General features: G+C 47.2%; 53 protein-coding genes and 1 pseudogene (1 of these 54 running past the window's edge). 11 read left to right on the forward strand and 43 right to left on the reverse strand.

Annotated features, from left to right (window positions below; translation table 11 throughout):
- Positions 1-146: 146 nt before the first annotated feature.
- On the reverse strand, positions 147-1,022 hold the full coding sequence (locus ARB69_RS04875) for a LysR family transcriptional regulator (protein WP_055151499.1): 876 nt from the start codon (positions 1,020-1,022) through the stop codon (positions 147-149).
- A 107-nt stretch (positions 1,023-1,129) separates the two neighbouring features.
- Between ARB69_RS04875 and ARB69_RS04880 the strand changes: the two genes are divergently transcribed.
- The 3 genes from ARB69_RS04880 (at position 1,130) to ARB69_RS04890 (ending at position 3,926) form a co-directional block, all read left to right on the forward strand.
- Entirely contained in the window at positions 1,130-1,696 is a 567-nt protein-coding gene (locus tag ARB69_RS04880) for a chromate transporter (RefSeq protein WP_202976925.1), read from the forward strand.
- Entirely contained in the window at positions 1,693-2,259 is a 567-nt protein-coding gene (locus tag ARB69_RS04885; RefSeq protein WP_055151504.1) for a chromate transporter, read from the forward strand. Before ARB69_RS04880 ends, ARB69_RS04885 begins: the two co-directional genes overlap by 4 nt.
- Positions 2,260-2,321: 62 nt before the next feature.
- Positions 2,322-3,926: an amidohydrolase gene (locus ARB69_RS04890; protein ID WP_055151507.1), complete on the forward strand. Its 1,605-nt coding sequence runs from the start codon at positions 2,322-2,324 to the stop codon at positions 3,924-3,926.
- A gap of 103 nt (positions 3,927-4,029) precedes the next feature.
- Here the strand turns inward: ARB69_RS04890 and tadA are convergent, their stop codons facing one another.
- The gene (gene tadA / locus ARB69_RS04895; protein ID WP_055151510.1) at positions 4,030-4,506 is read right to left on the reverse strand and encodes a tRNA adenosine(34) deaminase TadA; all 477 of its coding nucleotides are present in this window, start codon (positions 4,504-4,506) and stop codon (positions 4,030-4,032) included.
- Positions 4,507-4,685: 179 nt separating this feature from the next.
- Here tadA and ARB69_RS04900 point away from each other — a divergent pair, with 179 nt between their 5' ends.
- Positions 4,686-6,146: a DUF6128 domain-containing protein gene (locus ARB69_RS04900; RefSeq protein WP_055151513.1), complete on the forward strand. Its 1,461-nt coding sequence runs from the start codon at positions 4,686-4,688 to the stop codon at positions 6,144-6,146.
- A 189-nt stretch (positions 6,147-6,335) separates the two neighbouring features.
- Here ARB69_RS04900 and ARB69_RS04905 read toward each other — a convergent pair whose 3' ends face one another.
- The 15 genes from ARB69_RS04905 to ARB69_RS04980 all read right to left on the reverse strand — a co-directional run bounded on the left by ARB69_RS04905 (position 6,336) and on the right by ARB69_RS04980 (position 21,522).
- Positions 6,336-7,748: a deoxyguanosinetriphosphate triphosphohydrolase gene (locus tag ARB69_RS04905; protein WP_055151516.1), complete on the reverse strand. Its 1,413-nt coding sequence runs from the start codon at positions 7,746-7,748 to the stop codon at positions 6,336-6,338.
- Positions 7,749-7,772: 24 nt separating this feature from the next.
- Positions 7,773-8,810, reverse strand: a complete 1,038-nt coding sequence (locus ARB69_RS04910; protein ID WP_055151519.1) for a hypothetical protein — start codon at positions 8,808-8,810, stop codon at positions 7,773-7,775.
- A gap of 567 nt (positions 8,811-9,377) precedes the next feature.
- Positions 9,378-10,628: an ammonium transporter gene (locus ARB69_RS04920; protein ID WP_083487018.1), complete on the reverse strand. Its 1,251-nt coding sequence runs from the start codon at positions 10,626-10,628 to the stop codon at positions 9,378-9,380.
- A 139-nt stretch (positions 10,629-10,767) separates the two neighbouring features.
- Positions 10,768-11,106 (reverse strand): P-II family nitrogen regulator, encoded by a 339-nt coding sequence (locus tag ARB69_RS04925; RefSeq protein WP_050639484.1) that lies wholly within the window; start codon positions 11,104-11,106, stop codon positions 10,768-10,770.
- 350 nt (positions 11,107-11,456) lie between these two features.
- Positions 11,457-12,245, reverse strand: a complete 789-nt coding sequence (locus tag ARB69_RS04930) for a M15 family metallopeptidase (protein ID WP_050639483.1) — start codon at positions 12,243-12,245, stop codon at positions 11,457-11,459.
- Positions 12,242-12,871 (reverse strand): 4'-phosphopantetheinyl transferase family protein, encoded by a 630-nt coding sequence (locus ARB69_RS04935; protein ID WP_055151522.1) that lies wholly within the window; start codon positions 12,869-12,871, stop codon positions 12,242-12,244. The genes ARB69_RS04930 and ARB69_RS04935 overlap by 4 nt, the downstream gene beginning before the upstream one ends.
- 15 nt (positions 12,872-12,886) lie before the next feature.
- Positions 12,887-14,506, reverse strand: a complete 1,620-nt coding sequence (locus ARB69_RS04940; protein WP_050639481.1) for an EAL domain-containing protein — start codon at positions 14,504-14,506, stop codon at positions 12,887-12,889.
- A 545-nt stretch (positions 14,507-15,051) separates the two neighbouring features.
- Complete coding sequence (atpC, locus tag ARB69_RS04945; protein ID WP_055151526.1) at positions 15,052-15,468, reverse strand: ATP synthase F1 subunit epsilon; 417 nt, start codon at positions 15,466-15,468, stop codon at positions 15,052-15,054.
- 27 nt (positions 15,469-15,495) lie between these two features.
- A complete protein-coding gene (atpD, locus tag ARB69_RS04950) occupies positions 15,496-16,878 on the reverse strand; it encodes a F0F1 ATP synthase subunit beta (protein WP_055151530.1) in 1,383 nt (460 codons plus the stop codon).
- Between the two features lie 57 nt (positions 16,879-16,935).
- Positions 16,936-17,826: an ATP synthase F1 subunit gamma gene (gene atpG / locus ARB69_RS04955; protein ID WP_055151533.1), complete on the reverse strand. Its 891-nt coding sequence runs from the start codon at positions 17,824-17,826 to the stop codon at positions 16,936-16,938.
- Between the two features lies 1 nt (position 17,827).
- On the reverse strand, positions 17,828-19,336 hold the full coding sequence (gene atpA / locus ARB69_RS04960) for a F0F1 ATP synthase subunit alpha (protein WP_174518399.1): 1,509 nt from the start codon (positions 19,334-19,336) through the stop codon (positions 17,828-17,830).
- Positions 19,337-19,341: 5 nt separating this feature from the next.
- The gene (gene atpH / locus ARB69_RS04965; protein WP_330377533.1) at positions 19,342-20,010 is read right to left on the reverse strand and encodes an ATP synthase F1 subunit delta; all 669 of its coding nucleotides are present in this window, start codon (positions 20,008-20,010) and stop codon (positions 19,342-19,344) included.
- Positions 19,988-20,491, reverse strand: a complete 504-nt coding sequence (gene atpF, locus ARB69_RS04970) for a F0F1 ATP synthase subunit B (RefSeq protein WP_050639517.1) — start codon at positions 20,489-20,491, stop codon at positions 19,988-19,990. Before atpF ends, atpH begins: the two co-directional genes overlap by 23 nt.
- A 21-nt stretch (positions 20,492-20,512) precedes the next feature.
- Complete coding sequence (gene atpE, locus ARB69_RS04975) at positions 20,513-20,737, reverse strand: ATP synthase F0 subunit C (RefSeq protein WP_025654373.1); 225 nt, start codon at positions 20,735-20,737, stop codon at positions 20,513-20,515.
- A gap of 74 nt (positions 20,738-20,811) precedes the next feature.
- Positions 20,812-21,522 carry a F0F1 ATP synthase subunit A gene (locus ARB69_RS04980; RefSeq protein WP_055151536.1) on the reverse strand — a complete coding sequence of 237 codons (711 nt, stop codon included), beginning with the start codon at positions 21,520-21,522 and terminating at the stop codon, positions 20,812-20,814.
- An 830-nt stretch (positions 21,523-22,352) separates the two neighbouring features.
- On the opposite strand from ARB69_RS04980, the gene ARB69_RS25800 reads away from it, so the two are divergent.
- Positions 22,353-23,012 (forward strand): YwaF family protein, encoded by a 660-nt coding sequence (locus tag ARB69_RS25800; RefSeq protein ID WP_083487019.1) that lies wholly within the window; start codon positions 22,353-22,355, stop codon positions 23,010-23,012.
- On the forward strand, positions 23,003-23,224 hold the full coding sequence (locus tag ARB69_RS28015; protein ID WP_050639475.1) for a hypothetical protein: 222 nt from the start codon (positions 23,003-23,005) through the stop codon (positions 23,222-23,224). Before ARB69_RS25800 ends, ARB69_RS28015 begins: the two co-directional genes overlap by 10 nt.
- Before the next feature lie 252 nt (positions 23,225-23,476).
- On the opposite strand, the gene ARB69_RS04995 is transcribed toward ARB69_RS28015, so the two are convergent.
- The 8 genes from ARB69_RS04995 to ARB69_RS05030 form a co-directional block, all read right to left on the reverse strand.
- Positions 23,477-23,851, reverse strand: a complete 375-nt coding sequence (locus tag ARB69_RS04995) for a DUF1667 domain-containing protein (RefSeq protein WP_055151542.1) — start codon at positions 23,849-23,851, stop codon at positions 23,477-23,479.
- Entirely contained in the window at positions 23,841-25,079 is a 1,239-nt protein-coding gene (locus tag ARB69_RS05000; protein ID WP_055151545.1) for an NAD(P)/FAD-dependent oxidoreductase, read from the reverse strand. The genes ARB69_RS04995 and ARB69_RS05000 overlap by 11 nt, the downstream gene beginning before the upstream one ends.
- Position 25,080: 1 nt before the next feature.
- Positions 25,081-26,535, reverse strand: coding sequence for an NAD(P)/FAD-dependent oxidoreductase (locus ARB69_RS05005; protein WP_055151548.1), 1,455 nt, complete (start codon positions 26,533-26,535; stop codon positions 25,081-25,083).
- A gap of 2 nt (positions 26,536-26,537) precedes the next feature.
- Positions 26,538-27,806: a lactate racemase domain-containing protein gene (locus ARB69_RS05010; RefSeq protein ID WP_157355618.1), complete on the reverse strand. Its 1,269-nt coding sequence runs from the start codon at positions 27,804-27,806 to the stop codon at positions 26,538-26,540.
- A 101-nt stretch (positions 27,807-27,907) separates the two neighbouring features.
- Positions 27,908-28,732 carry a carbohydrate ABC transporter permease gene (locus tag ARB69_RS05015; RefSeq protein ID WP_055151556.1) on the reverse strand — a complete coding sequence of 275 codons (825 nt, stop codon included), beginning with the start codon at positions 28,730-28,732 and terminating at the stop codon, positions 27,908-27,910.
- Entirely contained in the window at positions 28,729-29,592 is an 864-nt protein-coding gene (locus ARB69_RS05020; RefSeq protein ID WP_050639469.1) for a carbohydrate ABC transporter permease, read from the reverse strand. Before ARB69_RS05020 ends, ARB69_RS05015 begins: the two co-directional genes overlap by 4 nt.
- Positions 29,593-29,784: 192 nt before the next feature.
- A complete protein-coding gene (locus ARB69_RS05025; protein WP_055151559.1) occupies positions 29,785-31,140 on the reverse strand; it encodes an ABC transporter substrate-binding protein in 1,356 nt (451 codons plus the stop codon).
- A 118-nt stretch (positions 31,141-31,258) separates the two neighbouring features.
- Positions 31,259-32,176: a dihydrodipicolinate synthase family protein gene (locus ARB69_RS05030; protein ID WP_050639466.1), complete on the reverse strand. Its 918-nt coding sequence runs from the start codon at positions 32,174-32,176 to the stop codon at positions 31,259-31,261.
- A gap of 555 nt (positions 32,177-32,731) precedes the next feature.
- Here ARB69_RS05030 and ARB69_RS05035 point away from each other — a divergent pair.
- Positions 32,732-33,508 carry an IclR family transcriptional regulator gene (locus ARB69_RS05035; RefSeq protein ID WP_055151562.1) on the forward strand — a complete coding sequence of 259 codons (777 nt, stop codon included), beginning with the start codon at positions 32,732-32,734 and terminating at the stop codon, positions 33,506-33,508.
- A gap of 160 nt (positions 33,509-33,668) precedes the next feature.
- Here ARB69_RS05035 and ARB69_RS05040 read toward each other — a convergent pair whose 3' ends face one another.
- The 5 genes from ARB69_RS05040 to ARB69_RS05060 all read right to left on the reverse strand — a co-directional run bounded on the left by ARB69_RS05040 (position 33,669) and on the right by ARB69_RS05060 (position 40,117).
- A complete protein-coding gene (locus tag ARB69_RS05040) occupies positions 33,669-34,607 on the reverse strand; it encodes a hypothetical protein (protein ID WP_055151565.1) in 939 nt (312 codons plus the stop codon).
- A gap of 354 nt (positions 34,608-34,961) precedes the next feature.
- Entirely contained in the window at positions 34,962-37,454 is a 2,493-nt protein-coding gene (locus ARB69_RS05045) for an ABC transporter permease (RefSeq protein ID WP_055151568.1), read from the reverse strand.
- Positions 37,451-38,131: an ABC transporter ATP-binding protein gene (locus tag ARB69_RS05050; protein WP_055151571.1), complete on the reverse strand. Its 681-nt coding sequence runs from the start codon at positions 38,129-38,131 to the stop codon at positions 37,451-37,453. Before ARB69_RS05050 ends, ARB69_RS05045 begins: the two co-directional genes overlap by 4 nt.
- A 311-nt stretch (positions 38,132-38,442) precedes the next feature.
- Entirely contained in the window at positions 38,443-39,432 is a 990-nt protein-coding gene (locus ARB69_RS05055; RefSeq protein ID WP_050639451.1) for a sensor histidine kinase, read from the reverse strand.
- On the reverse strand, positions 39,425-40,117 hold the full coding sequence (locus ARB69_RS05060; protein ID WP_050639450.1) for a response regulator transcription factor: 693 nt from the start codon (positions 40,115-40,117) through the stop codon (positions 39,425-39,427). The genes ARB69_RS05055 and ARB69_RS05060 overlap by 8 nt, the downstream gene beginning before the upstream one ends.
- Positions 40,118-40,187: 70 nt before the next feature.
- On the opposite strand from ARB69_RS05060, the gene ARB69_RS05065 reads away from it, so the two are divergent.
- A complete protein-coding gene (locus ARB69_RS05065) occupies positions 40,188-40,745 on the forward strand; it encodes a M48 family metallopeptidase (protein ID WP_050639449.1) in 558 nt (185 codons plus the stop codon).
- 48 nt (positions 40,746-40,793) lie between these two features.
- Here ARB69_RS05065 and ARB69_RS05070 read toward each other — a convergent pair whose 3' ends face one another.
- From ARB69_RS05070 to ARB69_RS05100, 7 genes are all read right to left on the reverse strand, one after another.
- The gene (locus ARB69_RS05070) at positions 40,794-40,982 is read right to left on the reverse strand and encodes a DUF6472 family protein (protein WP_050639448.1); all 189 of its coding nucleotides are present in this window, start codon (positions 40,980-40,982) and stop codon (positions 40,794-40,796) included.
- The gene (locus ARB69_RS05075) at positions 40,975-41,577 is read right to left on the reverse strand and encodes a Maf family protein (RefSeq protein WP_055151574.1); all 603 of its coding nucleotides are present in this window, start codon (positions 41,575-41,577) and stop codon (positions 40,975-40,977) included. The genes ARB69_RS05070 and ARB69_RS05075 overlap by 8 nt, the downstream gene beginning before the upstream one ends.
- A gap of 567 nt (positions 41,578-42,144) precedes the next feature.
- Positions 42,145-44,049, reverse strand: a complete 1,905-nt coding sequence (locus ARB69_RS05080) for a glycoside hydrolase family 127 protein (protein ID WP_055151577.1) — start codon at positions 44,047-44,049, stop codon at positions 42,145-42,147.
- A 9-nt stretch (positions 44,050-44,058) separates the two neighbouring features.
- Complete coding sequence (locus ARB69_RS05085) at positions 44,059-45,948, reverse strand: glycoside hydrolase family 127 protein (protein ID WP_055151580.1); 1,890 nt, start codon at positions 45,946-45,948, stop codon at positions 44,059-44,061.
- Positions 45,949-45,954: 6 nt separating this feature from the next.
- A complete protein-coding gene (locus tag ARB69_RS05090; protein ID WP_050639444.1) occupies positions 45,955-46,785 on the reverse strand; it encodes a carbohydrate ABC transporter permease in 831 nt (276 codons plus the stop codon).
- Positions 46,785-47,729, reverse strand: a complete 945-nt coding sequence (locus tag ARB69_RS05095) for a carbohydrate ABC transporter permease (RefSeq protein ID WP_050639443.1) — start codon at positions 47,727-47,729, stop codon at positions 46,785-46,787. Before ARB69_RS05095 ends, ARB69_RS05090 begins: the two co-directional genes overlap by 1 nt.
- A gap of 127 nt (positions 47,730-47,856) precedes the next feature.
- A complete protein-coding gene (locus ARB69_RS05100; RefSeq protein ID WP_050639442.1) occupies positions 47,857-49,173 on the reverse strand; it encodes an ABC transporter substrate-binding protein in 1,317 nt (438 codons plus the stop codon).
- A 251-nt stretch (positions 49,174-49,424) separates the two neighbouring features.
- On the opposite strand from ARB69_RS05100, the gene ARB69_RS05105 reads away from it, so the two are divergent.
- The gene (locus tag ARB69_RS05105) at positions 49,425-49,772 is read left to right on the forward strand and encodes a hypothetical protein (RefSeq protein WP_055151583.1); all 348 of its coding nucleotides are present in this window, start codon (positions 49,425-49,427) and stop codon (positions 49,770-49,772) included.
- Positions 49,773-49,965: 193 nt separating this feature from the next.
- Positions 49,966-50,247 (forward strand): annotated as a pseudogene (gene rhuM, locus ARB69_RS28225) (RhuM family protein); the annotation flags it as partial.
- Positions 50,248-50,283: 36 nt separating this feature from the next.
- Here rhuM and ARB69_RS05110 read toward each other — a convergent pair.
- Positions 50,284-51,030 (reverse strand): response regulator transcription factor, encoded by a 747-nt coding sequence (locus tag ARB69_RS05110; protein ID WP_055151586.1) that lies wholly within the window; start codon positions 51,028-51,030, stop codon positions 50,284-50,286.
- Entirely contained in the window at positions 51,005-53,047 is a 2,043-nt protein-coding gene (locus tag ARB69_RS05115) for a sensor histidine kinase (RefSeq protein ID WP_055151589.1), read from the reverse strand. The genes ARB69_RS05110 and ARB69_RS05115 overlap by 26 nt, the downstream gene beginning before the upstream one ends.
- 681 nt (positions 53,048-53,728) lie before the next feature.
- On the opposite strand from ARB69_RS05115, the gene yaaA reads away from it, so the two are divergent.
- The gene (gene yaaA, locus ARB69_RS05120) at positions 53,729-54,526 is read left to right on the forward strand and encodes a peroxide stress protein YaaA (protein ID WP_055151591.1); all 798 of its coding nucleotides are present in this window, start codon (positions 53,729-53,731) and stop codon (positions 54,524-54,526) included.
- Between the two features lie 11 nt (positions 54,527-54,537).
- Here yaaA and ARB69_RS05125 read toward each other — a convergent pair whose 3' ends face one another.
- The 4 genes in view from ARB69_RS05125 to amrA are tightly spaced (at most 1 nt apart) and all read right to left on the reverse strand, a layout consistent with a single transcriptional unit that may run on beyond the window.
- Positions 54,538-55,113: a cyclase family protein gene (locus tag ARB69_RS05125; RefSeq protein ID WP_055151593.1), complete on the reverse strand. Its 576-nt coding sequence runs from the start codon at positions 55,111-55,113 to the stop codon at positions 54,538-54,540.
- Positions 55,110-55,574 (reverse strand): YaiI/YqxD family protein, encoded by a 465-nt coding sequence (locus ARB69_RS05130; protein WP_055151595.1) that lies wholly within the window; start codon positions 55,572-55,574, stop codon positions 55,110-55,112. The genes ARB69_RS05125 and ARB69_RS05130 overlap by 4 nt, the downstream gene beginning before the upstream one ends.
- A gap of 1 nt (position 55,575) precedes the next feature.
- Positions 55,576-56,403, reverse strand: a complete 828-nt coding sequence (gene amrS, locus ARB69_RS05135) for an AmmeMemoRadiSam system radical SAM enzyme (protein ID WP_055151597.1) — start codon at positions 56,401-56,403, stop codon at positions 55,576-55,578.
- On the reverse strand, positions 56,396-57,671 hold the 3' portion of the coding sequence (gene amrA / locus ARB69_RS05140; RefSeq protein WP_055151600.1) for an AmmeMemoRadiSam system protein A. It continues 110 nt past the right edge of the window; 1,276 of the gene's 1,386 nt are visible here — the last part of the coding sequence; its start codon lies off the right edge, out of view; it ends in the stop codon at positions 56,396-56,398. The genes amrS and amrA overlap by 8 nt, the downstream gene beginning before the upstream one ends.

Consider the following 57,671-nt stretch of genomic DNA (forward strand, 5'->3'; position numbering starts at 1 on the left):
CCCGCCTAGAATTTCTTAGGTCCGCGGCCGCGTTTTTGAAAGGACATGGATGTTCTCCGGGAGGTTTTCGGCTATCCCTTTATGGAGCGTCCCCATCCGTGCCGCGACTAAAGCGCGTCACTAACTCCCGATTATATATCTGCTTACTACAAAGGCATGCCTGCTATGGTATCCAATATCATTTGCATAGGCTGCGTAATGTATTTATTTTCATGCAGTACTGCCAGCATTTTATTTTCCATTTCCATCCCCTCCAATTGGATCAGGCGTAACTTTTTCTCCGAAACAGGGGCTGTCAATAAACACGCGGGCAAAATGGCCACGCCCAGGCCCGCTTCTGCCGCTTTAACAAGTGCAAAAGAGTTTACGCTTTCCCATCTGGGATAGGCCTTTTGGTTTGCAAGTGACAGTGTACTGTCAAAAGTATCCCGTACCGCACTGCCCTTCTCCCGCAGTAATAGCGGCAATTTGCACAACTGGCGGGGTGATACTGCCCGGTCAGGCAGTGGAAAATCAGGAGCGCACACGGCGCACAGCTTATAACTGCCCAATAAAATGGTCCGAAATGCTCCCTGTGGCTCAACGCCTTCCCAAAAGGCAATATCCGCTTCCCCGTTTTGTAGAATCCCCATTGCCGAATTGGCACTTGCTACGCGCACATTCACCTGAAGTTCCGGAAGTACGGCTTTCAAACGGTTTAAAATCTGGGGCAGGTGAAAAGATGCAATCGTGATACTGGACACAATATTTACAGGCGTGCATTCTTCTAAATGGCTGATCCGCTGATCCAGGCTGCGGCAGGAGGCCAGTATACTCCGCGCCTCTTTCAGCAGCATTGTACCGCAGCTCGTCAGGCATACGCCCCGCGGCAGACGGTCAAACAGTGCTGTCCCGGCCTGCTGTTCCAGTTCTGCTATCGCGTGTGATACCGCAGATTGTGTGAGGTGCAGTTTTTTTGCTGCACCTGTAAAAGTTCCGGTCTGTTCAACTGCTTCTATAATTTCTAGATGCCGTATGTTCATAGGCTCTTCTCCTGACATGAATAAATTTTATGTATTGTATATAATTATATCATTTTACAGATGCCTCAACAAGAACTATAATGGGAGACACAGAGAGGAGGGGCATGATGGAGCATCCCAAGAAACAAACATATTTCTGGCTTTTGGCAGTCAACCTGTTTATCAGCAGTTTTACTTTCGGCGGCGGCTATGTGGTTGTACCTATGGTCCGCCGTTATTTTGTAACCCAGAAACAGTATTTTACGGAGGAGGAACTGGTGGGTATGGCAGCTGTGGCACAGTCGACTCCCGGGGCGATTGCCATTAACCTGTCTGCGCTGGCGGGATACCGGGTCGCAGGAACTCTGGGCGCAGCCATCAGCTGCATTGCCGCCGTCATACCGCCCCTTGTTATACTGGGACTGGTATCGGCATTTTATACCGCTTTTATCTCAAACGCTGTTGTTGCAGCGGTGTTAAAAGGGATGCAGGCGGGCGTGGCCGCACTGATTGTAGATCTGATCATCGACATGTGCGCTTTGATCCTGAAGGAGCGGTCCTGGTTTTTATCTGCCATGATACCTGCAGCCTTTTTGGCAAACTTTGTGCTCGGTATCAATGTGGCTCTGATACTGGTTGTCTGCTGCTTTTTATGTGTGATACGGGTGTTCTGGGAAAAGAGGAAGATGAAATGACGACAATCTGGAATTTATTTATTACATTTTTCAAAATCGGCCTGCTCAGTATTGGAGGCGGTTATGCAATCATTCCTTTAATTCAGGAGCAGGTGGTAAATCAGGCCGGATGGATCAGTGAAAAGCTCTTTACGGACATTATTACAATCTCACAGATGACCCCGGGCCCGCTGGCCGTTAATACCTCTACCTTTGTCGGCCTGCAGATCGGAGGGATTGGAGGCGCGGCAGCAGCTACAATCGGCTGTGTAATATGCGGAGTAGCTATTTCTTTATTTTTATACCGCTTTTTTCAGAAACACCGAAGTTCTACCTATATTTTTGAAATATTAAACGGACTGAAGTCAGCGTCTTTAGGCCTGATTATCTCGGCGGCAGCTACAATTATACTGCTCGCGTTTTTTGGCACCAGCACATTTCATTTAAGTTCCATGTTCTCGAAAATTAACTGGATCGCAGTTCTCCTATTTTTTGTGATGCTTTTGATACTGCGCAGGCGGAAGATGAATCCGATTCTGATTATGGTCATAAGTGGTGCTGCGGGGGTGGTATTTTATTTGTAATATGAGGTATAATTTGAAATAAGATCAAGCGAAATCCGCTTTCAGAAAGGATGGAATATATTATGCAAAAATTGTACTATGGCGGGAATATCATCGCGATGACAGGGGAACACAATATGCCGGAGGCACTGCTTGTCACAGATGAAAAAATTGCATACGCAGGCCCGAAAGCCGGGGCAGAGAAGCTGACAGGCCCGGATACCGAATATATTGACCTGAATGGAAAGACTCTGATGCCTGCCTTTCTGGACGGACACGGACATGTCTCAATGGCAGCGCAGATGGCCTTAAATGCCGATCTGAGCGGCTGCGGCAGCTATCAGGATATCATCAATACCTTAAAGCAATATATTGAGGCGAGGCACATTTCAGAAAATGATGTCGTCGTCGGTTTCGGCTATGACCACAATTTCCTGAAAGAAGGAGGGCATCCCACCAGACAGATTCTGGATCAGGTATCTGAACGTATCCCCATCTATGTATCCCATGCTTCCGGCCATATGGGCTGCGCAAACAGTGCTGCTTTGAAGCTTGCAGGGATCGGCAGCAATACTGCAGATCCCCAGGGCGGTGTCATCGGCAGGATCCCCGGAACCAAAGAGCCGGACGGATATATGGAAGAAGCCGCAATGATAGAGCTGCAGAAACTACTCTCCGTTCATATGAAGATGGATCTCATGAAAGGCCTCAGGATCGTACAGCAGGAATACCTGAAATACGGAATCACAACCGTTCAGGACGGCGCCAGCAGCACAGACGCAGTTCAGTTCATGAAAAAAGCATGTGATGAGGGCGCCTTTGTACTTGATGTCGTATCCTATCCGGTTATGAGCGAAGCTGATCCGGGCCAGCTCTTTATCGAGTATCCGGAGTGTGACCGGAAGTACAATAACCATTTTAAGCTAGGGGGTTACAAAACCGTGCTGGACGGTTCACCCCAGGGGAAATCGGCATGGCTGACAAAGCCCTATGAAAACAGCGGAGACTACTGTGCATATCCATGGTTCACAGATGAAACCGTAACCGGGTTTATGGAACAGGCTTTGAGGGACCGAAAACAAATCCTGGTGCACTGCAATGGAGATGCGGCGGGTGATCAGTTTTTGAAAGCCTATGAGAAAGCGTTGAAGAAGATACCTGAGGCTGCTGATGCAGATCTCCGGCCTGTTATGATCCACTGCCAGACGGCAAGGGATGATCAACTGGACAAAATGGCGGATTTGAAGATGATCCCCTCCATTTTTGTGGGGCATGTCTATTACTGGGGCGATATTCACAAAAAGAATCTGGGCGATACCCGCGGCAGACGAATCAGCCCTTGTAAATCAGCGCTGGACAGAGGGCTGGTTCTGAATTTTCACCAGGATACGCCGGTTACGAAGCCGGATATGATGCACTCCGTATGGGCCGCGGTAAACAGGATTACGCGCGGCGGGGAAGTCCTGGGCCCGGAACAGAGGATTGGGGTGTATGATGCATTGAAGGCAATCACCATTAACACGGCATACGCCTATCACGAGGAACAGGAAAAAGGTACGCTGGAGGCCGGAAAACTGGCAGACCTTGTTATTCTCGATAAAAATCCGCTGAAAACAGACAAAATGAAACTGAAAGACATCGTGGTTCTGGAAACGATGAAAGAAGGAAAAACCCTGTACAAAAAGTAATGGAAGGGCAGGCTTGCCCTAGAGCGTGTCTGAAAATTCATTGCCGCAAACTGGGACAACATCTTGCAGCAAGCAATTTTCAGACACGCTCTGGCTGTTACTTTTATTTGGCCCTCATCTTCTTTTGCTTTTCCCGCAGTTCCTTAAAAAACTGCTTCATCATCGTACTGCACTCTTCTTCCAGCACCCCCGTCGTAAGCTCTGCCTGGTGGTTAAATTCCTGCATGTCCAGCAGGTTGAGAATGGATCCCGCACAGCCTGCCTTGGGATTCATGCATCCAACTACCACGCGCTGCACCCTGGCCTGGATTATCGCGCCGGAGCACATCTGGCATGGCTCCAGGGTGACATACAGGGTGCATTCCTCCAGCCGCCAGTCATTCAGCTTTTTGCTGGCCTTTCGTATCGCAGTCAGTTCCGCATGGGCCAGAGGGTTCTTGTCGATCGTACGCCTGTTATAGCCCCGTCCTATGATTTTATCCCGATATACAATCACACATCCGATCGGAACCTCCTCCAGGGCATATGCCTTTTTTGCCTGCCTGATAGCTTCTTTCATATATTTTTCGTCTGCATTCATAATCATCTCTCCACCCCCGTGCACTGTCTGATTGATATACAGCTTAATATCCAGCCTAAATTTCAATGTGCCGGTACACTAATTTTTCCCTTTTGATATAATTTACCACAAATAGTGTTCTTTTTCAAAACCTCTCTGAATAAATTAGATTGAAAGAAAGACAAGACCAGAGGTGTATTATGAATCCCGGTATCTGTTATATTTATGAATACAATAATAATCAAAAACTGCGTAATGCAGGCTTTATAAAATTAATCCAGCATTACCAGTCCTGTGTACTGCAGGTCAATGTCAGAGGAATTCCGGTGCAGACCGGCAGCACAGTCAAGCTGTATGCATTCTGCAGGCAGAATTCAAAATTTATTTCCAGTCAGGTCGACGAGATCATCTGCGGGGATAAATGTATCTCTGCAAGATTCACCATTTCAGACACCACTTTCCCGGAAGGCAGGCCCCTGGAGCAGATAGACGGCTTTTTCCTGAAAACGGACTCCGGCCAGTATTATACCGCCGCCGCAGATGGAGCTGACTTTGATACCCGCGAAATCGAACTGTGGAAAAAAACCGGAGACAGCACAGCCGCAGTATTGGAAGAGCCTGCGCCCTCCGAAGTACCCTCCCAGGAGTCAGCAGACGAAGGACCCGCCGTGAGCACCAGAGCCGGGGCCGGTTTACCTGACGTCATCGATGAAGAAGCACAGGCGGAGTCACAAAGCCTCTCCGAAAGCGAGGAAAGCGCAGACGCATATAATGACCCTGAAAATCTTATGTATTCTGATACTTTTCACGAGTCTGAGGCTGATATCTCCACGGATACATTCCGTGGCTACGATGACGATCTGTACTTTGATTCATTCAGCGGTTCTGATGTCGATATATCCTCAGATGCATCGTACAGAGCTGATACGGATGTTATGTCAGATGCACAAACCTCTTCTGAAGCAGATATATCCCCTGATGCACTCACCTCTCCTTCTGAAGAAGATGTGACCCAGAGTACACGTCTTTCTTCTGATGAAGAAGTCAGGCCACGAAGTTCACTTCCCCCTTCTGATGAGGAAGTCAGAACTCGAAGTTCACTTCTTCCTTCTGATGAGGATGATATAACCCGAAGGGCATTTCCCCCTTCTGATGAAGACGAAATAACCAGAAATACACTCCCTTCCTCTGAAACGGATATACCTCCCTCAGAATTCAATCACACTGAGGAGATAATAAATATCCCGGCGGAGCCAGAAGATACTGCCATGTCTGATGATAATGCAGCCCAGACAGATACCCCCGCCGGCGAAATCCGAACAGAGTCATATGACTCCGGGGAAGAAGAAACACAAACCGGCCCCACAGCCAGGAAAATACAGCGTTCCGACCTCTCGATTCTCCCCCGCCGCTGCTGGAACCTTGCGAATAACAGTTTTCTCCTCCATGGATATCACAATTATAACCACCTTCTACTGGTTGAAGAAGATGGCCGTTACTGGCTGGGAGTCCCTGCTATTTACTCTCCAAGGGAAGCCCGGGCTGCGGAACTGTTCGGTTTCCCGCAGTTCACCAAGACCTATGTAGACCAGCTGGAACTGGATGAAGACGAAAAAGCACCCACTCCTGATTTTGGGCACTTCTGCCGGTTTATCAAATAGAGTCTCCTGCAGACTCAATTAATTCAAATGCACTAAAGCGTACTTGCAGCGAGGCGCGCGTCATACTGTACATGATGCGCGCCTCTGCCAGTTCATCGCTGTATTGATGCCTGCGCTTCTTCAAAAAGAATGATCCGGGTGATCCTGTACCGGCAGCCGGATCGCACTGTCATTCGCGCCCCCATCCCCCTAAACAAGCCCGTTCATTTCCTGATACAACCGTTTGGCATAGCTGTCCGTCATCCCGCATACATAATCCGTGACAAGCAGCAGACGAAGATACAGCTTCTCCGCCTCACTCTTTCCTTCTGCCTGCAGTCTGTATGCATTCTTATAATTATCCGAGATAAAGGACACCACCCTGCTGTCGATAGATCCAAGCGGCCGGTCTGTATCGTAATACAGTACCGCATGAACCAGCTTATCCATCAGGAAATCCAGAATTACTGCCTCCGTTACCTCCATCTTATAGATCGCCCTGGATGCAAATACATAACGGTAAGCCATATCACCAAGCAGATCCATCAGATCCTGTCCAAAGGTTCCATAGAACAGGTCCTCTTTAAAAGTCCCTTCCATGATCTCGTCATAATGGGATGTAAATCCAGAAGTTGCGCAGCTGATCAGATATCCCTGCACCCTCACAATCCAGTTCTTCACAGCGTAGGACTCCGGATGACTTACACCTTTTTCTTTGCCTCTTTCATAGAGGGTGCGGAGTTTGTCAAGCGGTTGGAAATTGGCATTATTTTGTTTCTTCTGCAATATTTCCAACTCTTTTTCCAAGTCATAAAATGTTATAAATCCCTTTACATAGGCATCTTCAATATCTGCCGTCTTATAGGCCAGGTCATCTGCCGCCTCCAGAATGTAGGTAAGGGGATGTCTGGACGTGCCGGCCCCTGTTTCTTTTGAGATCTCCTCAAATACAGCCTGATCCGCATAATAATAGCCCATCTTTTTATCCTTGATATTGCCCGTGGCAGGGTCGATTCCTGTGGATGGAACCGGATATTTCACGATGGTGTTCAAAAGCGCATATGTCAGGTTCATTCCGTGCTCATCCACCAGATAATGCAGCTTCGTCACAAGACGCAGAGCCTGGGCGTTTCCCTCAAAATGATAGAAGTCCTCTCTCATCTGCGGCGTCAGCATCTCTTCCACCGATCTACCAAAACAAGTGAGATCCGGAAGGTTACGGATAAACCATTCCCGAATCGCGTTTTCTCCAAAATGCCCGAAGGGCGGATTTCCTATATCGTGAATAAGCCCCGCACACTGGAGGATATTGCAGATATCCTCCTTCATGGGGGCCGTGAATCCGGGATCTTTATTCGTTGTTAATATATTTTCTCCAATGTTCTGCCCCAGAGACTTTCCCAGTGAGGATACCTCAAGGGAATGTGTCAGCCTGGTGCGGATAAAGTCACTTTTATCCAGTGGGAATACCTGTGTCTTATCCTGCAGGCGCCGAAATGAAGCGCTCCCGATAATCCTGTGATAGTCCTTTTCAAATTCGCTTCTCAGATCCGTTGAACCATTCCGCCGGTTCCACACGCCGCCCCGCATCCGTTTTGCCGATAATAATGTATCCCACTCCATAACGCACCCTCCTTATTTTCGATACTAGTCAAGATAAATCGGAGGTTCATATTCTTTGCCAAGCAGTGCTTTCTTGCGTTCCTGATACCCTAAAAAAGCCCACTCGGTCATATCTGTCCATTTATGTGTAGATCGGTCATAAACCTGCACATATCCGATTCTGCTCGGATGCATGCGCACACTGTTGGTCTGATATTCACGCCCGGTGTAGGGATTCACCTCGCCCAGTTCCCTGTCCTCTTCTACATCATCGTGTTTGATAACCGGCTCGAAATCCTCGGGCTCTTCCTCGTCCTGAACGGGTGGATCAGTCTTCTCTTCTTTCTGCGGCACAGATTCTTCCGCAGGGGCCGGATTTCCTTTCTTCCTGAGGAAAATACCACCGGTGCGGAACTTTTCCTTCTTCTCCGTCTTGACTTCTTTTTTCTGTTCCAACTCTTCTTTTATTGTCTCAATCGGCTCACCGGCCTGAACGTTCTCCTCTAATTCAGAAAGTTCCTCATGGATCTCATAGAGTTCACCGATCGTCATATCTACTTCTTCAGTCTCACTTTCATCCCCAATGGCTGATTCAGCTGCCGCAGCAATACCAGCAGCCTGTCCTTGAGCGCTTTCCTCTTCTATTACGCCTGTCAGGCCGGCATCCGGTGCTGTCTCTTCAATATCTTCCGCATCGTCTTCATCCAGTATATCATCAGTTTCCCGCATACCTTCCTCTGATGCTAATGCGTGTTTTCTCTCCGCTGCCTTCTGTTGGCGCTTCTTCTCCAGCTTCCTCCACTCCTTTTCCGTTGGAACGGATTCTCCTGATTCGGTTACAGCTGTCGCAGCCGCAGGAGTTTCTCTTGAAAGTATACTTAAATGGAAAGGACAGCCCAGAATATTTGCAATTGTGCGCATGTCCTGTTCCTGAAAATTATCTCTTCCCAGACGCTGGGTCAGATTCTGCCTGGACATCTTCTTGCCGGTACGTTCCTCGATTATCTCTGCCAGTTCCTTAATAGTCATGCCTTTACGGCCAAGAATAATTTTGACTTGTTCTCCAAATGTAAGGTCTTCCATGATCTTCCTCCTTATTAATTGTGATACTGTATTGTATTATACCCTGATGGATAGAAACATAATAGTTGCTTCATAAACCCATCATTTTCCCTTTTTCCATTTTAGCAAATACATACGGGGACGTCAATGTTCAATTTATGTGATAGGATGGAGGGGGACGCTGGAAAACAGGGAAGTCTGGCGACTGGGGGGAGTCTCTATGCCATTTTAAAAATCCGCGCCGTCTGCGTAAGAGGCCCTAAAGGGAAAAACATAGAAAATGGCGGTACAGCGGCATGCAGCCCGAAATTTGATAATTTCGGGCCTTAGGCCGCTTCAGGATTTGACGTGAAACGTCAAATCCTGCCCACCATTTTCTATGTTTTTTCCTTAAGGGCCTCTAACGCAGACTTTTAGGACTTTTAAAATGGCATAGAGACTCCCCCCAGTCGCCAGACTTCCCTGTTTTCCAGCTGGTGCATCCAATCGGTTGGTAATATGCGTACATTGGGAGGCGTCGAGACGGCAGCAGCGTATTAATTCGATTGGTGGAGCTTAAAAGTGCAGGGAGGTTGTAAAACATTTGTTTTACAACCTGAAGTTGAAATCTGCATATGCGGTTGAACCATGCTCATGTACATCCAGACCTTCGGTTTCTTCGGTCTTGTTAACCCGCAGTCCTATTGTTTTGTTTATGATTGTAAAGATGATGAATGCCATGATACCTACAAAGGCTATGACGGATGCTACGCCTATCAGCTGTGTTACTACTGAATAATCTGGTGAGAATACGCCTGTCAGGATTGTGCCGAGCGCACCGCATACGCCGTGTACGCTGATTGCCCCCACCGGGTCATCGATCTTTGCTGCTTTATCAAAGAATTCTACTGAAAATACTACCACGATACCGGCTATTGCACCGATTATGATTGCTGACCAGTTGCTGACTGTATCACAGCCCGCTGTAATTGCCACGAGACCCGCCAGAGATCCGTTGAAGGTCATAGACACATCCGGCTTTCCATATCTGAGCCAAGTTACGGTCATTGCCAGAAGTGTGGCTGCGGCTGCTGCAAGGTTTGTCGTCATGGCAATATCTCCGAGGTTCGTAGTTGCGGCTGTTGTGGAACCGCAGTTGAAACCAAACCAGCAGAACCACAGGATAAAGACACCAAGCGCTGCAATCGGCAGGTTATGTCCGGGTATGGCTCTGACTTTTCCTTCTTTGTCATACTTTCCGATACGAGGACCCAGTATTTTTGCCCCGACCAGTGCGCAGATACCGCCGACCATATGTACCGCCGCGGAACCGGCAAAATCATGGAATCCCAGCTCTGCCAGCCATCCGCCTCCCCAGATCCAGTGTCCGGAAACCGGGTAAATAAAGATACTGATCGCCGCACTGTATGCAAGGTAAGCTGCAAACTTGGTCCGCTCTGCCATGGAACCGGAAACGATTGTGGCTGCGGTTGCACAGAACACCGTATGGAAGATCATGAATACGCCTACTGGCAGGCCGTTCATTAAGCCATCTGCATCTGCCAGAGAAACCGGATTGAAGAATCCTCTGATTCCTATGATGCCGATCCAGTCCGTACCATGCATAATTGCAAATCCAAAAATAAAGAAAAATAGACTTCCCAGCACAAAGTCCATCATATTTTTCATCAGAATATTTCCCGTGTTCTTTGCTCGTGTAAATCCTGCCTCACACATGGCAAATCCCGCCTGCATAAAGTAAACCAAAAATGCCCCCAGCATCGTCCACATGATATTAATCAGCAGGGATACCGCCTCACTTGATTCCATACCGCCTGCAATTAAATCTGCTAATCCCATAATGACTCCTCCTTCTCATTTTGCAGCCCGGACTGCTCACGTGCCGGGCATATAAAAAGGAGATACCTGTAACGAAACACATCCCTATGTTTCTTACAGCTATCCCCTTTGATAACAATTTTTCATTCCTGCCTGTAGTTTAGAGAGCATCGTGTCCGCGCTCCCCGGTTCTGATCCTGACCGCATCCTGTACTTCGTAAACAAATATCTTTCCGTCTCCGTATGTACCCGTCTGAATTTCTGAGACAACTTTTTCAATGATTTCTTCGGCCGTCTCAGGCTCAACGATTGTTTCTACCTTGATCTTCGGAAGCAGATTTACACGATATTCTGCACCGCGGTATATCTTCCTGTGTCCTTTCTGATTGCCGTATCCCATGATATTTGTAATCATAAGTCCGTTAGCAGAACAGCTGTCGAGAATTGTTTTCAAGTCTTCCAGCTTCTCCGGCTGAATAATAATTTCGAGTTTCTTCATATTATGACCTCCTTTTAATATAACAAAGCGGGCAAGCCCACCTCAGATCTCCACCCCCTCACTCATGAGGGGCTTGCACACTTTGGCGCCGCCGCGATGCCGCTTTGCGGCTATATACCTTATCGCGGAATGTGCATCCCCCGGAGGGTTTTGTATAATAGGACAGTGCAAAGCACTGTCCTATTATACAAAAAGGGCGTCTTCCCTGTGGAAAACGCCCTCGTTTTGATATAACTTATTATACTCGCGCAGATTTGAAAGTCAAATATTATTTTATAATAAATTTATATTTGTTAAAAATGTCATTATTTTCCCTTCAGCAGAAGAAAAGATCTCTTATTTGCACGAAATTACTTGACACCCAGGTATTCCTCCAGTGTGATCCCCTTCTCTTTGATCTCTTTCGCCGCCTCTTTCCCTACATAGCGGTAATGCCACGGCTCATATATGATACCGGTTATATCCGCTTTTTCCGGAGGATAACGAAGTATAAATCCATATTTATAACAGTTTTCCGCCAGCCATTTGGACTCAGCCGTATCCGCCTGTTTCTCGTCCAGGTTCTGATACTCCTCGGATGTAATGTCAAGTGACAGCCCGGTCGCGTGCTCGCTGTATCCCGGCACTGCAACAGATTTCTTCGTTTCATTGTAAGCATCCAGTAAACTGCTTCCCTGGTTGACCCAGTTCTGCATAGTCTCATTAAAAACGGTCTTCTGATCTTCGTAGGAACGGTAAGCGGAACAGATATACATCTTAAGTCCGCCCGCCTGGGCATCCTCCAGCATCTGCTTCGTATCTTCGACAATCCGTGAATCTACTGAACGCCCCTCTATAACCTCTGCTAATTCAGGCTGGTATTCCTGGTCCAGCGGATAATCGTCATTTACCAGCACAAGCTCCCAATTCTCTGGTTCCTCCTTGGACAGAACAGCCGCAGCCTCCACAGATTTCTGTTGTTTCAGCTTTGACTGCAGATCTTTATTCTCCGCTTTTAACTTCTCGTGCGTTTTAGCCATGGTATCTTCTTTCTTGTCTAATGCCTTACTGGCCGCGGCAAATGTCAGCGCCATTCCAAGCACTGCGCCGCACACTGCACCCAATATGAGCGCTTTTTTTATCTTCCGGTTCATCTTCATAATTTAAACTCCATCCGTAGTTCAGAATCAATTTCGTCGTCAGTGGAACAGACTGCTATTTTACAGGGACACCCAGGCAGCACGTATTCCCGGTAATAATAGTCCCGCGGAAAACGTTCCGGCTTCTCAAGCAGTACAGGCGGCGAGGAAAGCCGGATCTCGAAACTCGACATATCCAGCGCCATTCCCTCCCTGGTGGCCTTCATAAAACTTTCCTTCAGCACCCAGAACCTGTAAAACATATCCCTCTGCAGTTTTTGATTGTCCTCCCTCAAAATTGCCTCGTACTCCGATGGGCAGAAAAACCTTTTTGCCACCTTCAGATCCGCCTCTTTGACAGTCTCAATGTCACATCCCACCTGAGTTTGCTCATTACATTCCATATCAACAGAACACAGCACATAATCCCCCGAATGCGAGAGATTAAATGCTGCTTTTTCTGTAATTCTGTATTTCTTTCGTATCTTTTCCAGCAATATCCAGGCTCCTGCGCTCTGTGCCCTGTCCTTTTGGAATCGCAGCCTGTCCGCCTTTTCTTTTCTAAAAGCCGGAAGCGTATCGTAATATCTCCGGTATCTATGCTCCTCATATAAAGGGCGGATATCCGAAAGCCACGTCCTGATCATAGATATGCCTGCTTTCTAATTCTTCAAATAGCGCACTTCAAAAGTGTCTATCGTAATCGGTTTATTGAACAAAGTCCCCTGTGCATAATCACATCCCAACTCTTTTAATACATTCAGCTGATCCTGTGTTTCCACCCCTGCGGCCGCCACATGGACACCGAGCTGCCTGCATACATCAATCACTGCCTTTGCCACAATCTGGCTGCGGCTGTTTCCGACAATGTTAGCCACCAGGCTCCGATCCAGCTTCAGACCATCAAATTCCATAATAGATAGAATGGCAAAACTGGAATCCTTTGCGCCAAAATGATCCAGAATGACTCGTACGTTTTCCTTCCTGATCTTGTTGCTTGTCTCTGCAAGCATCTCCTGATTCATATCTGTGTAGGATTCGGAAACTTCCACTTCCAGATATTCACAGGAAACATGGTACTTCTCTACCAGGGCAAGCATCTTCTCCGCAACGCTCTCCTGCCGCAGAGTTGCACCGGCAAAATTCACGGACACAGGCAGCATCGGCATATCATCCAGCTCCCATCTCCTCAGTGTCTTGCAGACCTCCTCGAATACATACAGATCCAGATGATGAGACAGCTTTGTCTCCTCCAGCAGTGTAATGTATTTGCCCGGGTCCACAATGCCCAGATCCTTGTGGTGATAACGTACGACTGCTTCGGCTCCCACCACTTCCTCCGTCAGAACATCTACCTTGGGGACAAAACACACAATAAAATTCCCCTGTTCTATATCCTCCAGAAGATCCTGCTTAATAATCGGCTCATGATGCCCTTTCTTCAGGTTCTTATAATACTTCTGCTTCTCTTCCCTCATCATGCCCTCGGCATGTGCCACAAGGCTGTCCACATCAATGTCTACCTTTTCCCAGGCATATCCCATCGTAGTCAGGCCCAGGCTGATATTCTCCAGCTTGCTGTGTGCACCATGTACATTTTTCATGAAGTCCTCATAATCCACGTTCTCCATGATTGCCAGGTATTCGTCCCCCGTCAGGCGGAATACCATAGCGCCTCTGAAGTACTCCTCCAGGACTTCCCCGACACGAATGACCACCTCGTCCCCATACTCACGCCCGAACTCTTTATTAAAGTTCTTCAGACCGTTGATGTCTACGGACAGCGCCCCCAATGACTTCAGTTCTTCCTGCTTCACTTCCGCCAGATAGCCGACAAAACTGTTCCGGTTCAAAAGCCCGGTCAGGTCATCGTGATAGCTGAGGTATTCCTGCTGCTTCTGCATCTTCTGCAGGACAATCGCCTGTGAAATATATGGGATCACCGCACGCATAAGTGAAAGGTCGCACCCGCCCCGGTGTACGCCCACCGCAGCCAGAACCGCCACCACCTCATCATCCAGCGGCTGGAATACACTATAATCAGCCTCGGTAGTGTCCGTAATCTCCTGGCGCAGCCACTTGGGCATCTGATCCGCATCCAGCATCTTAATGCGGTCCCTCTGCCATGGAACGTTTTCCGCACACCATTCATAGATCGTGATGATATCGTCATCCTCTTTTTCTATATAATAAACATATTCGGAATCATAATAATCACGTATGGTGCCCAGTACGTCATTCATGATTTCTATTATAGAACGCTGTCTATATTTCTCACTCATGGACTTCTCTCCCCTGATCTTACAGTACTGCTTTGTGTATGTTTTGGTGATTAGAATGCCTGAAACCTGCGCAATGCAGTACTTGATAACTATTAGCTTTTATGCACTGTAGTTTTGGTAACGTACAGATATAAATATTGTAGTATAATCTCTCATAAAAAGCAAGATGCGATGAGGGAATAAATTTGGGGCCAAATTTTTCCTACCGACCGGATGCGTCAGCCGAAAAACCGGGAAGCCAGTCCCACACGGGGAGCATCTATGCCATTTTAAAGGTCCTAGAGTTTACGTTAGAGGCCCTTAAGGAAAAAACACAGAAAATGGTGGGCAGACTTTGACGTCTCACGTCAAAGTCTGAAGCGTCCTAAGGCCCAAAATTATCAAATTTCGGGCTGCATGCCGCTGGACCTCCATTTTCTGCGTTTTTTCCTTTAGGGCCTCTTACGTAAACGGTGTGGACTTTTAAAATGGCATAGATGCTCCCCGTGTGGGGCTGGCTTCCCGGTTTTTCGGCGTCCTCATCCGTCCGCAAATCAAAAAATTGTTTACAAATTCCAGCGTTTCCCCTGGGATACTTTCAATCGGTTCATCGCCCGGGCAAGAGAAGCCTGGGTACGGTAATACTCCTGAAGGCTCTGCTTCTGGCGAAGCTGCTCTTCCGCGCGCTCTTTGGCTTCCTCGGCGCGGCGCACATTGATTTCTTCGGGCCGTTCAGCGGTGTCTACCAGAATGGTGACACGGTTATTCACGACTTCTGCAAAACCTGCGCCAACGGCTATGTCAACCCAGCTGCCTTCTTCAATCTCCATCCTGGCATCGCCTACGCTGATCGCGATTACCATGTTCTCATGGTCCGGCAGAATACCCATTTTTCCGTCCGGAGCCGGAAGAATCAGTTTCCTGCAGCGTCCTATATAGAAGACTCTGTCACTTGCTATTATTTTCAGGCCAAATGTATCCATATACATACACCTCTATTCTGCCGCATTTCATGCTTTTGCTTTTTCGATCACATCATCGATCGTTCCTACATTAAAGAATGCGGACTCCGGATACTGGTCCATTTCTCCGTCCACAATCATCTTGAATCCGCGTATGGTTTCCTTCAGCGGTACATATCTGCCGGGTATTCCGGTAAACGTCTCAGCCACAAAAAATGGCTGTGATAAAAATCTTTGAATTTTTCTCGCACGCATTACCACTGCTTTATCATCATCCGAGAGTTCTTCCATTCCCAGGATTGCAATGATATCCTGCAGTTCTTTGTATTTCTGCAGGATCTCGGTCACCTGGTTTGCCACTCTGTAGTGCTCTTCGCCTACGATGTCCTCTTCCAGTATACGGGAATTGGATTCCAGCGGATCCACAGCCGGATAAATCCCCTGTTCCACGATCTTTCTGGATAATACAGTGGTCGCATCCAGATGTGCAAACGTGGTGGCCGGAGCCGGGTCCGTCAAATCATCGGCAGGTACATATACCGCCTGCACTGAAGTTACGGAACCGTTTCTGGTAGACGCGATCCGCTCCTGCAGTTCCCCCATTTCCGTGGCAAGCGTAGGCTGATAACCTACGGCCGACGGCATACGGCCAAGAAGTGCGGACACCTCCGACCCTGCCTGGGTAAAACGGAAAATATTATCTATAAACAAAAGCACATTCTGATGCTCTTCATCCCTGAAATATTCGGCCATTGTCAGCCCGGTCTCGGCCACCCGCATACGCGCTCCCGGCGGCTCGTTCATCTGCCCGAATACCAGCGCCGTCTTCTCCAGTACACCGGAAGCCTTCATCTCCGTCCACAGGTCATTTCCCTCTCGTGAACGTTCACCAACCCCGGTAAAAATAGAATACCCGCCGTGTTCTGTCGCGATATTGCGGATCAATTCCTGGATCAGGACGGTTTTTCCAACCCCGGCGCCGCCGAATAAGCCGATCTTTCCGCCCTTGGCATAAGGCGCCAGCAGGTCAATCACCTTGATTCCGGTCTCCAGAATCTCAATCACCGGGCTCTGATCCTCAAAACAGGGGGGATCCCTGTGGATAACCCATTTCTTATCGCTCTGGACCGGCTCCCCATCGTCAATGGTTTCACCCAAAACATTGAATAATCTTCCCAAAGTCTGCTCTCCCACCGGAACCTTAATCCCCTCCCCGGTGGCAGTTACCTCCATATCCTTATGCAGCCCTTCGCTGGCGGCAAGCATCAGGCAGCGCACCTCGTTGTTTCCCAAATGCTGCGCAACCTCCATAACGCACTTCTTTCCATTATTCTCAACTTCAAGTGCATCCTTAATAAAAGGAAGATTGCCGTCTTCAAATACTACGTCGACAACAGGTCCCATAACCTGTATGATTCGTCCTTCATTCATAATAGATCTCACTTCCTAAGGGGTCTGACCCCTTTGAACACCATATTCAGAATATTCTCACTTTTCTCGTTTCTGTGCGTTTGCTCCACTGCATACCTCGGTAATTTCCTGGGTAATCGCAGCCTGTCTTGCACGGTTATATAAGGTAGATAACTCTTTGATAATACTTTCTGCACTGTCTGTGGCTGTCTGCATCGCCATCATGCGGGCATTGTGTTCGCTGGCGTATGCTTCTACCAGGCAGCCGTATATCATACCTGTGATATAGTTGGGTATGATGCTGTCCATGACGCTTTGCGCAGATGGATAGAGCTCGATTTCTTCCCGGTACATGTTCAGCGGCATGACCATATCGCTGAAGGAAGCTCTCTCCAGGGGGAGCAGCCGAACCTTCTCGGCATCTGACTTCACAGAATTCTCCATACGGGTGTATATCATGTATACTTCATCCAGCTCTCCACGTTCAAATTTGTCGATGATCGCGGACGAAATATTCCTGGCCCGGTGCATCGTCGGTTTTTGGACCGTATATTGGAAGCTGGTGTCAATTTCCACATTGTGCTTTGAAAAATAATGCCTCCCCAGCTCACCGACTACAAATAGTTTGTGTATTCCAGGCCCGCTTTGCAGTTCTTCTTCCAGCTTAATGATATTGTGGTTGTATGCCCCTGCCAGTCCCTTGTCTGCCGTAATAACAATGGAACCGATCTTCCGCTCCCCCGCCGGAATATGTTCCCTCAGGTCAAAGTACGGATGTTCGATATCAGGGACATGGCGCAGAATTCTGGAAATCTCCCCCTGCAGTCCATAGAAATACGGCTCTGTATCTTCCAGCTTCTTCTTTGCCTGTTTCATCTTGGAAGAAGAGATCATATACATCGCATTCGTAATCTTCATGGTATCCTTCACACTGTTTATACGGGTCTGTATTTCTCTGATATTTGCCATATTAACACCTGCTCTTCTTGAATTCCTTTGCGGCCTCCACGATCTTATCAGCCAGCTCATCGGTAAGATCCCCGGTTTCTTCAATCTCTTTCCCGATTTCCGGGTATTGTGTGTCCATGAAGCTCAGCATATCCGCCTGAAATTGTTTCACATCAGCCTTTTTTACCCCGAGCAGCACCCGGTTCGTCGCCGCGCATAGGGTAATCACTTTTTCATGCAGGCTCAGTGGCTGGCAAAGCGGCTGTTTCAACAGCTCCATCAGCCCGCTGCCATAATCCAGCTGTTCTTTCGTCGAATCATCCAGGTCGGAACTGAATTGGGTAAATATTTCCATTTCCCTAAACTGCGCCAGGTCGATCCGGATACTTCCCGACGCCTTTTTCATCGCCTTCGTCTGCGCGGCCCCGCCCACACGTGATACGGACAGTCCTACATTCACTGCCGGACGCATGCCGGAAAAGAACAAATCACTCTCCAGGAAAATCTGTCCGTCCGTAATGGAAATCACATTGGTCGGAATGTATGCGGATACATCCCCCGCCTGTGTCTCAATGATCGGAAGTGCCGTAATCGATCCGCCGCCGAGCTCGTCGTTCAGACGGCTGGAACGCTCCAGCAGTCTGGAGTGCAGATAGAAAACATCCCCCGGATAGGCCTCACGTCCCGGCGAGCGTCCCAGCAACAGGGATAAAGAACGGTACGCCACCGCATGTTTGGATAAATCATCATACACAATCAGCACGTCTCTGCCCTGATGCATAAAATGCTCCGCCATCGCGGTTCCCGCATAAGGCGCAATATACTGCAGCGGCGCACAGTCACTTGCCGTAGAGGCAACCACAATCGTATAATCCATAGCTCCGTTTGCGATCAGCGTATTCACTACTTTTGCAACCGTGGAGGCCTTTTGACCGATTGCTACATAGATACAGATTACGTCTTTCCCCTTTTGATTGATAATCGTGTCTAAAGCAATGGAAGTCTTTCCCGTCTGCCTGTCTCCGATAATCAATTCACGCTGCCCCCGCCCGATTGGAAACATCGCGTCAATAGCCAGGATTCCTGTCTCCAGCGGGACACTGACCGACTTCCTGTCAATAATACCAGGAGCCTCCTGTTCGATCGGCCTATAGTCATCTGCAGGAATCTCTCCCTTACCGTCAACCGGCACACCCAGCGCATCTACAACCCTGCCAATATATTTATCTCCAACCGGAACGCCGGCCCTTTTTTTCGTGCGTGTTACCTTTGTACCTTCTTTAATCCCCGTATCGTGCCCGAAAAGGATACATCCGATCACATCTCTCCGGATATCCTGCACCATACCTCTGATCCCATTATGAAAAGTCACGATCTCCCCATACATAGCATGGTTAATCCCATAAACCGTGGCGATTCCGTCGCCAACTGATATTACGGTGCCCACCTCGCTGTCATGGCTGGCTGCGTCAAAATTTTCTATCTCTTCTTTTAAAATAGAAATAATTTCATCTGAAATGATTACACTCACCCTATTCACCTCCTGGTCAATTTTTGTTCCAATCGATTCAGGCGTCCCTGCAGGCTCCAGTCAAATTCATCACAGCCCACGCGGAGCACAAAACCACCGAGCAGCGCTTTGTCCTGAATGATTTCAATATCTGCCTTTACCGCATCATATTTTTCACAAAGAAACGCCTTCATTTTATTCAGCTGTACCTCGCTTGGAGGTTCCACACACGTCAATACCGCATTCAGGATCTTATTCTGTTCATCGCAATATTGATGATATGCCTTGAAAATATCCCCGATGAGATCCATTCTGTGGTGTCTGCATGCCACTTTTAGAAAATTTCTGATTTCCTCAGGAAATACACGGTCAATCACTTTGAACTTTTTCTCCTCACGGATCGTTGGATTACTAAACACATCCCTCAGCTGAGGAACCTCTGCGAATATCTCTTCTGTTTTCTGTATGGCTTCCCTGTTCATATTCAGCTCATACAACACTTTTGCATACCTTATTCCGCAGTTTACTGCGGCCCCGCCCGCAGGGCATGAGTTACGGGACGCCCTCTGGGTATCCCCCATGCTGCAGACTGGCTGTTTTCCTGCATAAACAGCGTTCACCGTATGGTGTTCCCGGGTGTCCGTCACTGCCTTTTCCGGGCAGTTCTGACGGTTAGTGGTCTTCTGTGTCATCATGAGCGTCACCTACTTCTCCCAGAAACTGATTATATATCCCTTGATTTCCTTGATTCTCTGTCCTTTCACCTACGATCTTAGCTGCCGCCGTCATCGCAAGCCCCGCAATCTCTGACTGCAGCTCTTTCCTTGTCTGTTCCCGCTCAAGCATAATACTGGCCTTCGCGGAATCCAGCAAATCTCCGGCCTTGGTTCCGGCATCCTTCACAATACGCTCATACTCCGCTTTTGCCTGTACCTGAGCCTTCTCCACAATCTTCTCAGATTCTTGTCTGGCACAGGACAGAGCGGCTTCGTATTGGTTTTTAAGTTCCTCCGCCTCTTCCCTGGCACTGCTGGCCTGACTCAGGCCGTCCGCAATCATCCTTTCGCGCGCCTCTATCACATTCGTAACCGGTTTGATTAAAAACTTTTTCAACAAAAGATAAAGAACAACAAGGTTTATTATGGTAAAGAAAAGGTTCACATTTAATTGCAGCACCTGTTCCACCTGCCTTTCCTGTTATTTCAAAAGTATAATAATCAATAACCCGATAATAAAACCATAAATAGCTGTAGCCTCTGCCAGCGCACATCCAAGAATCAGCGTCTTGCTGATCTTGCCGTCAGCTTCCGGCTGTCTTGCGATTGCGTCTGCTGCCTTGCCCGTTGCAATTCCGATGCCAATTCCAGCTCCCACACCAGTTAAAACTGCAATACCTGCTCCAATAGCTATAATTGTTCCCATAGTACAAATCTCCTTTTTTCAAAATAATGTCTCTGTCCAGAACCATAAACAGTTACGAAATAATTCTGTCTTTTTTACTCCTGTTCCTCATTCATAAACAGTGCCGTCAGAAAGACAAACACATATGCCTGCAGCAGCCCGTCAAATATATCAAAATAAAAACTAAATGGTATTGGTACAATGACCGGTATAATCGCTTTTAAAAGTTCCATAATAACAAATGCACCCAGCACGTTACCAAACAACCGCATACAAAGAGACAACGGACGGATTACAATTTCCAGAACCATAATCGGTGCAACAATCGGCACCGGTTCGGCAAAATGTTTTACCCAATGCTTTACCCCATTTTTACGTATGCCTGAATATTCAATCAGGAACATGCTCATAATCGCGAGCGCTGCTGTCACATTCAAATCCTTAGTAGGCGGTTTAAATCCAAACAGACTGATCATATTGGAAACACCCAGATAGAGAATGATTGTGATCAAATAAGGAATATAACGCTTGTTTTCCTTCCCTATGATGCCCTCGAAGAAGTTCTGCGCCCAGCCGATGGCTGACTCCAGCACCAGCTGTTTCTTTCCCGGATTCTCGACCTTTAGATTCCGGACAAAGATAAATGACACCCCGACCAGGACGGCCATGATAATCCAGGTCACGACTACCGACTCCGCCACGCCGATTCCCCCGCATACCGGAATCGTAAACACGGTCTTGCAGTTCAGCTCTTCAAGCAGCTTCTCTGTCAAACTTTCCGTATCGCTCCCTCCCTTTCTTTTCATATTTTGCTTTTAAAATGGAGTTTCACTTACGAAACTCACGCCTGCGGCAGTTGCTTCTTACACCGCAGTGCGCACCCCGCCGGGAGAGCTTATTTATTTCATAAGATGCAGATCCTTTGAAATAAAAAAAGAACTTCAAAGCCGAAATTCCCTTCCCTCCACACCCTTCCAGGAGCACTTCCTCCTAAAAGTTAAACTAAAGATTACGCCCAAAGTTTTTGTTTGTCAACGATTTCAAAATGTCGGCATTTATCCTCCTTTTTTTAAAATTTTCATCAAATTTTCCAGTGATTTAATTCCCTGGTTTACGGATTTTTATTTAAATTTAATCTTTATTTTTGTACAATTTATATTTGTAAAAATTTGTTAAATACAAATTAACCAAACCGAAATGTTTCGAGACCTTCACATTTCGTCGTTTTAGCCATAAGTATGTCAATATTTTCACAAAGGTTAAGGAAACTTTAGCAACTTCTTTATGATAAGCGGCCTTTTTATGCGCTTTATCACCGATCTGCCGCACGTCCCAAACCACCGAAAACGTTACTTCACCGGCTCCGATGCCGTGCAGCAAGGTGCACGGCACGGCTTGAACAGTAACCCGAAAACGGCTGAAAATATGCCTTCACAACGCATGCATTTTTGGTTTATATCCTTTATAATTCATACTAAAGGTAACACAAAATCCCAGGAACTTTACATACATAGTTACTGTCCAAGGGACCGTAAACAGTAACCATTTATTAAGGCCTGTGTTACAGAATGCACTTCTGTCATACAATAATTGTAAGAAAAACAGGTTCACCCCAGCAATACAACAGGAGGTCAACATGAAAAGACAGATTCCCGCTCCCAAAAAACTGAATCACTTTTTCCTTGCCTGCGGCCTCCTCATGTCTGCCAGCGAGCTTTGGAAACAATGGTATCTCACCTTCCGCCTCAATCATGGCGTCTATCAATGGTGGTACTTCCCATTTCAGCTTTGCAGCATAGCCATGTACCTCCTTCTGGTCATCCCTTGGCTCAAACCCTCCCGTTTCCGCCAGGCCCTGCTTTCCTTCCTGATGAACTACAGCCTCCTCGGGGGAATCGCCGTATTCGCCGACACAAGCGGCCTCCATTACGATGCCCCCCTCCTTACAATCCATTCCTACCTATGGCACATCCTCCTCATCGTCATAGGCCTGACCGCCGGGCTCTCATACACGAAAACTCCGGCGCCCCGGCGCCTGCGCCTGCGCCATTTCAGAGACGGCACCCTGCTCTACCTTATTTGCTGCGCAGCCGCCACACTCCTAAATCTCCTCCTGGATACCTTTGGAACCATTAACATGTTCTACATCAACCCCGACTACCTCATGCAGCAAATAGGCTTCTCCGCCCTGATCCCCTATATAGGAAACACTCCCGCGATCCTAATCTATATCCTGTCAACCATCCTGGGAGCCGCCATCCTGTTCCACATCTGGAGCCTTGCCGCATGTATCTGAAGCAGTACAAGGCGAAGAAACTGTTTGGAGCAATCGGGACAATTATCGATGGCTCAATAGCATATGTCGATTTGAATGGATTTGACGACTTTAGAAATTTAAGTTTATGGGGGCTGAAAATGAAAGTTATTGAAATAAAAGACAGAAATCCGATATTGGTACAACAGTTACTAGACGTGTGGGAAAGTGCTGTTAAGGCAATGCATCTCTGAACACATGGGTTTCAAAGTTTACAAAAGAACTGCAAATGACGAACAGGGAAATCCTTATCCCCTTTTATATATGAACAGACTGTAGATTCCAGTTTTTTACAAATTCCTAAGGCTGTCGAAAAAATAAACCGACAGCCCCCGAATGCCGGCGGTTCCATGCGGGAGTCCGTTTTGATATTAGAGAGAGTCAGCAGATGGCCTGCACCAAAGCCCCCGTCTGTATCCCAGCCCGAAGGTCATCCCCGGGCATCCTTACGGCAGGCTCCCTCCTCCCATATTCTTCGTAACGATTACGTCACTCTCCAGTCCGCAGACATTTTTTATGACTACCTGCCCGATCTCAACAGGCGCAGCCAGTGTGATTTTATTGATCTCCTCCATCACCCGGAAGAGCTCTTTTTTGGGGATTGCATTCGTTAGCCTCACACTGCACAGCGGAAGCACCGCCCCCTCAATGCGCACAGAACTCGAAATCGTCCTGCGCGGGTCGATCAGTTCCTGGCGGACATAATCCACCCCCTTCTTGCATTTATTTCCGGTAATGCTGTATATCTTATCATCTTCATACTGAGCCTCGATCGTGCACCCGTTTGGGCAGACGATACAGACAAAGGTCCTACTGTTCATACACTGACACCTCGATTTTCTCCTTAGATATAATGTTACCGGCATCTATATCAAACTGTATCATCTCTGCCGGGATAGCATTTGGCACAACCGTTGATCTTACAGTTGTATCCCCCTGGCTGACAACAACCCTGCACCTGCCCATAGGGCGTTTCACCCTCATGGACATCCTGAAGTTCTTCTCCCCGCTCACGCTCTGGGGGATGATGTGCCCGATGTTGCAGTCTGTTCCAATCTCTATATCACAGGGCGGAAGCCCCTCGCAGTTCAGATATTCTTCAACTCCGGCCGCCAGAGCCTCGGCCTCAAGAGATACAAAGTCTACCAGGTCGTGCACATGCAGGACATTTCCCGCCGCAAAAACACCCGGGACGTCTGTCTGGTAATTTTCATCCACAAATGCGCCCTTCGTCCGGCCATCCAGCGTGACTCCAGCCGCAAGAGACAGCTCATTTTCAGGAATCAGCCCGACCGACAATATCAGCGTATCACATGGGAAATCTTTTTCGGTTCCGGGAACCGGCTTCATATCCGTCCCCACCTCTGCCACCGTTACGCCCTCAATCCGTGTATCTCCTTTGATATTGATTACGGAATGACTGAGGTAAAGCGGGATGTTGTAGTCGTTCAGGCACTGCTCAATATTTCTGGGAAGGCCGCTTGGATACGGCAGCACTTCAAATACGGCCTTTACATGGGCTCCCTCCAGCATCATCCGCCTTGCCATGATCAGCCCGATATCACCTGAACCCATGATGATCACTTCTTTTCCCACCATGGTATTGTACAAATTCATGTAGCTCTGCGCTACGCCGGCATTGTAAATGCCCGACGGTCTCTGGCCCGGGATCGCCAGCGCTCCCCGGGTGCGCTCCCTGCAGCCCATGGTCAGAATGACCGCTCCTGCCTGTACCTGGATAAGCCCGTCCCTTGCAGCCGCCGTTACGATTTTGTCTCCCGTCAGGTCAATGACCGTTGCATTGGTGATAACCTCGATCTGCAGTTCTTCAACCTCGTCAATAAATCTCTGGGAATATTCCGGTCCGCTCAGGGTCTGCCCAAAACGGGTCAGGCCGAATCCGTCATGAATGCACTGGCGGAGGATGCCTCCGGGCTGTTTCTCACGCTCGATGATTAAGATATCGTCCACTCCCCGTTTTTTCAGTTCCACAGCAGCGGCAAGCCCGGCCGGCCCGCCTCCTATAATCACAACATCGCGCTTGTGCATGTCATTTCACCTCCCCGGTAAACATATAGGCGCCCTTCTTATTCAGCAGTATTTCTGTCTTCTGCCTGCCCAGCTCCTCCTGGATTAACCGGGTCAGCCTCGTCTCACAGTAGCCGCCCTGGCATCGTCCCATCGTGGCTCTCGTCCGGTATTTGATTCCGCTGACGGTGGAAACGCCCAGCACATTATGAAGCGCCTGTTTCACCTCTGCCCTGGTAACGCATTCACATCTGCAGTATATCTCCCCGTAATCCGGGTCCTGCTCAATCAGCCGCTTTTTGCCTTCCTCATCCTGTTCCGAAAACTTCACGATCCCCCTGCGGATGGGGTTAAACTTCTCATTTACCAACAGTTCCTCCTGCTCCTTGATCTTTGCAGCCACTCTCCGCGCAATCGGAAGCGCACTGGTCAGCCCAGGAGAAGTAATAGCCAGCAGATTTACAGCATGTGGAACGCTTTTCTTTGTCTGAATCTGAAAGTCCAGCTCCCTATGGGTCGCCGGATCTTCTATGGTCGGAAACACCCCCACATAGTTGCGGATATAGTAATCCCGTTTCATCCGGGGGAACATTCTGGACCCCTGCTCAACCAAAACGTCTATCATCTTTTGCGTTGCCGCATAATCGACCTTCGCACCGATCGTCTCGATGGTAGGACCTACCAGGACATTTCCATCAATCGTCGGAGTTACGTGGACATCAAATGCACCGTACTCATTGGGAGTCGGATACACCGGCAGAGACAGGTAATTTCCTGCTTTCTTATCCAGAATCTCGTACTCGCCTTTGACGCGGTTCGGTATATAGGATTCAAACCCAAGCATTTCAGAAATGCGGCAGGCATATAGCCCTGCACAGTTGATGACCCAGCGGCTGACAAATTCCCCGCCCTTCGTGAGGATGCGGTACACCCCCGTTTCCTCTCTCTCGATTCCTGTCACCTCGTGATCCAGATAATACGCTGCACCATTTTCAACTGCATTTTCCGCTAATGCGATTGTATAGGTAAACGGACATAAAATGCCTGCCGAAGGCACGTAAATGGCAAACTCGCCATCCACATTGGGATCCAGCCGTTTGATCTCATCACGGCCAATCATTCTGATTCCGGGTACCCCGTTATCAAGCCCGCGCTGATACAGACCTTCCAGCCGTTTCCTTTCCTCTTCGCCAAATCCAACAATCAGCTTTCCGCATCTTCGAAACGGTATGTCCAGTTCCCCGGCAACCCGCTCGAACTCCGCATTCCCCTCCATACAGCACTCCGTACGCAGGAGATTCTTTTCATTTAGTATACCTGAGTGCAGAAGTCCGGTATTGCGCCCGCTTACGCCATTGCAGACATCCAGCTCTTTTTCTAAAACACAAATCTTTAATTGATAGCGTGACAGTTCCCTGGCAACCGCACTTCCAATCACACCGCCGCCAATCACGGCAATATCATACTGTGTGTCCATAGTCATTCTCCACCTTCCGTATTCATGCAGCCGATCTGTATCGCCCCCATTGGGTAAATGGCAACCACCGGATTTTTCCCTGCATACTTTTCTTCCAGCCGTTTCCGTATGTCTTCCCACTCCCTGTTCAGGTCCGGTGTCTCATCTCTGTAAAACTGTCTGATGTCGATAGCATTAACACCCTCGGAATAAATCAGGATTTCTTTCCCTTTCAGTTCCGGAGGAGGCACATTATCGTCGTGCGGGGAAAACAGGCTCATTCCGGGGCCAAAAAGCGCGTGGAATCCCGCCCCTTCGCTTGCCGCCGTCACCGCAACCAGAGTGCTGTCAGGCTTTACGCACATTTCCTTGTAGTGTCCCAGGACAGCAAAACAAGTTCCGATCTGGGAGTACTCCGTGTCCTTGGGATAGGCAGAGAGGACCAGGATATCCGCATCCCTGACCAATTCCGTCTGCAGACATTCCATTGCCCGTCTGCATGCAGCCCGGTGTGCCTTTATGAAATGGCCTGCAAAAACATCTGCAACTCCCATCTTATCGTTGAGCACGACATTCACAATAAAGTCCAGCCCTACTTTGCTGACGATCCGCTCCATATTGGTGCGCATAGGGTTGTCGGGATTGCATGTGCTGGTCTTAAATGACATGTTTTTACTCGCATCTTCATAGACAAGCATATGGTTGCTTTTCAGTGTCTCGATACCGCCGATTCCCGGGATGACCGCCTTGGCGCCCCCGGAGAACCCTGCAAGAGTATGGGGTACAATGCACCCAACGGCTATTCGCAGCTCAGCATCCACATAGTTTTTATTAATCTTTATCACCTGGTTATCGTCCGGAATAGTTATCAGGTCTGTTGAGAATGGGAAGTGATTCAGTACCTGAACGTGATCCAGTACCCATTTTCCCACTTTGATCTCCATTTCCTGCTTTGTCATAGGGCGGTGTCCGCCGAGCGCAATCAAAACCTTAATATTACTGCCGTCCATACCTGCATCCAGCAGTTTCCGAATCACGAGCGGAAGCAAGAAAGCGCCCGGGGTGGGACGTGAAATATCATCAATAATGATACATGCACTCCTCTTCCCCGCAGCCAGAGTCTCCAGCCGCTCTGTCCCCACCGGATTGTCTATTCTAGCCAGAACGTCCCCGCTTGTCAGAGAGGGATGCTCCTGCATTCCCTGATAGTGGATCTCCCACTCGTCGGGAAAAGTTAGTTTTCTATAGGACTGTTCGTACCATTGCCCCCATGGGATCTTAAATTCCTGCATAATCTGTCCCTCCAAGATTTTATTGCCCTCCTAAGGAAGGGCCCTGTCGATTCCGCAGAGGGGTCAGACCCCTTTTCAAAGGGGTCTGACCCCATACCAGCTTATCCTTTCACCGCCCCCGAGGTAACCCCCTGTATGATATATTTCTGGAAAAATGTAAAAATCACAACCGGCGGGATAATCCCAATCAGGGAGGCAGCAGCCATGATATGCCAGCGGATTGTTGTATCGCTGAGCAGGCTGTATACCACCAGCGTCAAAGGATATTTATTTGCATCTGACAGCAGGAACAGCGGTACAACAAATTCATTATAACTGTTAATGAACACAAAGATTGCCCCCACCGCAATACCCGGTCCGCTGATCGGGAAAATGACGCGGGCCAGCAGCTGTATATAGCTGCAGCCATCCAGTGCCGCCGCCTCCTCCAGCTCTGCCGGCAGGGTTGAAAAATATCCGTGAAAGATAGTTACAACCAACGCCAGGTTGATGCCTGTAAGCACAAGAACCAGCGCCCCCCGGGAATTCAGAATGCCAAGCGACTGGAACATCCTGTATAAAGTAGGCAGGATAACAATCCCCGCCATCATCTGCGTCAGAAGCAGAACAAAAAGCATTCCCTGGCGCAGCTTGAAGCGGTATCTGGATAGCACATAAGCTGCCGGAATGGAGATCAGCGCCGTCAGAACCGTTGCACAGCACGCATAGAAAAAGCTGTTCAGCACATTGCCGGCGATCAATCTAAAGGCCGATGTAAAGTTGGACAGTTCAAAATAATGAGGTACCAGCTGCGCTTCCAGAAGGTGGGAATATGGAGTCAGCGACACGATCAGCGCTTCATAGATTGGGATCGCCGCAAACATACAGAATAAAATACAAAGGATAATCCGGAAAACTTTCCCGGCAATTGATTTATTATTTCTCATGCCGCATCCTCCCTTTCCATCAGTTTCCAGTAAAATACCGTAATAATTACCAGTACCAATATCGCGATCAATGACCATGCAGATGCTGTACCAAGGTTCTTCATACTGAACATCTCCTGATAGATGTGCATCGAAATGGTCTTGGTCGCATTGACCGGCCCGCCGCCCGTCATACCGAAAATGATATCAAATACAAGGAATGTCCAGACCGTCAGCACAATCAGAGTACTTCCTGTTATTGCCTTCAGATTAGGCATGGTAATATAACAGAATCTCTGCACCGGACCGGCGCCGTCAATACATGCCGCTTCATACTGTTCAGCCGGAATCGTCGTAAGCGCCGAATAATAATTCATAAACGCAAATGGCATGGCTCGCCAGATTCGGGCCAGGATGACGGAGGTGAGAGCCAGATCCAGGCCCAGGAAACTGATCGGCTCCTCAATCAGGCCTATATTTTTCAGAAGAACATTGATGATACCGAAGTCAGAATTATATACAAAACGCCAGCAAGAGGCAACTATAATCAAAGGAATAGCGTAGGGCAGCAGATTGAATGCCACGACTACTTTCTTTCCCGCAAAAGAACGGTTGCAGATCAATGCAACGGCTAGGCCCAGGATCATTGCGGGAATTACAGAACCAAACGTCCAGATTAACGTAGTTACAACAGTTTTCGGAATCTCATCCTTAATAATAGAGAAATTTCCAAAGCCTACAAACTGGCCTGCCGAAGCGCCGCTAAATCCCATAAAGGCGCTGGTACAGACCTTAAACAACGGGTATCCGTATATAAAAACCAACAGGACAATCAGCGGAAGCAGCGAACAGATGACTCTTTTTCTCTGGCTCTTTTTCAAACAGGGCGCCCCCTTTCTCGAAACAAATATTGCTGTTATCCAGGCCGGATACTCCGCCGGCCTGGATAATAGACTTATGTTTAACGCCTTAACCCTTATCTCTCAGCAAATCCCAGGTCTGATACTTTTAAGATCTTCCCCGTACCTTTCAGCAACCCCCTTGACTGATACGTGAGCTGCGGCACTGCAGATTTACTGGTTTCTTGAAGTGACGCCTTCTGCAGCCTCAGCTGCCGCTTTGAGCGCATCTTCCGCCCCCAGCTGGCCCAGTATGAGCTGCTGCCACACTTCTTCCAATGCCGTGTAGTAAGCCGCCGGCGTCGCACTGTCCTTTCCAATCATGCCGTACAGCTTATAATCCTGCGCTTCGTCGTAGAATACTTTCCAGAAATCATACTGGAATGAAGGGTTATCAAATTCCGACTCGTACAGAGGAGCAGAACCGTATGCCAGGTGGTGTTCGATAATTACTTCCGGGGACATCAGATATTCAATCAGTTTTGCAGATGCCTCTGCCGTCTCGTCACGCGTAGCAATCCAGCCATTGGTGCCCGCCCATGCAATTTCCTTGCCATTTGGAGCAAGCGGAATCTTAGCAATCCCGATCTTACTTTCATCCAGGTTTTCACCGAATGCAGCTGTATATGCCGCAACGCCCCACGGACCGTCTATCAGCATGCCCACTCCGCCGTCTCTTAACAACGGGCGTAATTCTCCCCGGCCATACTCGGTAGGTGAATCCTGTACATAAGGAACGAGCTGTTCTACAAATTTGACTGCTTCAAGGCCTTCATCCGTATCAAACAGCGGCATGCTCTTATCATCCAGGATCGGTGCATCGGTCGCTTGATTTATGAACATTCCAACAAATTCTTCCAGTACTTCAGCGCCGGTTATGGCGGGTACGCCGATACCGGGTACGCCGGCCTTTTCCTTAATGTCTTTTGCAGCTGCCAGAAGCTCATCCCACGTTGCTGGCGGTGCCTCCGGATCCAGGCCTGCGGCCTCAAATACCTCTTTATTATAGTAAAGTACCAATGTATCTACACTGCTTGGAACATAATATGTACCGTCAAGTCCGCTGGTATTTACCAGACTCCAGATGCTGTCGGGTATCTGGCTGAAAAAGTCTTCGCTCAGATAGTCATCGAGCTTCACCAGATGTTCATGCGCAGAGGAATCATTCATCTTATTGTCCCACCAGAAGATGACGTCAGGCTGGGTTCCCGCCTCAAAAGAGGTCGGATACTTCTGGATCCAGCCAGTCCAGGATTCATACATGATTTCCACATCAATATCCGGGTTGTCTTTTTCAAACTGTTCAATCGCCGGCTCCATAAAGGCTTCCACCTTTTCCTGGTCACCGGGCCTTAGAACTGTGATCTTTGTTTTGCCGCCTTTGCCGTCAGTGGTTTCTGTTTCATCCGAAGCTTCCTTCGACGTATCTGCGCTGTCTGCAGCAGTATCCTTAGATGAACCGCAGCCCCACAGTGTCGTACTCAATACAAGGGTACACAATAAGATCAAACTAATTATTTTCTTTTTCATAACTCTATCCATTCCTTCCCGCTGAATTGCAGGCTTGTCAGAGCCTGCAATTCAGCAAAATCTCATCCACCTTTTTTAAGTTTCTCCACGTGAAAGTACCAGATCCTGTTCCTGGAGGCTAAGCAAGATACCCGTATTCTTTCAGAACTGCCTTAAGGGTCTCCATAACATCGGCCGGAAGCTCTGAAATAACCGGTTTGCGGCAGTATCCGGCATCTACGCCGCGGAGTTTAAGGCCTTCTTTAATAATCTGAAGCCAAGGCGTCGGCATGCCGTCTGCTGTCGGTTTCGTAAATAACGGAAGATAGGGGCGGATCTTTTCGAAGTGGGCAGTCATCGCTTCTTCCATCTTCCGCTCTTTTGCAAGGTTGAATACTTCCGTATTCTCCTTGGGGAAAAGGTTTCCTGTACCGCATACCCATCCGTCTGCCCAGCAGCTCACGCTTTCAACAGGGCATATATCGTAACCATAGAAGATCGCAAAATCATCGTCTGTAAGGTATCTCAGATCCTGTTGCCTGTACACATCCGCCTGACGCTCCTTCACCGCGTCGATAAAACCTTCGTTGTACAGTTTTGCCATAAATTCATCACTCATCAGGCAAGTTGAATAGTAGGGGTTGTGATATACCATAATCGGAATATCAATGGCTTTACGGATTGTCTCATAGTGCTTTAACAGTTCGTTCTCATTCGGAGCCATGTACCACGGTGTTACTGCCATAACGCCGTCTGCACCCGCTGCCTCGGCTGCCTGAGACATTTTAACTACGTCTTTTGTCCGGTATGCGCCGGTTGAGCAAACGACTTTAATCCTTCCGTCTGCGGCTTTCACCGCCGCATCATTCACTGCAATCTGCTCGTCAGGAGTCATCGCAACCATCTCGCCGGTACTGCCGGAGGGAATAATGCCGGTAACGCCATTGTCAGCCAGAAAATCCGTGCATTCTTTGATTCCTGCAAAGTTGATGGATTCATCTTCATGAAAAGGTGTCACCATTGGGATGTAGATGCCGTTCAGTTTTTCTTTTGCCATTGTTCTCGTTCTCCTTTACTCTAAAAATTATAATTGATTAGATTTAAAATAGTCATTCCAATATGTAAAATATGGTCTTATTCCATTTAGAATGATTTTCTTGATTCTCATTCCCGTGGAATTATTTCATTTTTCGGAATGGCTATTCCGTAACTTCAATATACAACGATTTTTATGGTCTGTCAACTACATTTTTCTACTTTTTATATTTTAAATTTTTCATTATATTTTCAGATATTTTTGATTATATTCCATAATTATAGTTTTTATTTCAATTTAATTCATTTAACCCAATTAATATCACTAAATTATTATTGTCCGCTCACATAGGTATAACGCGTCCCCTCATGGATTTTGTTTTTTCGGAATAAGTATTTCATCTAATTCTCCCATTTTCTTTCAACATATTGACATACATTTTTTAAAATGGTATAAATGTAGTATATATTCGCTTTACACTATGATGAAATAAATATTCCAATAATAACTTGCCGGATGGAACACTTGATATCCCTTTAGCAAGATATCATAGTATATAGTAAGGAGGTACGCATCATGGAAAAACAAAACGTAGAAACCATCAAGATGGTGGACCGTGCCTTAGAGGTACTGGACATCCTCCGCAAGGAACGCTCTCCGCTTGGAGTGAACGAGATTGCAAAAAGCTGTGAGCTTAATCCGTCAACTGCTTTCCGCATTTTAAAGACTTTAGAAGTAAATGGCTGGGTATACCAGTGTAACGATGGGCGTTACATAACCGGCCAGAAGATCAGTTTTGTCATCGAGAAAAATAACCTCTATCTGGCCTTAAAAGAAGTGGCGGAACTGACTATGATCCGCTGCACAGCAGAACACGGCCAGCCCATGAATCTGATCGTACGCGAAGGGCACCGCTGCTACGTACTGCAGCAGTCCCGCACTAAGAGCATTGTAAACTATGTACCGGCATTGTACTCCGAGCTTCCCTTTTACGCATGTGCGGGAGGAAAGGTTCTAATGTCCGAGCTGCCGATCAGCCTGGTAGAAAAGCTGGTCGATTCCTGCGATATGGAACCGCTCACCCCTTATACCATCATTGATCCGGACGAATTCTGGCTGGAAGTCCGAAAGACCGCAAAGAGAGGATATGCCTTTGACCACAGAGAGTCCTCTGATAACGGCAGCTGCATATCCGTTCCTGTCCGGGACAGTGAAGGAAATATCATAGCTGCACTGTCATTCAGCGGATTTGTCGGTATAAAAGACACCGACGAACTGCTGCCCTATCTGCCGGTACTCAAAGAAGCATCCGAAGAAATTACCCGTAACCTATTCCAATGCTGGGGCAGGTAAGCCCGCAGCGTATCGTACGATTTCTAACTGCGGAAAAGCCGCACCTTATGGTATCTTCCATAAGATGCGGCTTTTCCGCGTTTAAATATGACAGGCCGGACAGCCTGTTTTTGATAACAAACCAGGCCGTCCTGAACTGTTACAGTTTTGAGAATCCGTATTATTTTACCCCGGAGTTCTCCGTCCGGTCTGTTTTGCCGGGACGTTCCTGTTGTTCCTGTTCATGCTCCTGCTGTTCCTGCTCCTTCTCGTCCTGCGCTTCCACGATTTTGAGGAAGTCCCGTTCCTCCTTCTTTTTCCGTGGAACGAATCGTCCTACCATCCGTCCTCTTCCCCTATTTTTCACATAGAAGTAACCGATGACAGAGAATACTACTGCCCCGATAAAATTTACCATCAGGTCTTTCATAGTATCGATCAGGCCAATATCCAGATAGCCTCCCAGGCCGAGATCCTTCCCCTGGACAGCGACACTGGTAATATTTCCAATCTCAGCAACATTATTACCGCCTGCCGGATCCAGCATAACCGATCGGATGGTATGAATAATCGTATCCTTCTGCATGTCAAACCCCAGAATATGGTCCATGCCAAATTCAAAAAATTCCCAGATGACCCCGATCGTCATAGAAAAGCAAAAAGCCACAATGGCTGTGAACAGCGGCGACAGTTTGAACACCATTTTTTCACTGCGGTTGAGGAGATCCACTAACGAAAATCCAATTGCCGCCGCAAGAAATCCGTTCAGCGTATGCAGGACGGTATCCCAGAAAGGAAATACGATATAGAACTCCCGTATCTCACCCAGAATTTCCGCAGCAAATATAAAAACAAGAATAATAATCTCGAGAGTAGTCGGCAGTTCTATCTTCATCGTCACCTGGACCAGGCTGGGGATAACCAGAAGCAGCAGAGTGAGGATACATAGAAACACATTCTCATAATTCTTATTAAATATCTGCAGAATCATCACTATAATCACAAGCAGACGCAGCACAAAATATACCATAAAAGAACTTTTGTGCTCCCTCAGTTCCATACTTAACGCCTTCCACATATTGCGGAAGCGGTGTTTTTCCTTCTTATCACTATCCTTCATCTTACCTTCATCCCTTCAGAATCCATCTTTGCTGCACATCAATGTCCTCATAAACAAGCAAACTATACATTTCCTCATTATAAAAAGAAACCGGCATAATTGCAAGTGATATCTTTGGGAAACGCTAATTGCTGATTGGGCGGACGCCAAGGGGAGTGTAAGCTGCAGGCCTTCCAGACTTTTCGGGCGGTTTAAAACGCCTGAAAGCCTGGATGCCTGCTGCTTACACTCCCCTTGGCTGGCCCATACAAACTGTAGGAAAGATGCTTTTCCCGGGGGGTGAATCTCAGGACGGCGGCGGATGGGGATCAGGCACAACATAAATTCCGCCCTGCCTATTCAATGCGTACACCCCTACTCCCTCAAGCGATCCACCAAAGCCTCTTTCTGAAACCCGCGCATCATAACCGCGGATACAATCATAGGAACAATTGCCGTAAACACCGCATACCCCAGGAACAGCCACCCCGGGAACCGGAAACTCATATAGTCGACCCCAAAGTATTCAAATATCTTAACCATACCATACCCTGCCGCCGTTCCAAAAACCAGTGTGATGACCAGGTTCCCGGCTGTCAGCATCAGGCCCTCCGTCTGTATCATACGGGACAGTTGTTTTGTCGTCATTCCCACGGACTGCATCATAGCAAATTCATGCTTTCTAGTAAGAATATTCGTGATTAATGTGTTGATCATATTCAGAATGCTGAATGCCACGATGAAAAGACTTAACCCCAGCATGACCGAAAACAGAATACTAAAGGATTTTTCACTCTCTTCCAGCATTTCTCTGAACGTCCCCATTGTCAGCATCGGATTTTCATCCATTACCGCATTCAGCTGCTTTTCAATCTGGGATTCTTTTTCACGGTCAACCTTCACAACGATCTGACTGTTAAGGTTCAGGCCGTTCGCCATCTGGTTTAATGTTTCCTCCGGCAGGATAAAGTTCCCATAATTATTGCTGTAGTTTATATAGTCATTCGTATCCAGGATTCCTGCAACTGTAAACTCTTTTTCTACCTCATTTGCGCCGTCATACCAAGACAGTTTTACCTTGTCCCCGACTTCATACTTCCAGCCATATATTTCTTTGTTTGAATCATTATACTGTATAAGCAGCTGATCTTCCTGTACCATGCTGTCATAGTTAATGTCGCCTTCTTCCAGCATGGTTTTCAGTTTTTCCACCTCATTTTCAGCAAAGGACACCATATTCTCCTCGTCTGTTTCATCATGGGATTCCCAGCGGGCGTGTAATTCCTGGAATGTCTGGACCTTTTCCACCCCGTCAATAGACTCAAGCTGCCTGATCAGCTCCTCATTGATCGGATTATTCTCCTGAATGGATGTCTGTCCGTGTTCCGCTGTTTCCGATACGTTGTAGGAAAGGTTAATGACAAATTCCCCCAAACGGTACGGGCCCTGGCTCGCATATCCTTCCAGACTGGTACATGTGATGAAACACGCTGCCAGCATAAACAAAACGCCGCCAATGCCAAGTGATGCCATTGTCATAGCTGTTTTTTTCTTGTTTCTCGTGCGGTTCATGGAGGCCAGATTCATAGGCGTAAGATTCCGGTACATTTTTTTACTTCTGTCGTTGTGTCCGCCATCCTGACGTCTTCCCTCCGCGCGCCGGTTCTTTTTGCCTTTTTTCGGTTTTTCCGTCTCAACACCGGAAAATTTACTTGCTTCCACAGGCGCAATTGCAGAGGCAATGGATGCCGGTTTACGGATTGACAGAAGCACCGTTATAATGTCAGCCGCAATGACGGCTGCCCCGATCAGCAGCGTGTTCTTCCAGCTCCAGCCGCCCGGTTTCAGGAAGTAACTGATTACTCCGCCAATCAAAAGTCCCACGGGGATTCCGATTCCACATAATATCAGCCCCTCGTAGCGAACCATTCTGCGGATCTGGCGCTTTGTCATTCCGATGGTCCTAAGCTGCCCGAACTGCCGGATGCGGCCAACCACTGAGAGATAAAATACACTGTAGATTACCAATACGCTGACAAACAGGATCCCGATGCCTACACCAATCAACAACATGTTTTGCTGGGCCTGCCGGTCGCCGCCGGATAATGTATCCAGGTAAAAATTATTTTCATTGACGTTTTTTCTGGCAATACCATAATCTGACGCTATGGTGCGTATGGTTTCTAAAAATTTCTGCTGCTTCATTTCTCTTGCATCATGAATACGCACGATACCGTCGTATGCCACATCTTTCAGCTGTGATCCCTGTTCCGCATATTTCTGGGAAAGCATAACGCTATATATTTTTGGCGGGCTATCCAAATGAAAGACACCCGAAAGAATGAATTCTTCGGTTGTTCCGTCTAAAAAGGTAAAGGATATCTTTTCGCCCGGTTCCCCCTGAAGCCCCAGCGCCTTGCAGTGTGCATCCGACAGCATCACTTCGTTTATCTCTGACGGCGCTTTTCCTTTGACCGGAGTTACTGTATCAATCTCAACCCCGTCTGCCTTCAGCGGTTCACTGTCATATGCCACGGGCTGGACCATTTTGCCGTCCACTTCCATACCCTGGCCGCTTTTCATCCCCAGGACATACTCTGTCCGTTTATCTTGTGAAAGTTCCTCCAGCTGCTGTCTGTCCAGCTTGTAATAAATAACATGCTGCATTTTTTCAACCTGGCGCGCCCTTTCCGTGTCCATACCCGCGTAAAACAAGGCCATGACCATGAGCAGGCTGACGGAAAGGATGATCGTAACTACAATAAAAAAGTTACGCATTTTGCTGCTTTTTATGCTGCTGGCAGCCAGACTTCTTACCGTCCTGCCATTATTATTTACAGCAATTTTCCCTGATGACTTCCGGCTCATGCATTCCACCTGCTTTCCCTGATCTTTCCGTCTTCGATGCGGATGGTTCTGTCGGCAAGCTGTGCAATCTCCTCATTGTGAGTGATCATGACAACTGTCTGGTGGAACTGTCTGCTCGTCATTTTAATCAGCCCCAGCACATCCTGGCTGGTTTTGGAATCCAGATTCCCGGTGGGTTCATCCGCCAGTATGATTGCCGGTTTTGAAGCCAGCGCCCTGGCAATTGCCACTCTCTGCTGCTGGCCGCCGGATAGGTTATTCGGCATTTCCATCAGCTTTTGCTCCAGGCCCAGAAGCGAAATGATTTTTTTCAGATAGGTCTCATCCGGCTTCTCTCCATCCAGAGAGACCGGCAGCACGATATTTTCGTACACATTCAGTATGGGGATCAGATTGTAGTTCTGGAATACGAATCCGATCCTCCTGCGGCGGAATATAGTCAGGCGGTCGTCATCCATTCCCGACAGGTCTTTGCCCGCTATGATGACCTTTCCCGATGAGGGAACATCCAGGCCGCCCATCATATTCAGAAGGGTCGACTTGCCGCTGCCGGATGTCCCGACTACCGCCACAAATTCGCCGTCTTCTATATCCAGGGATACGCCGTCCAGCGCGCGCACGACATTGGGTTCTTTCCCATAATATTTCTTCAGATTTTCTGTTTTCAGTATACTCATTTTAAACACTCCTTTGAACACCGTTTTTTGGTCTGTAATAAGAATATCAAAGAAATGTTTCAAAAACCTCTCGAAAAACATAAGAATTTTGTAGGTTTTATTTTAATCGCTCCCACTTAGCCGTCAAGTTTACTTTCTATTGCATCATAGTACAAACAAAAAACGGAGTTCTGACCCCCACAGAGGGTCAGTCCCCGCTTCCTTATTGTTTCAATACACGCTCGGTAATTTCAATCAGTATGCTGCAGCTTATAGATGTGTAGATTGACATCATGTCAGTTGGGGATACTGAATCCGCTCCGCCCGCCGTCTTAATCTTGTTTTTCGTGTCTCAGCTCTCCACCGATAGAGGTGGGAGAATCTTCACTTATTTTGTTAAGAATATAGACCGCCACTTTAGTCCCGGCCCCCTCCCGGGACTGTATTTTCAGATATCCATCTTGTTTTGTGATAATCTCTCTGGTAAGGTACAGGCCAATCCCGACCCCTTCCGTGCTGTTCGCTTTTCCCTCTCTAAAAAAACGTTTGCACACATCATTGACATGCTCCGCTGCAATTCCCATGCCGTTATCTTCAATGACAATCTTCGTATAAATTTCCATGGGTTCAGCATGAATACGGATTTTTCCACCTTCCGCTGTATATTTTACAGAGTTATCCACAATATTAAAGATTGCTTCAGCGGTCCATTTGGCATCGTAATACAGATAGATGTCATCCGGGCACTCAACTTCTATTTGCAGCCCTTTTTGTTCCGCCTTCACCCGGATGCTTTCAGACACTTCATACAACGTATTCCTAAGGCTGTTTCTTTCGGGGTGGATGGAGATCATATGGGTCTCCAGACGGGACATTTTCAATAGAGACTGTACCAGAAATTCGAGTTTTCCAACCTGCCTGCCCAGCACCTCAAGGCACTTCTCCCTGGTTTCTTCCGGCAATTCTTTCTGACGAACCGTATCGCAATACATGGTGATATTCGCAATGGGTGTCTTCAGCTGATGGGAAATATCGGATACTATGCTCTGCACTTCCTTTTTCTGGTCCTCATTTTTCTTTGCCGCAGCTTCCGTAATATCAGAAAGCCGCTTCAATCTCATCTGTACCCTTGAAGACAGGGTTTCGTCTTCCAAAACAAAGTTCTCCACTGACTCCCCCCGCAGGATCGTGTCTATAGATTCACAAATGTCCTCTGCAAATGCAATATATTTTTTCCGCATATTGATCCACATAATCAGTCCCGTGCCTAGTGCACTGACGACGACGGCAGCCACGGCGGCGGCTATTGTCCATTTATCCATTTTCAGCTCCTGTCCAACGGTATCCGGTCCCGTATACGGTCTTAATATACGTAAACTCGTTATCTGCTATCTTTGACCTAAGCCGGCTCACAAAAATCGTCAGCGTATGCTCATCCACAAAATTTCCATCATTATCCCACAGCTCGTCAATCAGCACCTGCCTTGTCAGGACGATTCCGGGGTTTCTTAAGAACTTCTCAAGCAGCTTAAACTCCGTGGGAGTCAGGGACAGCGGCTTTCCGCTTTTCAATACGGTATAGCTTTCAAAGTCGATCATCAGATTCCCTGTCTGCATCTGATTTTTCACTTCCATAGAAGGCTGATATCTCCGCAGCACAGCCCGGACACGCTCTACCAGCACCTGAATATGGAACGGCTTTGTAATATAGTCGTCCGCCCCTGCCCGGAATCCGGCAATCATATCTTCATCCATATCCCTGGCTGTCAGAAATATGATGGGGACATTCAGCATACGGCGCACCTTTTCCGCAAATTCAACTCCGTTTCCATCCGGCAGATTGATATCCAGCAAAAGCAGATCCGCCTGGGCCGTCTCCAGCTGCAGAAACGCATCCTGTACGTTATACACTGCCTCTGCCAAAAATCCCGCCGCTTCCATATTTATCCGAAGCCCTTCTGCAAGGGCAAGGTCATCTTCCACTATTAAAATCTTCTGTTTTTCCACTCTTAAAAGACTCCTTTTCTATCTTGAACTCTAATGGTATCCCTGCTAAACTGTTGTGGAGGTGATCAAATTGAAACATCCATTTTCATATGAAGTTATATACAGCGGCCGGAAAACACTGGCCATACAAATCACAACGGAGGGCAGCGTCAAAGTCCGCGCCCCCAAGAACTGCCCCAGATCCTCCATCGACCGTTTTCTCAAAGAAAAAGAAGCCTGGGTACTCAAATACGTCGAGAAAGCGAAGCAAACTCCACAGCCTGCCCCGCAGCCGCTTACCACACGGCAGCGCAGCCGTTACATTAAAATAGCAAGAGATATTTTCACACAAAAAACCGCTTACTATGCATCCATCATGCACGTCTCCTACGGACGCATCTCCATCCGGGAACAAAAAACGCGATGGGGAAGCTGCTCCAGCCAAGGAAATCTCAACTACAACTGGCGGCTGATCTTTGCCCCCGAAGATGTGCTCGATTATATTGTAGTCCATGAGCTGGCGCATAGAAAAGAGATGAATCATTCAGCCGCATTTTATAACATCGTAGAAGAGATACTTCCTAATTACAAAAGCTGCCAGAAATGGCTGCGCGATAACGGAGCCATGCTCTGGAGCAAAGGGGTCTGACCCCTTTGCGGAGGAAGCTGTTCCTTTTACAGAAGGGCCAGCCCCCCTTTACATCTGTTTTCTTACGATTTTATACTCATCCCCATGCCTGTAATACGGGCACTCATGAAAATCCCCTTTTACAAACCGAACCATTTCGTCTTCATCCAGATTCTGTATGCAGACGTAACACTCATAATCCTCATCATATTCATAGTTCATACAGTATTCGCAGTTTGATGCCTCACGCTTATTCAACGTAACCCCCTCCGATCTGTTTCAATTGCTGGTACAAACAAGAAACCGGCAGACCCACTACATTATAATAATCCCCTTCTATCCTATCAATATAAGCCGCAAATGCCCCCTGTATCCCGTATGCGCCTGCCTTATCCAAGGGCTCCCCGCTCTTGATATATGACAGAATCTCGTCCCGTTCCATAGCATGTACATAAACCTTGGTCTCAACCACATGATTCAAAGTCTGACACACTCCGTCCTCATCATAATCCAAAATGGCCGTCCCGGTAAACACCTGATGCGCCCTGCCCTGCAGTTCCGTCAGCATCTCAAATGCCTCAGCTTCATCCTTTGGCTTCCCCAATATCTTATCGTCCACAGCCACGATCGTATCCGCCCCAATAATAACCGTATCCCTCAATCCATGTTCTGCACCAAGTTCAGCCGCCACATTCTCCGCTTTCATCAAAGCCAGTTCCTTCACAATCTCCTGGGGAACTGTACTATCATAACGCTCCTCTTTATCACTTACCACGACTTCAAACTCCAGCCCAATCTGCGTCATCAGCTCCCTTCGCCGGGGTGATGCAGAGCCAAGTACAATCCTCTTCATAACATATGCCTCCCATAACTTTCAATAGCACCATTGTATCACGTACAAATACTCTGCGAAACCCCTTTGTTACGGTACGCCCTTCGTTACAGTACGCCCTTTGGTTATAATATTCCCTGGTGCAAATAGAATACGCTTATTTTATAGTAAATGGATGAGTACAATATGTTCCACCAAACGAATCAATACGCCGCCCCGCTTAAGGCCCCCCAGTAGACAAGCTTTCCTCCCGATTGGATGAACCCAGCAAAATGAAGGGCTAGCCGAAAGCCTGCCAAATGCACATATGCCGCCTCAAAGTGCTAAAACGATCCTTAGAAATTCTTGGAAGCCGACAGCCGAAAAAGCGGGGAAATTTTGTGATCACCGAATCACAAAATTAGGCGGCCCAGCGCGAGAAATCATCGGATTTCTCGTGATGTGCCGCCTGTACCCCGCTTTTTTGGCTGCCGGCTTCCTAGAATTTCTTAGGTTCGTGTCCGCACTTCGAGGCGGCATATGTGCATTTGGCAGGCTTTCGGCTAGCCCTTCATTTTGCGCCCCATCCGTCACCGAACCCAAAGCTAGTCAACGCCTAACCCAAACCAGCATTTCCCCAATCCCCCGGTTCCCCCACCGTGCATAAGGAACCGCCTTCATGGTGACTTTTTTTCTCTCCGGCTGTTCAAATGAATACAGTTCATGATTGCCCGAATTCTGATATTCCCGATACCCCCGTATATAAACAGGCGGGTAAATCTCTTCTCTGCCTTCTCTTTCCTGTCCCATTTCCTGTGTCCCGCAAATGGATTCAGCGATCAGCGCATTCAGGTCTTCTCCATTGTCAGCTTCCTCCAGGCAGTAAACAATGGGGCCCCGCAATATCGCTGCTCTGCCGCTGTCAGCAGATACCTTGGGATTTGCATATACAAACCGGCTTTGAATGTCAAATTGAAGTTGAATGACGTCACCATCACACCACGCCTTGTTTATTCCCATATATCCTGTAACTTCTTCCGGTTGTATTTCTTCTCCATTGACCAATACGCCAATGCTCTTACTCCAGCCAGGTTTCCTGAGTCTTACAGACATTTCTTTCTGTTGGCCGGAATACTTTATTTCCAGTCTTCCGACTCCCAGATAATCTCCCGTGATCTCCCACAGGCCCCCCTCTTCCAAATATATTTTTCCGCCAATATAGAGGTGAATGGCTAACTGATTTTCTTCCTGATTATAATCATAAACATATTTGTCTAATGACGTGATGGTTCTTGCCGCGTTTGGCGGACAGCACGCACATCCGAACCAGGTTACCCTGCTTGTTTTCACATGCCTCAGGTCGTATCTCTGATCGGCTTCACGGGGATTCAGCATAAGAGGGTTTACATAAAAATACTCTTTGCCATTGTCAGACATACCGCTCAATACCCCATTGTACAATGCCAGTTCCATAATATCCGAATACTGGCTGTCCAGCTTCAGACGGAGCATCCGTCTTGCCCAGAACACCAGGCCGATTGACGCACAGGTTTCTGCATATGCCCGGTCATTTGGAAGATCGTATGGAACCGAAAATGCCTCTCCATGCTCATCCGCTCCCACTGCTCCCGTAATATACATCTTTCGCTTTGTCACATCCTGCCACAGCGCATCCAGTGCCCGGATGGTCTTTTCATCTCCTGTTTCGTATGCCAGATCCGCTAAACCGGAATACAAATACATGGCCCTGACGGCATGCCCCACCGCCTCGCGCTGCTCCTGCACTGGTTTCTGTGCCTGGTGATACTCCAGTCCAAACCATTTATCCTTAAATTGTTCACCGAATCCGGAATCGTTTAATAAGAAAGAGGGCTGCTTTCCCCGTTCTAATAACAGGTATTTCATAAAATCCAAATATGTTTCTTTTTGGGTATATTGATAAAGCCTGTACAGCGCCAGTTCCAATTCCGGGTGCCCGGGGTAGATATGCAGTTTCCCCTCTTCCGGACCGATTCTTTCCATAAACCAATCCATATAACGCTCTGCAATCTGCAGCAGCCGTTCTTTTCCCGTCGCTTCTGCATACGCGGCCGCGGCCTCCGCCAGATGGCCCGCGCAGTACATTTCATGACCGTGTGCGATATTGGTAAGCCGTTCCCCCTTTCTCACGCAAGTGTAATATGTATTAAGATAACCATCGCTTTGCTGCGCCCGTCCTATGATTTCAATCAGTTCATCAATCTCGGATTCCAGCTTGGGATTCTCCTTTATTCTAAGGGAATATGCCGCGCCCTCTATCCATTTGGCCACATCACTGTCCTGAAATAACATGCCTGCATACTCACCATCCGCCAGCTTTGCCGCAATTCTAAAATTCTCAATTGCATGGCTCTTGGGTATCCCTGGGACAGCATCGCTTAGTACTTCATATTGATAGGGTATGATGCTTTCGCACATTTTTTCAATCTGCCCGCTCCAGAAAACGTCCCTGATTTCCATTTTTGTCTGCTTCATAACATCAAATCACCTTTCTTTCATAAATACACACATTCCGCCCTTTCCCCTGTTTCCCCAATGGTAATAAGGAACCAGACAAATAGCATTATCTTCAAACTGCGGGGGCTCACATCCATATAATCCGGTCTCTTTTTTCGTACACCGGTATCCCTCCGCATAAATTAAATCCACGTCTCCCGACAAGTTTCCCTTTCTCTTAAAAAACAGCCCGCTCAGATCCCCGTTATCAGCTTCTTCGGCACAATATACCACAGGCCCCCGCATCACAGCCGCCTTCCCAATCAAAGAATGTACCTGCAGGGACGCATACACTTTCCGGGGCAGCATTTCCATATCTACTTGAATTTCAGTCTCTTCCATCCAGCATTCCTGCTCGATTTCAGCGTATCCTCTGTTGATCACCGGGTGTATTTCCTGCCGGTTCTTTTTAATCCGTATCTTCCCGCACCAGGACGGCACCCTGATTCTCAGAACTCCGGGCGTGCTGTCCGCCTTTCTCACCCGGATCCTGATCTCCCCCGCTCTGGGGTATACGGTATCTTGTGTTACGGTCCAGCCATTCATATCCGCCTCACTGTTTATGAAAAGATGGATATTAAAATTGTGCTCATCACCCGTATAAATATATTTATTAAGTCCCATTAAAAGCCTGGCAATGTTCGGCGGACAACAAGGGCAGTCAAACCATGGCTGGCGCTCATATTTCAGATGCGAGTAATCCTGCCTCTTCTCACATCTTTCCGGATCGATTTCCAGTGCATTTGTATAGAAGAACTCAGTGCCGCTCTCCGAGATCCCTGCCAGGATGCCGTTATAAAGAGTTTTTTCCATAATATCACCGTATTGGGAGTCATTTTCTATCAGCAGCAAATGATAAGACAGCAGAAACAACCCGATCGATGCACAGGTCTCCCCATACATCAAATCAGAGGGCAGGTCATATGGATATGTAAAGCTTTCCCCATACGCAGATGACCCAATAGCTCCTGTCAAATACATCTTTTCCTCTGTCACATTCCGCCACAGCTTCTTTACATGCTGAAACAAATCCATATCGTGATCCAGCCTTGCCTTATCTGCCGCAGCAGTATAAAAATACATTGCCTTTACAGCATGTCCGACCGCCTCATTTTGTTCACGTATCGGCAAATGTGACTGGGAATGCCTGTAATCGCTTTCATCCAGCTCATATACCAGGTTGTTCCCCACGTTCGTATTCCGCGGTTCTTCCGAAAAAAAGTATGGTTTCCTGCCGCGCTCCTCCACAAAAAAATCCGCCAGTCTCTTATATCTGTCAATTCCTGTATCCTCATACAGCCGGTAAAGTGCAGGCTCAATTTCGGCATGACCGTCATAGCCTCTGATTTTCCCGGCCTCCGGTCCAAAACAATGATCAATATAATCCGCATACGCTTCTGCTATCTCCAGTAAATCTGTCCGTCCCAGCACTTGATGCGCCGATACCGCCGCTTCGATTAAATGGCCTGCACAGTATAACTGGCAGGACTCTTTCAGATAATGCCATTTGTCCTTCAAACCATGAATAATATAGTATGTATTTAAATATCCGTTTTTTTGCTGCGCTCTCTTTAAAAGATCCGCGGCCTCATCAAAAGCAGCCAGCGTCTCCTGATTTTCATATTGAAGGGCCAATGCGGCCGCCTCCATCCATTTATAGACATCGCTGTCCTGGGATACAAGCCCGTAGAATTCCCGGTCAGACTCACCGGCCGCAATTCTGAAGTTTTCAAATGCCCCGCTTGGTTCTATCCCCTCTATCTCATCGTTCAGTGCTTTTTTAATATACGGGATGGTTTTACCGGCAGCCAGCATTCTTTTTTCATGCAGTAAACCGCCTGTTATTTTAACATCTTTTATACTTGTCTCTTTATACATACGCACCTATCCTTTCACAGCCCCGGCTGCTATGCCGTTTATGATCGTTTTCTGTGCAAATAAATATATGATGACAACCGGTATAATCGCCATCAGCCCGGAGGCCAGCAGAAGATTCCATCTATTTTGAGTAAACTGGTTATAAAATGCTAACTGTGACAGTGGAATCGTATATAATTCTTTCTTCGAGATCAGAATCATAGGCAGCATCAGATCATTCCAATATCGGATAAAATAGAGTACTGCCACGGTTCCGTTGATCGGTTTTAACAGCGGGAAGATGATCTGGAAAAAGAAACGATATCCGCTGCAGCCATCCATATAGGCACACTCATCCAGTTCTCTCGGTATGGATTTTACGGCCTGGGTGTACATAATCACCGCCAGCGAACAGGAGAAACCGGCATTCAGTACTGAGATCAGCGTCAGGTTATTGGTAATATGAAGATCTGAAGCTGTCACGGCCAGAGGAATCATAATGACCGGAAATGGAAGCATCATGGCAATCATAAATACAACCGACGTAATGTGTCCGATTTTATTATTCATTCTCGCAAGCTTATATCCGGCCATTGCTCCAAGCCCTATGACAATAACCCCGCTTAACACCGCGAAATAGATCGTATTCCCAAATATTTTTGCGTAATGGCCGGTGTTCATAACCTCTTTAAAGTTATCCAGGTTCCAGGATTCCGGCAAAGCAAGCGGCTCCATGACAACCTGCCCGAATGTTTTAAAAGAATTCATGATTACAAAAACCATGGGAAGAAACATCGCTGCGCAGATCAACCAGAGAATCACTGCAATCATCCTATTCGTACGTTTTTTTTCTGCCATCAGTCTTCCTCCTTTGTCAGTCTCATCTGCAGGCCGGCAATGACCGCCATTACAATCGTCAATACAACCGCTAATGCAGAAGCGTATCCCATCCGGTGGCTCTTGAACGCCTCGTTGTATATGTATAAGGCAATATTCTCCGATGCATGTCCCGGCCCGCCGTTTGTCAGGCTCATAAGCAGCGGGAACATATTCAGGCTCTCCGTGACAGACAAGAATAAGCAGACAAAAATCGTCGGCTTCATTAAAGGAAGCGTAATGTACCGGATCATCTTAGCGCCGCTGCACCCGTCAATCACCGCAGCCTCTACCGGATCCTGCGGAAGAAGCTGCAGCCCGGCAAGATAAATTACCATAAAATATCCAATACACTGCCACAACTTAACAGCCGCAGCCGAGTACAATACAAGCCGTTCATCGGACAGCCAGCCCGTATTAAATATTCCCCAGCCGGTCAGCGGATATAAATCCGTCATAAATCTACCCAATAAAAACTGCCAGATAAAACCGACCGTTACATTATTAAAAATAAAAGGGCAGAAAATGATGGCCCTCAGAACATTCCTGCTTTTGATTTTCCGATTCAACGCCAGGGCGAACAGAAAACCTGCGATGTTGGCCAGAACAATCAGCAGAACAGCCGATTTCACAGTAAAACCCATGGCATTATAAAAAAGTTCGTCTTTCAATATATCTGCATAATTCGATAATCCCGTAAACTCTTTGTTTGGATTAATTCCGTTATAGTTCGTAAATGAATAACCAATAGTCTGAAATAACGGAAGTATAAAAAAAAGTACATATAGTATTAACATAGGAAAAACAAATCTGATAAAATCTAAAACCTCTTTTTTCAGCTTTCGCTGAAAATTCGTCCCGCAGGGGCATGAATTACGGGGTGCCCTTTGGTATACCTCTCTTTTTTTCCTCTTTCTGCTCCTCATGTCTTGCACATCTCCTCCGTTCGTTATCAAAAGGCTGCAAAATTGTACGGTTTTACGTAAGCCCAATTTTGCAGCCTCTGAATCGACGTAACCGTTCACGCAAGCCTGAACTGTCACGAATCATCAACTAATCTAATGCATCCGCATACTTGTTAAATGCATTGTCAAAATCCTCAATTAATTTCTTGTGGTCTTTTGTACCGGAATTCAGGTACTGTACAGTAACTTTCCATGATTCCGCATCAAATCCGGCCGGCTCATATGCATAATAAGTAAAGACTGTTTTCTCATCCTGCAGATATGTCTGCAGAATCTCGGATGCTTCATCTAATTCAGGCTCCGCTGTAGCATTAGCTGTTGGAACACCGATTTCATCATAATAGTAGCCGCCGCCGTTTTCCGGGTTCAGAAAATATTCCATAAACTGATTGATCGCATCAGCTTTTGCCGGATCCTCCTCGGATGCCGCTAATACATTGATTACAAATCCGTACTGTTTCGGGAACAACAAGTCTTCTTTATCCTCGGAAATCGGAAGTGGGAACATCCCCATTTTGATATCCGGATTCAGTTCTCTGATCTGGAGAATCGACCAGTTGCCCTGCAGCATCATGGCTGCATCCCCTTTCGCAAAAGCGGCGTATTGTCCCGACACATCTGTATCAAACGGCCTGTCCTGTGTATTGTCTGCTACCAGATCCAATACGTCAAACGCCTGATCGATACCCGGCTGGTCAAAGGTCCAGTTTCCTTTCTTATAGTCATCCCCTAACTCTACCGCAGCCGGCGTCAGGATGGAGGATGCCCCATATCCCAGGAACTGGCCAATGGTCCATTCTGTTGCATAGCCCGCGGCAAACGGAGTGATCCCGGATGCTTTTAACTTCTCTACGCAGTCTTTTAATTCCGAAACTGTCACCGGAACGTCCGCAATGCCTGCTTGTTCAAATAACTCCTTATTGTAGAAAACGCCCCATGCCTGCGTATCCATCGGGATTCCATATACCCCGTCCTCAATCGTGACCGTATCCAGTTCTGTGTCCCGGATGTATTTCATGAAAGGCTCATCCTTGATATCTTTGATATATCCTGCATCTACATAACTGGCAAGTTCAAATCCCTGCAGCTGGCTTGTCAGATCCGGCGCATCGTCGGCCGCCAGCCGGGTCATCAACTCCTCGAGATGGTTTGTGCCGGTTGCATTGAATGTAACGTGAACCCCATCCTGGCTGTTATTGAAGTCTTCAACAATACGGCTGAATATCTCCGTCCTGTTCGGATCCCCGAATAAAAATTCAAGCTCTACCGGTTCACTTGATTCCTGTTTCTGGGCGCCGCTGCTGTCTGATGTACTGCCGCTTCCCTTTTGGGCGCATCCGCCTGCAGCCAGCCCCGTGATCATCGCGAGTGCAATTCCCAATGATAATAATTTCTTTTTCCTCATTTGTCCTCCTCCTTTTGGTTTCGCTTTGTTTTGTTATTATTATCATATATTTAACTCCTTATGAAATACATAGACAATATCGACTGTTTTTAGGACAAAACTGACAATGCAAAAAATTATCAAATCATTCATCATTTTTTGTTGATAATTTGGTATACTGAATTTATTGAAGGCAGGCAATGTGGGGATTCTTTATACTTCAAGCGAATGATAACTAATTGAAAAAACATTAGAAATTGCAGAGGTGAGTTATGTTTAATGAAATATGTATCTATGAAGCTAAATTAACCAAGTTAGATGAAATAGAGACGCTTATGAAGGAAGTAGCTGAATTCTATCTGAAACAAGACGGTGTAATTGATGTTCATTACATAAAACGCACTCACCGCCAAAAAGATTTTAATTCGGTTAAAGAGGGGGAATTGCCTATTCGTCTTACAAGAAATGTAGGTAAGGTGACATATGTTTTATACTGGGTATTGGAAAATGAAGAAGTTCATGCAAGGGTATCTAAGCTTGGTATAGAGAAATTTTATAAACGTTGGAATCGATGCCTAACCACAATGCCTAAAATAATTCTGGGCGAGAATGTCGTCTAACATATAACTTAGAATTGTCCCGAATTTGAGAATGAGAGTTATATTTTAAGAATGATAACAAAAGAGGCATATAAATGAGCAATGAATGATACAACCTCAAGATTCCGACATTATTATGTATCAGACGGTAGATGGTTTAACAAAAATAGATGTACAGATGAGCACTGAAACTGTCTGGCTCACCAGAGAACAGATGGCTGAACTGTTTCAAAGAGACAGAAGTGTAATTGGCAAGCATATAAGAAACATTTTTAATAAGGGTGAATTACGAAAAGAATCAGTATGGGCAAAATTTGCCCATACTGCGGAAGATGGTAAAACCTATCATGTGGATTACTATAATCTGTATTTCATTATTTCTGTCGGATATAAGATAAAATCTCTGCGCGGTACACAGTTTCGCATATTGGCAAATTCCGTTCTGAAGGAATATTTGCTCAAAGGCGTTGCCATGAATGACGATCTTTTGAAAAAAGCAGGCGTTAATACAACAAAGAGTGAAAATTATTGCTTACCCGCCATCCATAGATATAGGAGCCTTATCCCCTTCAAGAATAAACTGCTTTGGAGATACCCCGCAGTATTTTTTAAATACCCGGCTGAAATAGCTGCAATCGTGATAGCCAACAAGCTCTGCTGCCTCCGCAATGTTATAGCCTGCCGCCAGATATGCCTTTGCCTGTGCAAGCCTTACCTCGTTTATGTAACTGGTAATATTTACTCCATACTTTTTCTTAAATAGCCTGGACAATACATCCTTATTCATGTAGTACTCCTGAGCCAGGCTGCTCAGTGAAATATCCCGGGCATATTCCGCATCGATCCGTTCCCTTATCTGCCCGACAATATCTTTCCTGCGCTCAATACCTGCTCCGCCGCTCTCGTCTGCGTGCTGCTCACAGATCTTTTTCAGTGCCTGGTTCAGTTCATTCCGGTTAATTGGTTTTAAGATATAATCTACCGCGCCATATTTTAAAGCGATTCTGGCATATTGAAAGTCATCATAACCGCTGATGACGATAACCGACGGATTCATCTTTTCCTCCGCTATAAACTTCAGAACCTGGTCTCCGGAACAGCCGGGCATTTTCATGTCCAGCAGGATCACATCCGGGGTCTTAGTCTTGATTAATTCAACAGCCTCTAGCCCATTCTGTGCCTCTCCAACAATCTCCATATTGTTTTCTTCCCAATTACCAATCAGGCGTATTGTCCGACGGATAATCCGTTCATCATCTGCAATTACTACTCTCAGCATCTGCCTTCCCTCCTGGCACCTTAATCTTCACTCGAATACCGCCTCCGTCCCGCTGTTCAATACTTACCCCATATGCCGGGCCAAATTGCTGCCGGATACGTTCGTTAAGGTTCACCAGCCCTTTTTGCTCGTATCCATTCGCTGGCGCCCCTCCTTTGCTATTCAGCATATTCTGAATTTCCTTTAACCGTTCAGTCTCAACGCCATCGCCGTTGTCTTCAATATAAAATTCACACACCTTATTTTTCAGCTTTAGCTGAAAATCCGCCCCGCAGGGGCCTGAGATACGAGGTGCCCTTGGGGATACCTTATTTTTTAGCTTTAGCCGAAAATTCGCCCCGCAGGGGTATGAAATACGGGGTGCCCTTGGGTATACCTTATTTTTCAACTTTGCTGATACACCGCCCGCAGGGCTTGTGTTACGGTATGTCCTTGGGTATACGTCTTCTCTAATTATATCATAAATACAGATATGAACTGCTTTTGTAGTTTTTTCCATCCCATGCTTGATGGCATTTTCTACAGGAAGCTGTAATGTAAACACCGGAACCAGCATATCCAGAGCCTTTTCCGAGAGTTTAATCTCCAGGCTGATCTTATCACCAAACCGGTATTTTTGAATGTCCATATAATCCCGGACAATTCTGACTTCTTCGGATACCTTCACAATGCTCTTGCTGTTGTTAAGACTGTATCTTAAAATCCCGCTTAGTGCATTGTTAATCTCCTCGATCTCCAAGACATTATTCTCAATTGCAATTCCGCTGATTGTCTGCAAAGTATTATATAAAAAATGCGGGTCTAACTGCGCCTGCAGCGCCTCTAATTTGGCCTGCTTTTCCTGAATCTGGCTCTGATATTCCGATTCGATCAGGGTATTGATTCTCAGATTCATTTTCTCAAAGCTGGAATAAAGGGTTCCCACTTCATCGCTTCTCTTTGCCAGCAGCGGCTCCTCGTAGCTTTCCCCCTGTTTATAATGCCGCATGGTACCTGCAAGATTCTCTATCGGCTTCATAGTACGATTGATTATATAGTATAAAACCAGGATTCCCAGGCCGAAAATCATAAGCACAAGTATGCAGTTGCTGATAAACTGTGTTTTAATCCCTTTCATAATCTGGTCTTCCGGCACAATCTTTACCATTGTCCAGCCTTCATTTTGGGATTTATCCGCGATTACAATGCATTTTTTATTATCGATCTTCTGTCTGAACCAATATCCGGATTCGTCATGAATACTGACTGCATCCTTTAAGCTGTTCAGCGCTTTCTCCTCCCGCTCTTCGCTGTCGTAGATTAACTGAAGGTCATTATCAAATATTAATAACTCTTCCTCCTCGCTGTTAAACTGTCTGTAAAGTGTATCGAGCCTGCTCTTATTGATATTTACGGAGATAACAAAATAATAATCGTCATTCTTTAAAGGATACTGTATATATCTGGAAAAGCAAATGATATCTTTCTCATCGTACCGGATTTCTTTTGACACCGTTACCGCCAATGCATTACTCGTTTCCGCCGCAGTATACCAGGGCATCTCTTCCAGATCATGACCGTTTAATATGTACAGCGTATTCTCCGTTGATTTAATAGGAATATGGTTAAACGAAACTTCATCCATTATATAAAATTTGTTTGATGCACTGGAATATAAATAAATACTGTCGATATCGCTTGCCGAATTATATTTACTTGCAAGAATATTGTATATCTGGTTATCTTCGCTGACCGATTCCTCTCCGCCGCTTTCCCAGAATATTTTATCATAAAACATTTCTTTTGATGCAACAGATAAATCATCCACGATCCCGGAAAAGTAATTTGTGTTTGCCTGATGTAATATCTGCATATTATTTGATATAATTTCTTCTTCTCTGGAATGATACATGTATAAATACATCAGACAGACTATGATGATCTGTATGAAACAGATGATTCCTATTACGAAAATAATCTGGTTGACTAGTTTGCCTTTGATTAAACGGAGATACAGCTCCTTGGCTTTGCTTAACATGACCTCACCTCCTGTGGATCTCTGAATCATATTTTAGCAGAAAACTTTTTGAAAAGCGAGTCTGGGGGAAAAGGATATTTTAGCATTGAGTTTCTAACTTTAAAATGTTAAACTTTTTTGAGAAGGTAAAAAATATGGGAGATATTAAGAACATATTGTGCGGTATATTGAATTTATAAAGAGCAAAAGACAAGACAAAGAATCGGTCTGTTCTAAATAACATTCTCTAAAAGAACAGCCAAGTTTTTACACACCACAGGACTGGGGAGAAATATCCTGATCGGATCATTTGTTCTAATACAGCACATTGACAATAATATACTTAATAAGGCAGCCGGGGACGTGCTCCCACCTGTTCCGAGTCTTGAGGAAGGGGTGGTGCTTATGTACGTTACATATGATAACCTCTTTACATTTGTGCTGATGATTATTGCAATTATCACCCTTGTAAAAAGTTTCTATGACAAACATAAAAAATAGCCGTCCTACCCTCAGAAAGTAAACGGCTATTTCTTAATATCTTTCGCCGGGGTGGGTGAGGTGCATTCACCCTCCGGCTGTCTTGTTAAGTATATTATAGTCAATATTACGGATTCTGTCAATTATATATCTTCCGCTTATTCCAAACCACCCGCACCGTGGATGAATAAAGGAGAATATAGCTCATACGAGGTTATTGAAATGTTAAAGATTATTATTTCACCTGCTAAAAAAATGAACCTTATAGATGAATTTAGTTTTAAGCTTACGGATCCGGTCTTTCTGGAGGAAACCGGATATCTACATACGCTTTTGAAGGGGATGCCGCTGGAAGAACTGCAGACATTGTGGCATTGCAGCGACAGGCTTGCCAAACAGAATTATGAACGTCTTCATTCTTTCTCTCCGAATCGTGCTTCCAGCCCTGCACTGCTTGCTTACGAAGGAATCCAGTATCAGTATATGGCTCCACAGGTTTTTTCGGATTCGCAGTGGGATTATGTTTCTGATCATCTTTATATTTTATCCGGGTTCTATGGAATTCTGAAGCCTGCCGACCGGGTGATCCCTTACCGCCTCGAGATGCAGGCTAAATTAGAAACAGAGGAAGCACGGGATCTTTATCGGTTCTGGGGCAGCAGGATGTATGACTTATTGACCGGGAAAGACGGGGAATCTGATTCTGTTCAGATCCTGAATCTGGCTTCTGCCGAATATAGTAAAACGATTCTGCCATACGTCAGAGCGCCGCATTCTCAGGTGACCTGCATTTTTGGTGAGATTATAAATGGGAAAGTAAAGATGAAAGGTACTCAGGCGAAGATGGCGCGCGGAGAGATGGTCCGCTGGATGTCTGAACAGTACATAGAAAATATTTCCGAGATACGCAGGTTTGATCGATTGGATTATCGTTTTCATCCGGAACTTTCCTCGGAGACGGAATATGTTTTTCTGAAGAATCCGGCACCTGAATGCCAGACAGATGATATGATGATATAAAAGCCTGCTATTCAAATACCTTCTATCAGCACCGCCCGGCACGGGGCTCCGTCGCATCCGCCCAGCTTTAACGGCTGGGCGCACAGAAAGTATTCGTCGCACTCCACGTCACACAAATACAGGCCTTCCAGTATGGCCATTCCTGCACCCAGCAGGATTTTATGCACTCCGGCCGGCGAATCTTCGGGGCCCACGGTCAGGCTTTCTACACCTGTCAGCTCCATGCCCGCCTCCGCAAATACTCTGGCCGCATCCTCCGTGAAAACAACGCTGCCTTTCCATAATACCTTTTTCTCTTTCCCGGCTATGATCTTCCCCGCCTGCTCTGCGTCCAGTATGCCGTCATATTCTACGACACTGCACGGGCCCATAACCTGCTCCAGCAGAAGCTCGTCAACTGCCCTGCCCTCATCCAGAAAATGTCTGGGGGCATCCATATGGGTTCCGTTGTGTACACACATTTTCAGGTATGTGAGATTACACGCGTCTCCGGTTCTCACCTGCATCAGACGCTCATATTCAGGCGCCGGGTCTCCGGGATATACGGCGGAGCCAAATAATTCCCTCGAAATGTCATAGAACTTCATTCTGTTTCTCCCGCCTCCTTCTTTCCTTTCACAATCAGCCGTTTGAGGGACGCCCGGAAGCGGTCATCATCCTCCTGCGTCCGCTTTTTCGGCCCTTTGAGATGATTCTTCCTGGTCTTTCTCCTGACCTCTTTGGCTATATGCCGCTCAAACATCATCTGATCGATATTCTCCGCTGTATACCATTTTCCGCTCTGGTGGATCGGGAATACGCCCTTTCCGAGGCACATGGAGGCCACACCATAATCCTGCGTCACTACAATATCTCCTTTTTCCGCCATAGTAACAATTTTAAAATCAGCGGAGTCCGCGCCTTTTTCCACCGTTACAACCTGGCTGTAATCTGAATGGAACAGGTGTGCCGTGTCACAGACCAAAATGACCGGAAGCTCATTCTGCCGCGCTTCGGCTTCCACGATCCCGATCACCGGACAGGCATCTGCATCTACTATTATTTTCATATTAACAATTCCCCACAAATACATTTTTCAGATACTTACGCGCCGTTTCTGCAAGAAGGTACACCCGGCCTATATCCGTGGGCCCTCTGTTTTCCATATGATATCGTGGAAAGAAACGGGTTACGTGCAGAGGAATCTCCCCGTCTAAAGATGCGATCCACTGCGCTTCCTCTTCCATTTCCTCCAGGCTGTCATTTTCTTCCGGCACAATCAGCGTTGTGATCTCTACATGACAGGATGCTGCCGCATGCCGGATAAACGCCTTCACCGTCTCCAGATCGCCCCCCAGCTTCCGGTAATAGTCCGCACGAAACCCCTTCAGGTCAATATTCATGGCATCCGTAAACGGCAGCAGCTCTTCCAGCACTTCCAGAGTTGCAGAGCCATTGGTGACAAGAACGATCACCATCCCCGCTTCTCTCACCAGCTTTGCCGTGTCCCTCACATACTCCCAGCCGACCAGCGGTTCATTGTAGGTGAACGCCACGCCGATATTGCCGGCAGCTTTATACTCCAACGCTTTTTGGGCCAGCTCCTTCGGTGAAATATACAATGCGCCCGCAGCGGCCTCATCCGCCATGGATATCTCGTAATTCTGGCAGAAAGGGCACCGCAGGTTGCATCCATAGCTGCCCACCGATAAAATCCTGCTCCCCGGGCGGAACATTTTCAGCGGTTTTTTCTCGATCGGATCCAGGGCCATGGAGGTTACCCGGCCGTAGTTACCGCATATGACCGCTCCATTTTCATTTTTTCTGGCCAGACAGAATCCGGTCTGCCCCGGCCCCAGACTGCAATGGTGCATACATACCTGACAAGCTTTATTCATGCCGAACCACCTCAAACCGCTCCAGGCGTACCTCTTCGTCCCTGCCGATGCCGGCCTTTCTCTTTGCGATATCAATCTGCTCCTCCACGGTATCCACGCCTTCCAGATTCGGAAGCAGAAGCCCCCGCTTTTGCCCTTTTGACACGATAACCCCATATCGTTTTACATCCAGCTCATCCGGGGCAGCCACCGGCTCTGTCTCCCCCAGTACGTCCACGCTGATTACAAGCCTGTCCAGTTCTTCCGGCTCCACCGCAGGAAATCTGGGATCCCTGGAGGAAGCGCTGATTGCATTGTCTATGATTTCCTCAGCAAGCGAGCTGCGTACTGCCTGAATGGTTCCGATACAGCCCCGAAGCTGCCCGTCTTCCTTGATTGACACAAAAGCGCCGGCCCGCTGGCTGTACAGTTCCCGGGGCAGCCCTTTTGGCGCCTGTATCTTTCTGCCTGTGCGCACATATTCCTCTATCGTACGCCTCGCAAGCTGCACATAGGCATCCTCCTGTTCCCGCTTTTCCAGAATCCGGGCTTTTTCCTCTGCCTCAAACTGCGCTTTAAACTTCCGCTCAGAATCCTGCCCGAAGGGCACATAAGCGCACACACCGTAGCCGACGCCGAAAGGCCCCTCGTAAGAAAGCCGCTCTGCCGCGACCGCCATCCCATCCAGAGCCCCGGCCATAATTGTAAATGCTCGGTGTCCGCATTCTCCCGCATTTTCACAAAAGTCTTCGGAAAACTCCAGCAGCTCCTCAAATGCGCCTCTGCCCATCACATCCATGATCCGGGCGTCGTACTCCGGGCCTTCCTTTTGATAGCCATAAGGCCCGTCCGCCTTCAGCCGGTGTGACAGATCTCCGCTGGCAATCAGTACCGTCTTTCTGCCCAGGTGTTCTATGGTCCTGCCGATATATTGCCCCAGCTCATAATGTCTGATCAGCGGGAATCCCGAAAGCCCTATTCTTACCAGTTTGTATCCTGTCCAGTACCGGTTCACAAAATACAGGGGCACCATAGTACCATGATCCAGGCACTTATCCCGCTCTCCCAAGGTTCCTGCCGGCAGTTTTCCAGCCTTAGCCAGGCTGCCCAGATACGCTGTGAACTCTGTATCATATGCAGCTTCCAGCTTCACCTGGCCTGCCCCAAACTGGCCAAAGTCCCCTTTCGCCCCCTCTCCGGGTGAAATATGAAAGTAATCCGCATACATGACCTGATGGGGCGAAATCAATACGATCGTCTCCGGCTGCAGTTCCCCGATCCGCCGGGCG

The sequence above is a fragment of the Faecalicatena contorta genome (assembly GCF_001404335.1).
Taxonomy (GTDB): Bacteria; Bacillota; Clostridia; order Lachnospirales; family Lachnospiraceae; genus Faecalicatena; species Faecalicatena contortus_B.

Excerpts from the sequence above, each read along its gene's own strand:
- ARB69_RS04875 (WP_055151499.1), bottom strand. The coding sequence starts at position 1,022 with ATGAACATACGGCATCTAGAAATTATAGAAGCAGTTGAACAGACCGGA.
- ARB69_RS04880 (WP_202976925.1), top strand. The coding sequence starts at position 1,130 with ATGGAGCATCCCAAGAAACAAACATATTTCTGGCTTTTGGCAGTCAAC.
- ARB69_RS04885 (WP_055151504.1), top strand. The coding sequence starts at position 1,693 with ATGACGACAATCTGGAATTTATTTATTACATTTTTCAAAATCGGCCTG.
- ARB69_RS04890 (WP_055151507.1), top strand. The coding sequence starts at position 2,322 with ATGCAAAAATTGTACTATGGCGGGAATATCATCGCGATGACAGGGGAA.
- tadA (WP_055151510.1), bottom strand. The coding sequence starts at position 4,506 with ATGAATGCAGACGAAAAATATATGAAAGAAGCTATCAGGCAGGCAAAA.
- ARB69_RS04900 (WP_055151513.1), top strand. The coding sequence starts at position 4,686 with ATGAATCCCGGTATCTGTTATATTTATGAATACAATAATAATCAAAAA.
- ARB69_RS04905 (WP_055151516.1), bottom strand. The coding sequence starts at position 7,748 with ATGGAGTGGGATACATTATTATCGGCAAAACGGATGCGGGGCGGCGTG.
- ARB69_RS04910 (WP_055151519.1), bottom strand. The coding sequence starts at position 8,810 with ATGGAAGACCTTACATTTGGAGAACAAGTCAAAATTATTCTTGGCCGT.
- ARB69_RS04920 (WP_083487018.1), bottom strand. The coding sequence starts at position 10,628 with ATGGGATTAGCAGATTTAATTGCAGGCGGTATGGAATCAAGTGAGGCG.
- ARB69_RS04925 (WP_050639484.1), bottom strand. The coding sequence starts at position 11,106 with ATGAAGAAACTCGAAATTATTATTCAGCCGGAGAAGCTGGAAGACTTG.
- ARB69_RS04930 (WP_050639483.1), bottom strand. The coding sequence starts at position 12,245 with ATGAAGATGAACCGGAAGATAAAAAAAGCGCTCATATTGGGTGCAGTG.
- ARB69_RS04935 (WP_055151522.1), bottom strand. The coding sequence starts at position 12,871 with ATGATCAGGACGTGGCTTTCGGATATCCGCCCTTTATATGAGGAGCAT.
- ARB69_RS04940 (WP_050639481.1), bottom strand. The coding sequence starts at position 14,506 with ATGAGTGAGAAATATAGACAGCGTTCTATAATAGAAATCATGAATGAC.
- atpC (WP_055151526.1), bottom strand. The coding sequence starts at position 15,468 with ATGGATACATTTGGCCTGAAAATAATAGCAAGTGACAGAGTCTTCTAT.
- atpD (WP_055151530.1), bottom strand. The coding sequence starts at position 16,878 with ATGAATGAAGGACGAATCATACAGGTTATGGGACCTGTTGTCGACGTA.
- atpG (WP_055151533.1), bottom strand. The coding sequence starts at position 17,826 with ATGGCAAATATCAGAGAAATACAGACCCGTATAAACAGTGTGAAGGAT.
- atpH (WP_330377533.1), bottom strand. The coding sequence starts at position 20,010 with ATGATGACACAGAAGACCACTAACCGTCAGAACTGCCCGGAAAAGGCA.
- atpE (WP_025654373.1), bottom strand. The coding sequence starts at position 20,737 with ATGGGAACAATTATAGCTATTGGAGCAGGTATTGCAGTTTTAACTGGT.
- ARB69_RS04980 (WP_055151536.1), bottom strand. The coding sequence starts at position 21,522 with ATGAAAAGAAAGGGAGGGAGCGATACGGAAAGTTTGACAGAGAAGCTG.
- ARB69_RS25800 (WP_083487019.1), top strand. The coding sequence starts at position 22,353 with ATGAAAAGACAGATTCCCGCTCCCAAAAAACTGAATCACTTTTTCCTT.
- ARB69_RS28015 (WP_050639475.1), top strand. The coding sequence starts at position 23,003 with ATGTATCTGAAGCAGTACAAGGCGAAGAAACTGTTTGGAGCAATCGGG.
- ARB69_RS04995 (WP_055151542.1), bottom strand. The coding sequence starts at position 23,851 with ATGAACAGTAGGACCTTTGTCTGTATCGTCTGCCCAAACGGGTGCACG.
- ARB69_RS05000 (WP_055151545.1), bottom strand. The coding sequence starts at position 25,079 with ATGCACAAGCGCGATGTTGTGATTATAGGAGGCGGGCCGGCCGGGCTT.
- ARB69_RS05005 (WP_055151548.1), bottom strand. The coding sequence starts at position 26,535 with ATGGACACACAGTATGATATTGCCGTGATTGGCGGCGGTGTGATTGGA.
- ARB69_RS05010 (WP_157355618.1), bottom strand. The coding sequence starts at position 27,806 with ATGCAGGAATTTAAGATCCCATGGGGGCAATGGTACGAACAGTCCTAT.
- ARB69_RS05015 (WP_055151556.1), bottom strand. The coding sequence starts at position 28,732 with ATGAGAAATAATAAATCAATTGCCGGGAAAGTTTTCCGGATTATCCTT.
- ARB69_RS05025 (WP_055151559.1), bottom strand. The coding sequence starts at position 31,140 with ATGAAAAAGAAAATAATTAGTTTGATCTTATTGTGTACCCTTGTATTG.
- ARB69_RS05030 (WP_050639466.1), bottom strand. The coding sequence starts at position 32,176 with ATGGCAAAAGAAAAACTGAACGGCATCTACATCCCAATGGTGACACCT.
- ARB69_RS05035 (WP_055151562.1), top strand. The coding sequence starts at position 32,732 with ATGGAAAAACAAAACGTAGAAACCATCAAGATGGTGGACCGTGCCTTA.
- ARB69_RS05040 (WP_055151565.1), bottom strand. The coding sequence starts at position 34,607 with ATGAAGGATAGTGATAAGAAGGAAAAACACCGCTTCCGCAATATGTGG.
- ARB69_RS05045 (WP_055151568.1), bottom strand. The coding sequence starts at position 37,454 with ATGAGCCGGAAGTCATCAGGGAAAATTGCTGTAAATAATAATGGCAGG.
- ARB69_RS05050 (WP_055151571.1), bottom strand. The coding sequence starts at position 38,131 with ATGAGTATACTGAAAACAGAAAATCTGAAGAAATATTATGGGAAAGAA.
- ARB69_RS05055 (WP_050639451.1), bottom strand. The coding sequence starts at position 39,432 with ATGGATAAATGGACAATAGCCGCCGCCGTGGCTGCCGTCGTCGTCAGT.
- ARB69_RS05075 (WP_055151574.1), bottom strand. The coding sequence starts at position 41,577 with ATGAAGAGGATTGTACTTGGCTCTGCATCACCCCGGCGAAGGGAGCTG.
- ARB69_RS05080 (WP_055151577.1), bottom strand. The coding sequence starts at position 44,049 with ATGAAGCAGACAAAAATGGAAATCAGGGACGTTTTCTGGAGCGGGCAG.
- ARB69_RS05085 (WP_055151580.1), bottom strand. The coding sequence starts at position 45,948 with ATGTATAAAGAGACAAGTATAAAAGATGTTAAAATAACAGGCGGTTTA.
- ARB69_RS05090 (WP_050639444.1), bottom strand. The coding sequence starts at position 46,785 with ATGGCAGAAAAAAAACGTACGAATAGGATGATTGCAGTGATTCTCTGG.
- ARB69_RS05095 (WP_050639443.1), bottom strand. The coding sequence starts at position 47,729 with ATGAGGAGCAGAAAGAGGAAAAAAAGAGAGGTATACCAAAGGGCACCC.
- ARB69_RS05100 (WP_050639442.1), bottom strand. The coding sequence starts at position 49,173 with ATGAGGAAAAAGAAATTATTATCATTGGGAATTGCACTCGCGATGATC.
- ARB69_RS05105 (WP_055151583.1), top strand. The coding sequence starts at position 49,425 with ATGTTTAATGAAATATGTATCTATGAAGCTAAATTAACCAAGTTAGAT.
- ARB69_RS05110 (WP_055151586.1), bottom strand. The coding sequence starts at position 51,030 with ATGCTGAGAGTAGTAATTGCAGATGATGAACGGATTATCCGTCGGACA.
- ARB69_RS05115 (WP_055151589.1), bottom strand. The coding sequence starts at position 53,047 with ATGTTAAGCAAAGCCAAGGAGCTGTATCTCCGTTTAATCAAAGGCAAA.
- yaaA (WP_055151591.1), top strand. The coding sequence starts at position 53,729 with ATGTTAAAGATTATTATTTCACCTGCTAAAAAAATGAACCTTATAGAT.
- ARB69_RS05125 (WP_055151593.1), bottom strand. The coding sequence starts at position 55,113 with ATGAAGTTCTATGACATTTCGAGGGAATTATTTGGCTCCGCCGTATAT.
- ARB69_RS05130 (WP_055151595.1), bottom strand. The coding sequence starts at position 55,574 with ATGAAAATAATAGTAGATGCAGATGCCTGTCCGGTGATCGGGATCGTG.
- amrS (WP_055151597.1), bottom strand. The coding sequence starts at position 56,403 with ATGAATAAAGCTTGTCAGGTATGTATGCACCATTGCAGTCTGGGGCCG.